Source organism: Kribbella sp. NPDC059898 (assembly GCF_042730855.1).
Lineage (GTDB): Bacteria > Actinomycetota > Actinomycetes > Propionibacteriales > Kribbellaceae > Kribbella.
Genome location: NZ_JBHWKR010000014.1, coordinates 1 through 57,671 on the forward strand (window position 1 = coordinate 1; position 57,671 = coordinate 57,671).

The window sequence follows — 57,671 nt, forward strand, 5'->3', positions numbered from 1 at the left end:
CGCAAACGCCTCGGCTACCACACCCCCCGCGAAATCTTCGCTACCCTCCTCATCGACGACCTACGAAACGTTGCGACGACCCCCTGATTTCGCCGCGGGAGAATCTCCCCAACCTGGAAGGCGCCCCAAGGACGCGGGGTGGTCGTGATCGAGCATCTGAGGGGCTGACCCCTGACACAGCTCGTTGACACCTTGCACACCAGTGGTGAAACCCACCACCCCGGAGGCCAACCGCTCAAGCGTTTCCCACGTGGTCGCTCACCCATCGGCAACTCCAGGCGCAGCCGCTTGCCTGCCTGCCCGCCCACGCAGGCGCTTTCCCTGCCCACCCTCGCACGCAGCCGCTTCCCTGCCACCCTCCCAAGCAGCCGCTTGCGACCTTCCCACATAGACCTTCACTCAGCAGCCCTCCCACGTAGGCGCTTGCCCGCCCCCCATGTGGGCGCTCACTCAGCAGCCCTCACTCAGGTAGTTCCCACCTGGCAGACCTTTCCCGGGTAGCTGCTCGCGCGACAGCACTTCTCCAAGTGGTCGCTCGCCTGCCGCCACTCGTTCGAGCGGCGCCCGTGACAGTCATCGTTGGCTGATCTCGCGTCAGCCCTTCCCGGCTGATTGCTCACGCGGGACCCCGCGGTGGGATAGCTGCTTGCCCCGCAGCCCCTTCCCAGGCTGATCGCACCCCGGCAGTTCGTCCGAGGGTAGGTGCTTACCTGTTAGCCCGTCCCAAGTAGTGCGCACCTGTCAGCTTGCCTGGCTCAGTTGTCAGGTTCTTGAGTCGGGGTTGGCGGGGTCTGTGTTGGGTGGGATCCATTCGTGGACGGTGATTTCGTCGCCTACGTGGATGGTGCCGGGGGCCAGTACTGCGGCTTTGATGCCGAAGCTGACGCCGCCTCCGTAGGTGGGCTCGCGGCGATAGGTGGCGAGCGTCCGCGTCGGTTCGGGGCCGGACTTGGTGCCGGTGGACTGGTCGACGGTGGGTACGGCGCAGCGGATGCCGCGGGCGGAGTAGCCGATCTCGGACGTGCCGGCCGTCATTCGCAGGACCTTGTCCTCGGTGTGGGGTTCGGGCCAGCCGGAGATGACGAGGTTGGGGCGGAAGCGGTTCATCGGGATCGCGGTGCCGCCGTGTTCGAGGATGCGGGCGTTGAGGCCGTCGAGGGAAGACTGGGAGGTGATCATCAGCGCGTGCGCGTCGCCGTACCCGGTGAGGCCGCGATGCGCGCCCCAGCCGGGGCGGTCGTGTTCGGGGGTGACGCGGACGAGGGCGGTCGGCGTACCGAGGCGTTCGGTGAACCAGGCGTCCGCGTCCGGGTGCTGTACGACGCCCTGCCCGAACCACTTGCCGAACAGGCTGACGTCGCGGCGCTTCCCGTCGTACCGGATCGGGATGTCGAGGTCGGGGGCGTTCGGGGCGGACAGGCGGAGTACGTCGCCGGCGAGGGCGGCGCGGAGGGTCGCCATCGCGGGGAGTTTGCGTTGGCTGAGGAAGGTGCCGTCGGGTTCGACGAGCATGAAGAGACGGTCGTTGCGGAGGCCGGTGGGGCCTAGTTCGGCGGAGTCGACGGGGATTCCGGCGAGGCCTTTCACCGGGTAGTAGGTGAGGGCGGCGACCTTGGCGACAGACACGTCCTCAAGGGTAACTGGCGCTTGAATTGTTGAAACATGTTGGGTTATGTTTGATCACGTGCAGGATGTCGAGGGGTTCGCGGCGGCGTTGCAGCGGGTACGGCGGCACGCGGGGCTGACGTACCGCGAACTGGCGGAGCGGGCGCACTACTCGCACGCGCATCTGACCCGCGCCACCAGCGGGCGGCAGTTGCCGACGTGGGAGGTGGCGGCGGCGTTTCTCGGTGGGTGTGGGGTGCCTGCTGATCTGATGCCGGTGTGGCGGCGGCGCTGGGAGGATGCGATCCGCGATCCGCGGGACGTCGTCGGGTTGCTGGAGGGGGCCGGGTCGCTCGAGGAGTTGGGTGAGGCGGTGGCGGCGCTCGTCCAGCCGCGGTCGCTGCGGGTCCTCGCGCGGGAGACGGGCATTCCCCGAGCAACGATCCAGGCCTGGCTCCGGGGCACTCGCTCACCTGGCCGTGATCGGCTCGACCACCTGGTCCGCACCGTGGGCGGAACACACGCAGAACGCGCCGCCGTCGCCCGCACACTGGACCGACTCACCACAACCCAACCAGCCCACACAACCTGACCACCGCAGGCGGGGCGCCGGAAGCGGTTAGCTGCGGAAGATTGAGGCGGGGGCTTGGGGTGGGGTGAAGGGGGTGGCGTCGGTGAGGGGGGTGGCTTTGCCGGGCAGGTCTTGGAGGGGTGTGGCGTCGTAGGGCGGTTGGGCGCGGCGGCCGGTGTCCGTGAGGTCTGGGAGGGGGTGGCGGGAGGCGACCAGGATGACGTTGCCGAAGGCTTTGCCGCGGAGGATCTTGCGTTCGGCGAGGACGACGCCGGGGCCGATCGCGGCCAGGACGGTGGCGGCCGTACGGCGGATGAACGGGAGGCCGGCCTGGCCGTCGATGAGGTTGGCGACGAGTACGCCGGTCGGCCGCAGTACGCGGGCGCATTCGGTGAAGAACTCCGTCGTGACCAGGTTCGACGGCACCGCCTCGTGTTCGAACGCGTCGAGGATCAGGACGTCCATCGAGTCGTCGTACAGGTCGGTGATGCCGGCCCGTCCGGTGACCGGGCGGACCTTGATGCCGGAGCGTTTCGGCAGCGGCAGGGTCTCGCGGACGAAGTCGGTGAGGTCCTCGTCGGGTTCGAGGACGATCTGGCGGGAGCGGGGGCGGGTGACCGCGACGTACCGCGGCAGGCTCAGCGCGGCGCCGCCGACATGCACGACCGCGATCGGCTGACGTCGTGGGGCGATCGCGTCCACGACGTCGCCGATCCGGCGCATGTACTCGAACGACAGGTGGCTCGGATCGGCCAGGTCGACCTGCGACTGCGGCGACCCGTCGACGCGCAGCACGAACGTCCCGTCCTGCTCCGCCTCGACACTCGCCAGCCCCGAACCCGTCCGCCGCTCCACACCCTCATCTTTCCAGCTTCAGCGGGCTTCCTTCTCCTCGGCCACCGCGATGTCGGTGTTGTCGGTGAACAGCCCGTCGATCCCGGCCCGCCGGTACGCCGCGATCTCGCCGAACAGGTTGCCCGAGTCCGACGCCACCGCCGAGCTGTCGAAGTCGGCCGGCAGGAACGTGTTCTCGACCCGGAACGTGTACGGGTGCACGACCAGCCCGGCCTTGTGCGCGTTCGCGACCAATGCAGTCGGCGACCCCAGCTTGCCGGTCGCGTCGAGCGGGATGACCTGGTCCTTCGACGGACCGACCCCGTCGGCGTACGTCGCCACCTCGCGCAGCCCGGCCGCGCTGACGATGTCGGCGTACGTGCGCTTGTCGCCCGAGACCACGAAGTCGTACGGCGCGCCGCTCGCGCTGGTCAGCTGCACCAGCGGGACCCGGAGTTCCTTGTGCAGCGCCTTCAGGTTCGCGACCTCGAAGGACTGTACGAAGACCTTGGCGCCCGGCCGGTTCAGCCCGTTCTGGTTCAGCGCCTTCACCAGGAGCGGTTCGAGCGGGAGACCCTGGGCACGGAAGTACGTCGGGTGCTTGGTCTCCGGGTAGATCCCGATCGGCCGGCCGAGCTCCTTCGAGAGGCGCTTCGACAGGTCGATGACCTCCTGGAACGTCGGGATCTGGTACCGCCCGTTGAACACGGTGTTGTGCTGCCGGACCGCCGGGATGCGCTCGACCGCGCGCAGCGTCTTCAGCTCGGCCAGCGTGAAGTCCTCGGTGAACCAGCCGGTGGTGGCGACCCCGTCGAGCATCTTGATCTTCTTGCGGTCCTTGAACTCCGGGTGGTTCGCGACGTCCGTCGTACCGCTGATCTCCGGCTCGTGCCGGGTGACCAGCACGTGGTCCTTGGTGGTGACCAGGTCCGGCTCGATGTAGTCGGCACCCATCCGGGCAGCCAGCTCGTACGACGCCAACGTGTGCTCAGGCCGGTACCCGGACGCGCCCCGGTGCCCCACGATCACGAAGTCGTCGCGCTTCTCCGCGGCAGCCGGCGCGGCGGGTGCAGCAGAAGGTACAGCGGACGGTACGACGACGGCCGCGGCGACCGCGAGCGCCGACGCGGCGACCGGCAACAACCGGCTGGACAGCTTCATCAGGTACTCCTCACACATCCGGGGACTCTCAGCTCACCCTCAGGTACGGCGTCGGCCCGGTGAGGTACGCCGGATGACCGATCGGTGAACGATCCATCGGGATGTGAGGTAATCGCCCGGCCCCCAGCGTTGGTACCGCGCACGCGGCTTGCTAGCGTCCGAAGCACACAATCTGATCAGCTAGGAGCGAGTCGTGAGCACTACACCGGTGAAGGTGGCCGTTACCGGGGCCGCGGGAAACATCGGATACAGCCTGCTGTTCCGGATCGCGAGCGGCGCCCTGCTCGGGCCCGACACCCCGGTGGAGCTGCGGCTGCTGGAGATCACCCCGGCGCTGAAGGCGCTCGAGGGCGTCGTGATGGAGCTCGACGACAGCGCGTTCCCGACGCTTGCCGGGGTCGAGATCGGCGACGACCCGAACAAGGTCTTCGACGGCGTCAACGTCGCGCTGCTGGTGGGTGCGCGGCCGCGGACGAAGGGCATGGAGCGCGGCGACCTGCTGGAGGCGAACGGCGCGATCTTCACCGGTCAGGGCAAGGCGCTGAACGACCACGCCGCCGACGACATCCGGATCACGGTGACCGGCAACCCGGCGAACACCAACGCGCTGATCGCGAAGAGCAACGCGCCGGACATCCCGGCCGAGCGGTTCTCGGCGCTGACCCGGCTGGACCACAACCGGGCGCTGGCGCAGCTGGCGAAGAAGGCCGGCGTGCACGTCACCGACCTGAAGCGGATGACGATCTGGGGCAACCACTCCGCGACCCAGTACCCGGACATCTTCCACGCCGAGGTGGCCGGCAAGAACGCCGCCGAGGTCGTGAACGACCAGGCCTGGCTGGAGAGCGACTTCCTGCCGACCGTGCAGAAGCGCGGCGCCGCGATCATCGAGGCCCGGGGCGCGTCCTCGGCCGCCTCCGCGGCGGCCGCCACCATCGACCACACCCGCGACTGGCTGAAGGGCACCGCCGAGGGCGACTGGACCTCGATGGCGGTCGTCTCGGACGGCTCGTACGACGTGCCGGAGGGCCTGATCTCGTCCTTCCCGGTGACCACGAAGGACGGGAACTGGGAGATCGTCCAGGGCCTGGACATCAACGAGTTCTCCCGCGGCAAGATCGACGCCTCGACCGCCGAGCTCGGCGAGGAGCGCGACGCGGTGAAGGACCTCGGCCTGATCGGCTGACCCAGCAGGAATAAGGCCCCCGGGTGCGATCCCGGGGGCCTTTGCTGTTCTCACCGCACGTTGTACGCGCCGATCACCGTCTGGACAGTGGTGTTCCCGGCCGCGTCCGTCGCGGTCGACCGCAGCGAGACCGTCGTACCGGCCGGTGTCGGGAAGATCGCCTTCCCGCCCACGACCGACGCCGTACGCCAAGTCGCCCCGGCGTCACCCGAGTACTCGATCTTGGCGGCGGCGCCCTTGACCTCGAACGGCAGCACCGTGACCGGCTTCCGGGCCATCGCGTTGTTCCCGTCCACGTCCGGCCGGAACCCGACGGTGTGGATCGGCACACTCGGCTGATCCGCGGAGGAGCTGAACGTCGCCTCCAACGAGGTCCGCGTCGAGAACGGCCAGAGCTCCTGCGTCCCGGTGGTGACCAGTTTGTACGTCGCCTTCCCGGCCGGCTGGTCCACGACGCTGATGTCCCCGAACCGATCGCTGGACCCGACCTCGGCCCCGTCCCGATAGAGCTTGGTGCTCGCCGAGCTCATCGTGGTGTAGCCCGTGTGCCCGTCCGCGTCGGTCAGGCTCCACAGCGAAACGTCGAGCTGCCCACCGGATCGTGTCGCGGCAGCCACCGACGGCACGAACGCCGCCGCGTTCCACCGCTCCTGGTAGTGCCGCCCGGCCTTGTACAGGATCGAGTCCCCGGTCAGCTGCCACTTCCCGAACGGGAAGTCCGAGCCGTCGGTGTCCTCCTGGGTCGCACCACCGAAGCCGTACGGCGTCTGGTCCACGAAGTACCGGACCGTCCGTGGCGCGTCGAAGCGGACCACCCGCGCCAGGCCGCTGTCGCCGTTCGGCCCGGACGGGAACAGCATCTTGAAGAGCCGCCGGCCGTCGGTCGCGTTGATCGTGGCATCGACGGTCGCGAGGTCCGACGACTTGACCGTACGGTCGAAGCCGGTGGGGAAGTCGCCCGCGAAGTAGTTCGCGATCCCGTACAGGTACGGCGTGTTGGTGTAGAGGCCGTCGTCGCCCGGCACACCCCACTGCGACGTGACATGCCCGGTCAGCTGGTCCGCCGGCAGCTTCGGCCCGGCGTTGTAGGTGTACATCTCGCCGGACCTGAAGCCCATCGCGTCGTAGATGTACGGGCCGTTCTTCAACGCACGGTCGTACCCGATGGCCCCGTTCGCCTGCTGGGCGGTGGGATTCGGGACCGAGGTGGTCACCGGCTCGGCATTGCGCGCGTCCAGGACGACCGTCCGATCGGAGGTCAGCTTGATCGTCGGCGCGACCATGCTGAAGAAGATCCAGTCGTCGGTCCCCCGCTCGAACTCCTGGAACGTGTCCGCCAGGTACTCGCCCTGCGGCAGCCGGACCGTGTACGTGCCGTTCGCGTCCGGCATGTTCGCGAACTGGATCACGTCGTTGTCGATCCCGAACACGTTCACCGGGTAGTCCGTGTCCGGCTTCCCGTCCCGCATGACCATCTTGACGGTCAGGTTGTACGACGGGCCCTCCTGGTTGACCCCGACCGGTACGACGACGGTCTGCCCGCCGCCCGTGGCCGTGATCCGCCCGCTGTACAGCCCGTCCGGACCACCGAGCGCCGTGTCGGACGTCGCCTGCACGGTCGCCGTACCGCCGGCCGGAACGGTCACCGAGTCGGCGCTCAGCTTCAGCGCACCGGCCGGGGCCGCGGCGCCGTCCGGACCGTTCAGCACCGAGGTCAGCGACAGCGTGACAGCGGCGCCGCCGAGGTTGTGGAACGTCACGTCGCGGGTGACCGGCTTGTCGTCGGTGTGCGGGAACTCCGCCAGCCCGAACGACACGCTGCCCGGCTCCGCGACGACGCTCTGCTTGATTGCCGTGGTCAGGTTGATCCGCCCGGCGCCCTGCTCGAACGCCGTCTGGTCGGCAGCGACCTTCGCCGAGCCCATCAGCGCGCCCTTCAGGTCGGCCGGCGTCCAGGACGGGTGTTCCTGCAGGAGAATCGCGGCGGCGCCCGCGGTGTGCGGCGTCGCCATCGACGTACCGGACAGCCGTAGGTACTGGTCGCCGACCGGCTCGCCGATCGTCGAGTCCTTGGACTTCGCCGCGACGATGTCGGTGCCCGGCGCGGTCACGTCCGGCTTCACGGCGCTGTCGCCGACCCGCGGGCCGCGGCTGGACGTCGGGTTCAGCGCGTCCTGCTTGGTCACGTTGCCGACCGTCAGCGCGGCGTCCGCACTGCCCGGCGACCCGACCGTCCCGGCACTCGGCCCGTCGTTGCCGGCGGCAATGACGAACAGCGTGCCGGTCTGCGCGGTCAGCCGGTTCACGGCCTCCTCGAGCGGGTCGATCTCGGGCGTGTCGGTGCCGCCCAGGCTGAGGTTGACGATCTTCGCCTTGACGTCGTTCGCGGCCCAGTCCATCCCGGCCAGGATCGCGGACTCTTCGCAGCCGTAGACCTCGCAGACCTTGCCGTCGTAGATCCGCGCGTCCGGCGCAACGCCCTTGTACCTGCCGCCGGACGCGGCGCCGGTGCCGGCGATCGTCGACGCGACGTGCGTACCGTGGCCGACCACGTCGTCCGCGGACTCGGTGGTGAAGTTCTTCTCGCCCGCGACCTGGGTCGCGAGGTCCGGGTGCGTCGCGTCGACGCCGGTGTCCAGCACCGCGACCGACACACCCTTGCCGGTGAACCCGGCCTGCCAGGCGTCCGGCCCGCCGATCTGCGGCACCGACTGGTCGAGCTGGATCTGCCGCTTCCCGTCCAGCCAGAGCTTGCTGAACCCGGCCGATCCCAGGAAATTCTTCGCGCTGCTCTTGTCGACCTTCATCGCCGTGCCGCTGATCGACGGCAGCTGGCGCGTGACCTTCGCGCCCGTCGGCATGGCGCGCTTCGCCATTCCGTCGTACGTCGTGAGCACCGGAATCGTGCTGGTCGACGCGTCGTCGTACCCATCCTTCACCAGTTCGGCGACGTCGAACAGCCGGCGGTCGATCCGCCCGCTGCCGATGTCCCCGCTGACGTCGGCCGGGATCACATAGGCGTGCTCGCCGTACCGCTGCTTGACGAACGCGACGTGCTTCCGGCCGGCGGCGGGCTCGACGGTCAGCTTGGCCAGATCGCCACCGGGGACCAGTACTTTGTCGCCGGTGATGAGTGTGACGCTGACGTTCTGACCAGCGACAGGTTGGGCGGGCGGTGCGACTGCCTGCGCCGGTGTCAGCGTCAAACCCAGTCCACCGGTTGCCAGGCCCGCGACCGCCAGCATGGCGATCGCGGGCACCGTTGTGCGCATGGATCTCGAACTCACAGGGCCTCCCCAGAATCGGTTGTCTGCGCAACCCCTACAACGCAGCGACCGGTCTCCGAGGTTGCCCGCTCAACGCAAGATGTAGGCCTTGATAACGGTCAGGTCCGTTTGGTTGCCCGAACCGTCGACGAGCTTCGACCGCAACGAGACACTCTGGCCCTCGGGCGTCTCGAAAATCGCCTTGTACCGGCCGTGCCCGATCGGCACGACCGCCGCGTTGTGCCAGGTCTTGCCCTCGTCACCGGACACCTGGACGGTGAGCTTCCGGATCAGCGGCAAGGCCACCCCGGCCTGCGGGTCCACGACGACCGGCAGCACGGTGATCGGCTTCCGGTCGGCGAGGTTGTGGTCGTCGACCTTCGGCTGGTACCGGATCCCCAGCAACGGCAGCGGAGTCGTCGTCGTGGTCGCCGCCGAACTGAAGGTCCACTTCAGGTCGGTCCGGGTCGCGAACGGGCTGGTCGACTGCGTCTGCGAGGAGTCCAGCGTGTACGTCGACTTCGCCGCGGGCAGGTCGGCCGCCTCGACGTACCCGAAGTACGGCGACTCCGCGACGACCTTCCCGTCCCGGCTCAGCTTGCTCGACCCGGTGTCGGCGAGGATGCCGCCGCTGTTCCCGTCGGCGTCGGCGAGACCGTAGACGGACACGTACAGGTCGCCGCCGGTACGGACCGCGTGGTCGGGCGCGACCGAGAACGCCGCCGCGTTGAACCGCTCCTGGTACGTCCGGCCCGCCCGGTACGCCTTGATCGGCGAGGCCAACTGGCTGACCAACTGCGGGAACGGGTTGTTCGGGTCGGTGCTCGGAACGGTCTCGCTCACCTCGGTCCGCCAGGTCGCCGGCCCGCCGTCGACGTACGCCGTCGTGGTCAGCGGGGCCTTGCCGTACGGGAGTCCGACCGACCAACTGCCGTCCATCCCCGGCCCGGTGCCCATCACGACCCGGTCGTGCTCGTGCTCGGTCGTGGCGTTGACCGTCTGGACCAGCGTCGCCTGCTCGCTCGGCTTGACCGCCCGGACGAACCCGTTCGGGTACACGCCCGGGAAGGTGTTCACCTGCCCGACGAGGTACGGCGAGTTCGCGAAGTTCCCGTCCGCGTCCGGCTTCGCCCACTGCGACGCCACATGGCTGGTGAACTGCTGCGCCGGCAGGACCGCGGAACCGACCTGCGCGGTGTAGCTCTCGCCGAACCCGAACTGCACGCCGGAGTACCCGACGCTGTGCAGGCCGTCCGCCGACCGGCGGTCGTACCCGATATCGGCGAGCGCCGCATGCGCACCGGCCTGCGGCACGGTCACCTTGACCGGCTTCGTCGTCCGCGCGTCGAACACCACCGTGGTGTCCTTGGTGAGCTGGATCGACGGCTGCACGAGCGCGTACGAGGCGTAGTTGCCGCCCGACTTCTCCACGAACTGGTCGCTCTGCGCGAGATACTCGCCCTTCTCCAGGCGCAGCGTCAGCGCGGTGCTCCCGTCCCCGAGGAACTCGAACAGGTCGCTGTTCACCCCCATCAGCGCGCCGGTGAACTCGGTCGGCTTGCCGTCCGGGCCGATCGCCTTGAGCGTGAGGTTGTAGCTCTCCTTCTCCTTCTCCAGACCGATCGCCGACGTGACGCTGACGTCGCCGCCGGTCGCGGTGATCCGGCCCGAGTACAGACCGTCCGGGCCGTTGTGCTTGGTGTTCGAGGTCGCCTGCACCGCGGCGGTCCCGCCGGCCGGGACCGTTACCGTGGTGGCACTGAGCTTGAACGCGTCCGCCGGAGCGGCCGCGCCGTCCGGGCCGTTCAGGGTCGCGGCCAGGTTCAGCGTGACCGCCTTGTCGCCGAGGTTCCGGTACGTCAGCGTCTTGGTGACCGGCGTGTCGTCGCCGTGCGGCCACACCGCCGTACCGAAGGAGAGGTCGCCGGGTTCCGCGATCACGGTCTGTTTGATGCCCTTGGCAACATCCACCCGGCCGGCGCCCTGCTCGAAGGCGGTCTGATCGGCGGCCGGCTTGGCCGAACCCATCAGCGCGCCCTTGAGCTCGGTGGCCGTCCAGTTCGGGTGCTCCTGCGCGAGGATCGCGGCCGAACCGGCAACGTGCGGGGTCGCCATCGACGTACCGTCGAGCCGCAGGTACTGGTCGCCGACCGGTTCACCGATCACCGAGTCCTTCGCCTTCGCCGCGACGATCGACACGCCCGGCGCGGAGATGTCCGGCTTCACGGCGCCGTCGCCGACCCGCGGGCCGCGACTGGAGAAGTCGGCCAGCCCGTTCTGCTTGTCGACCGCGCCGACGGTGAGCGCGGCGTCCGCGCTGCCGGGCGAGCCGATCGTGCGCGCGGTCGGCCCGTCGTTGCCGGCCGCGATCACGAACAGCGTGCCGGTCTCGGCGGTCAGCCGGTTCACCGCCTCCTCGAGCGGGTCGATGCCCGGGGTGTCGGTGCCGCCGAGGCTGAGGTTCACGACCTTCGCCTTGACGTCCTTCGCGGCCCACTCCATCCCGGCCAGGATCGCGGAGTCCTGGCAGGAGCCGCCGTCGTCGCAGACCTTGCCGTCGTACAGCCGCGCGCCCGGGGCGACCCCCTTGTACTTGCCGTTCGACGCGGCCGCCGTACCGGCGATGGTCGAGGCGACGTGCGTACCGTGGCCGAAGTGGTCGCCGTCCGGGGCGTCGGTGAAGTTCTTCCTGCCGACGACCTGGGTCGCGAGGTCCGGGTGCCCCTTGTCGATGCCGGTGTCGAGGACCGCGACCGGGACGCCCTTGCCGGTGAACCCGGCCTGCCAGGCGGTCGGCGCGCCGATCTGCGGCACGGACTGGTCCAAGGTGACCTTGCGCTTGCCGTCCAGCCAGACCTTGTCGATGCCCGGGCTCGTCAGCACCCTGGCGTCCTTGGTCGCCTTCAACGCGGCGCCGTTGATCACCGGCAGCTGTCGCGCGACGGTCGCCCCCGGTACGGCGGACCGCTGCCGGGCGGTCCCCCGGTACGTGACGATCAACGGCAGCGTGGTGGTCGAGCGGTCGTCGTACCCGTCCTTGATCAGCCCGGCCACGTCGAACAGCCTGCTGTCGAGCTTCCCCTCGGCCAGGCGCGCGCGGACGTCCGACGGTACGACGTACAGATGGCCCTGTTCACGATACGAACTGAACGCGACCTTGGTCCGGCCGGCGCCGGGCGTGATCGACGCGCGCGCCGGGTCACCGCCCAGCAGCGTCACCCGGTCGCCGGTGATCAGCGTGACGCTGCGGTCCTTCGACTGCTGCTTCGCGACCGCGGCCGACGGTCCGGCGGTCGCCTGGCCCGCGGCGGACAGCCCGAACCCCAGTGCGGCGATCGAGGCGACGGCGGCTACGCCGAGGCGCCTCGACCGTGGTGTGGATACCACGATGAGTCCCTCCCGATCATTGTCCTCACTTCGGACCGCACCAGACCACTTACGGAGTGGAACAGGGCGGCCACTCACCGGTAGATGTCCTGGACCGGGCGAAAGGTTGCCGGCAGGGCCTGCCACGGCAGGTTCCTGCCTGACCACTTTCGGTTATGGGACGACGAGGGCCGGGGACTGCCCGGCGGCGGAGAGGGAGGCGGCGACGAAGCCGTCGGCCTTCAGTGCGTCGACCAGGCCGGTGAGGTAGGCGACCGTCTCGGCGCTCTTGTCCTTCGTCGTACCGAGGGCCTGCTGGATCTGCATGAACCGCTCGTCGATCAGCCGGAGGTCGGCGTTCGCGGCGACGTACTGCGTGATCGGCTGCCGGATCCCGGCCGCGACATCGAGCCCCTCAGCGCGGAACACGTCGACGCCGTCGGAGCCCCTCACGATCGTTGCGTGCCGCACCGTCCGGGTCAGGTAGAGGTCGTACGCCGAGCCCTGCTTGACGCCGATCCGTACACCAGGCGCGTCCACGTCGGCGACGGTGGTCAGCTTCGACTCCCGCGGTACGGCGAAGACGCCTTCGATCACGACGTACGGCGCGGTGAAGGCGACCTCGGTGGCCCGAGCGGGCTCGATCGCGAGGAAACAGATGTCGGCCTGGCCGGTGGTGAGCGCCTCGAACGACTTCCGGGCCGCGTCGAAACAGACCAGTTCCAACGGCAGACCGAGGCGCTTCGCCAACTCCCGCGCCATGTCGACGGTGATCCCGGCCGGCGCCTCCGGCGTGCCCTGCGCAAGCACCGGGTTGCCGAGATTGATGGAGGCCCGCAGCACGCCGGTAGGCGCAAGGTCAGCAGCAACAGTCGTCATACGCGGACCCTATCCGCGGGCCCAGCCCTGGACGGTCGACGACTGACGGATCCCGTCAGTCGTGGAGCGCCGCCAGCGCGGCGCGGGCGGCCTTGGTGAGTTCGTCGTCCTTGGACGGGGCGAAGACCGTCGTCGTGGGTGTCGGGTGGGCGCGTAGTAGGCGGGTCCGTTGCCAGGTGGGCGGGTGCTCGGCGTCACTGCGCCAGTTCTGTGCGCGGTCGACCCGGACCAGGCGCGCGAACTCGTGCTCGGGGATCTCGGCCGCCGTACGCCGCAACGTGCCGACCGGATCGCCCGCCCGGTCGAACCGGACCGCGCGTTCAGCAGCACGGAAGCAGATACCGGCAAGCAGCACGCGTTCCAGCGACGCCGCGGTCGGCTCGGAGCCGACATGCTCCGCGACCCGGCGGTCGATCCGGTACTCGCGACGCTGCCGGCCGACCAGGTCCAGCCGATGCAGCAACCGCCGGTACCCGCGGATCGGCGGCCCGAGCACCGCGTTCGACAGCTTCACCAGCCAGCTGTGCAGGATCTGGTCGTCACTGCCCTGCCTGATCAGGACGACGCCTTCCATATGGTGGATCCGGCCGTCCCCGGCCGAGTCCAGCCTGCCCGGCGTCACCGTCGCCGCGAGCTCCCCGATGATGTGCTGCGCGGCCCCGAGCACCCGGTCGTGCACACCGCGCTGGTCGTCGTACATCGCGTGCGCGAGAACGGCGTACCGCTCCTGCGGCCCGAGCACGGACCACGAAGAGAGCCCGATGCGGAGCGTACGCCGATACCGCCAACCGACCCGATCGACCGCGATGCGCTGGTCCACGGTGACGACGACGTGCTGCAGCTTCGACGACCCGGTCTGCGCGGCGAGCCGGTCGAGTACGTCGTACAGCTGCGGCGCCTCGCTCCGGCCGACCGGCTGGGCGCTGTCCGGGAGCCGGGTGATGCGCGGCCGGAAGACCGCGGTCAGCACGAACAGCACCGCCGCGAACGGCGCGGCGAACCACACCGGACGGTAGAACGCGAGCAACGCGATCCCGCCCAGCAGACCAGGCAGCGGTAGCAGCAGCACCGGCAACGAGAGCAGGAACGCACCCAGCGAACGCTCCGGACCGGACGCGGGCCGCTCGGCCAGGCCATCGGCCAGTTTGCGTTACCGCTCGAGCTGCCAAGCAGGTTCCTGCGCGGCCGGCGCCGGCTCCAGGTTCCACTCACAGTGCCGGCACCAGACGGCGTACCGCCGATCCGCCGGCAACGGCCGGCTGCACCGCGGGCAGTCGACCGTACTCTCCATCGTCATCCCGTCAGAATGCTGCCCCCAGGGGGCAACTCACAGCATTTTCCCGAACAGAACCCGGCGATCAGCTGCTGCCTGGCCTGCTCCTCGGTGAAGTCCAGCAACGCCCGCCGGTCTGATCATGGTTCTGGAGTGTAGGGCCGTAGTCTGCGGTGCGTGGACATCGCTGCGCTGCTGGACCGGTTCGGTGCCGACGACGCGTCCGTGATCGAGCTCGGGCACTCGTCGGCGACCGTCGTCCGGCTGGAGCGGTCGTCGGAACGGCTGTACTACAAGGCCGGCGAGGGCGTCTCCGCCGAGGGTGATCGGTTGGCATGGCTGGGAGATTCCGGGTTCCCCTGTCCGCGGATCGTTGATCGAGGCAACAACTGGCTGCTGACCGCGGAGCTGCCCGGGCGGGACGCGTCGCAGCCGTGGGACAACCGGCCTGCCGTCCTGGTGGCGATCGCGGAGGGGCTGCGGGCGCTGGACTCGTTGAGCGGGTGCCCGTTCCGGTCGCCGTTCCCCGGGGAGGGGGATGCGGTGACGCACGGGGACTACGCGGCGCCCAACGTCTTCGTGGACCCAGTCACGCTGCGGTTCACCGGCGTACTGGACGTCAGCCGGCTCGGCACCGGCGACCGGCACGTCGACCTCGCGCTGATGGTCAAGAGCCTCCGCGGCGGGCTGAATCCGCAGTACGGCGGGCTTCCGGCGGCGCGGCGGTTCGTCGAACTGTATGGCGGCGACCCGGACGACCCGCGGATCGAGCACTACATCACGCTCGACGACAGCGACGACTACCTGCCCTGATCAGTCCTCGGTACTGCGGAGCTCGGTCGGCGCGCCGTGCACCGCAGGGATCGTGCCGAGCTTGCCGGCCTGGAAGTCCTCGAACGCCTGGATCACCTCGGCGCGGGTGTTCATCACGAACGGCCCGGCCATCGCGATCGACTCGCGGATCGGGCGGCCGCCGATCACCAGGACGTCCAGGTTCGGCTCGGCCTGCGGCTGCGACGTACTCGCCGCCGTACGGATGATGTCGCCGGCGCCGAAGACGGCCAGTTGGCCCTTGCGGACCGGGCGCCGGTCGGCGCCGACCGTACCCTGACCGGCCAGGACGTACACGAGCGCGTTGTAGTCCGGCTGCCACGGCAGGACCAGCTCGGCGCCCGGGCTGACCGTGGCGTGCACGAGGGTGATCGGAGTGTGGGTCGAACCGGGACCGGCGTGGCCGTCGACCTCGCCGGCGATCACGCGGACCAGCGCGCCGCCGTCCGGCGTACTGAGGAGAGCGGAGTCTCCACCGCGGATGTCCTGGTAGCGCGGCGGGGCCCACTTGAGCGCCTTCGGCAGGTTCACCCAGAGCTGGATGCCGTGGAACAGGCCGCCGCTCACGACCAGGTGCTCAGGCGGTGTCTCGATGTGCAGCAGGCCGGAGCCGGCCGTCATCCACTGCGTGTCGCCGTTGGAGATCACGCCGCCACCGCCGTTGGAGTCCTGGTGCTCCATGATCCCGTCGAGCATGTACGTGACGGTCTCGAAGCCGCGGTGCGGGTGCCACGGGGTGCCCTTCGGCTCGCCCGGCGCGTACTCGACCTCGCCCATCTGGTCCATGTGGATGAACGGGTCCAGGTCCCGGAGATCGACGCCGGCGAAGGCACGGCGTACCGGGAAGCCTTCGCCTTCGTAGCCGCTCGGCGCGGACGTCACCGACTTCACGGGACGCTCACGCACGACGGCCGGGTCCTGCGGGCTGATCCGGGGCAGGACGGTGATGTCGCTGACGGTCACGGCGGGCATGGTCTGCTCCTCGTTCGGTTGGTAGTTCAAGAATAAACTATCTGCTCGAACTCCGGCAAGGGCGGACCTATTCCCGGCTCACAGCGACCTCCCAGCCGACGCCCAGGGTCGTTGGAGTCCCGCTTGGCACCGTCGTCAGTGGAAGCCGACCCGCGAACTGGAGATGACCATGACGACGCTGCTCGACAGGCCCACCGCGAAGGACTTCGCCGAACCACCGGCCCGGCCACCGGGCCGGCTCCGGCGGTTCGCCCGCGGTCCGGCGTCGCAGTCGGCGTACGTCCGGCCGGCCGCGCTGGCGATGCTCGTCGGTACGGCGTTCCTGTACCTGTGGAACCTGACCGCGTCCGGGTACGGCAACAGCTTCTACGCTGCCGCCGTACAGGCCGGGACGCAGAGCTGGAAGGCCTGGCTGTTCGGGTCGCTCGACGCCGCGAACGTGATCACGGTGGACAAACCGCCGGGCGCGTTGTGGGTGGCGACGGCGCTCGCGCGGGTGTTCGGCTTCAACAGCTTCACAGTGCTCGCACCGCAAGCGTTCATGGGGATCGGGGCCGTCGGGCTGCTGTACCTGACCGTTCGCCGGGTCGCCGGGCCGGTCGCCGGGCTTGTTGCCGGTAGTGCGTTGGCGTTGACGCCGGTCGCCGTACTGATGTTCCGGTTCAACAACCCGGACGCGTTGCTGGTGCTCTTGCTGGTGGCCGCGGCGTACTTCGTCGTACGGGCGCTGGAACGGGCGTCGGCGCGGTGGTTGATGCTGGCGGGGGTGGCGATCGGGTTCGCGTTCCTGACGAAGATGGGGCAGGCGTTCCTGGTGCTGCCGGCGTTCGGGCTGGTGTATCTGGTTGCGGCGCCTGCTTCTCTGCGGAAGCGGGTGGTGCATCTGGTCGGTGCTTTCGGTGCGGTGGTTGTGAGTGCTGGGTGGTATGTCGCGCTGGTGGAGCTTTGGCCGGCGTCGAGCCGTCCGTACATCGGTGGGTCGACCAACGATTCGCTGCTGGAGCTGGCGCTCGGGTACAACGGGCTCGGGCGGCTGCTCGGCGGGTCCGGGAACGGCGGCGGTGGCGGTGGCGGGAACTCGGGTTTTGGTGGGAGTACTGGGATTACGCGGATGTTCGGTGATTCCTTCGGGACCGAGATCTCGTGGTTGTTGCCGGCCGCACTGATCGCGTTGGCCGGTGGGTTGTGGGTACGCCGGCGCGCGCCGCGGACCGACCTGCTGCGCGCCGGGATCGTGCTGTGGGGCGGGTGGCTGCTGGTCACCGGCGCGGTGTTCAGCTTCATGAGCGGGACGATCCACCCGTACTACGCGGTGGCGCTGGCGCCGGCGATCGGCGGGCTGGTCGGGACGGGCGTGTGGCTCGGGTTCCGGCACCGGTGGTTGCTGGCGGCAATGATCCTGCCGACGGCGGTGTGGGACTACGTGCTGCTCACGCGGACGCCGACGTTCGCACCGTGGGCGAAGTACGCCGTCGTCGGGGCCGGCGTACTGGCCTGCATTCTCGTGCTCCTGGGGCGCCGAGCTCTACCGGCCGTCGTACTCGCCGTCACGCTCTCCCTGGGCCTCGGCACCACGACGTACGCCGCCGCCACCGCATCCCAGCCCCACACCGGCTCCATCCCCACCGCGGGCCCATCCTCGACCGCCATCGGCGGCGGCCCCAGCGGCGGCACCCCACCCTCCGGCACCCGCCCGGGCTCGACGGGTTCCGCCAGAGGTGCAGGGACGGGTGGAGGTGGGATGGGCGGCGAAGCCTCAGCCAGCAGCGAACTGACAGCTCTCCTCTCCAAGACCACCACGACCTGGGCCGCCGCCACCACCGGCTCCCAATCCGCCGCCTCCCTCGAACTCGCCACCGGCAAGTCCGTCATCGCCATCGGCGGCTTCAGCGGCACCGACAACGCCCCCACCCTCGCCCAATTCAAGCAATGGGTAGCCGAAGGCAAGATCACGTACTACATCTCCGGTACCCAAGCCGGCCCCGGCGGCAGCTCCTCCACAGCCACCGAGATCCAATCCTGGATCCAATCCACCTACACCCCCACCACCGTAGGCAACACCACCATCTACAAACTCACCCCCTGAACCCCGACCGGGTGGGTGGTGGATCTCCAGGCCATCACAATCGGGCGTGGCGCCGGTGGTCTCCGGTCAACTGGCTGCCGTGGTGGCGATTGTGATGGGCTGGCGATCCGGGATCGGCGGCCGGGACCGGGCGTGGGAGACTCTTCGGGTGACGGCGCAGATTTTGGACGGTAAGGCGATGGCGGCGGCGATCAAGGACGAGTTGAAGGTCCGGGTCGCGAAGCTGGCCGAGCAGGGTGTGGTGCCTGGGCTCGGCACGATTCTGGTCGGGGACGACCCGGGCAGCCGGGCGTACGTGGCGGGCAAGCACCGGGACTGCGCGGCGGTCGGGATCTCCTCGATCCAGGTCGAGCTGCCGGACACCGCGACCCAGGACGAGATCGCGGCCAAGGTGCGGGAGCTCAACGAGAACCCGGACTGCACCGGCTTCATCGTCCAACTCCCGCTCCCGAAGCACGTCGACACCAACACGATCCTCGGGCTGATCGACCCGGCGAAGGACGCCGACGGCCTGCACCCGATGAGCCTCGGCAAGCTGGTGCTCGGCCAGGACGGCCCGCTGCCGTGTACGCCGAAGGGTTGCGTGGAGATCCTCCGGCGGTACGACGTACCGATCGCCGGCGCGCACGTGGTCGTCGTCGGCCGCGGGGTGACGGCGGGGCGCCCGATGGGGCTGCTGTTCACCCGGCGGAGCGAGAACGCGACCGTCACCCAGTGCCACACCGGTACGAAGGACCTTGGCGCGGTGGTGCGTACGGGCGACATCGTGATCGCGGCGGCGGGTTCGGCCGGGCTGATCACGGCGGACATGGTGAAGCCCGGCGCGGTCCTCCTCGACGTCGGCACCAGCCGGAACGCCGAGGGCAGGATCGTCGGCGACATCGACCCGGCGGCCCGCGAGCAGGCGGCCTGGATCGCCCCGATGCCCGGCGGGATCGGCCCGATGACGCGCGCGATGCTCCTCAGCAACGTGGTCGAGGCTGCCGAAGCAGCCCTCCCGCGGTGAAGTGACGTGCTGATGGCAGGCGAGACCCCGCGCCGGAGCCAGTGGCCGCTGGCGCTGTCCCTCCTGGTCGCGCTGACCGGCCTGGTCGTGCTCTGGTTCTACAACTGGCGCAACGGCGTCCTCATCTTCGCCGGCGCCGTCGGCCTGGCCGGCCTCCTCCGAGCCACCCTCACCGACCCCAAAGCCGGCCTCCTGCACGTCCGCAGCCGCATGTTCGACATCACCTTCCTCTTCCTCACCGCCACCGCCATCGCCGTCCTCGGCCTGATCGTCCCCAACTGAGCCACGCCGCCTACTGCCGCGATTTCAGGTAAGGGCGATCAGAGCCTCGGCGATCGATCCGCGCCAGCAGGCGTAGTCGTGGCCGCCGTTGAACTCGGAGTACTGCACGTCGTAGCCCTTGCTGCGCAGGATCGTGCGCAGGTGCCGGTTCGCGACCAGGATCGACGGGCCGCTGCCGGGCGTCTGACCGCGTTCCTGGAGACCGGCCTCGAGCCAGAGGCGGATGGGTTGGCGGGGAGCTTCGGCGTACTGGCGGCTGAGCCATTCGTGTTCGGGGTCGTCGTCGGGGCGCCACCAGAACGAGCCCGACTGTGAGACGACGTTGCCGAACACGTCCGGTCGTCGCAGTGCGGCGAACGCGGCGGCCTGTCCGCCGTGGCTCTGGCCGGCGACGATCGTGCGCTCGGGATCGGTCGTGATCCGGTAACGCTCGCGGACCCATGGCAGCAGCTCGTCCGTGAGGTACTCCAGGAACGGCGCACCGCACGGGAGCTCGCGGTTGCGGACCTCCTGGGTCAGGCTGTCGACGAGTACGGCGATCATCGGCGGGATCCGGCCCGCCTCGATCAGGTTGTCGAGGATCGTCGGCGTCGGCATCGGTCCCAGCACCGTGTCACCGTCGAAGAGCAGCAGCAACGGCAGCGGCTCCGCGTCCGGCGCGTAGCCCGCAGGCGTATACACCCAGATCCGCCGCTCGTTGCCGAGCACCTCACTGCGATGCGAGTACTGCGCCAGCGCACCACGTTCGGGCCCGGGAGCGAGCCACGGCTGCGGGGGCGCGTCCGGCAACGAGGCCAACGAGATGACGGTCTCGTGGCTGTCCGTCGCCTCGTCCTCGGGATAGACGAACGTCGCCGGGTTGAGCGGATCGGCGAACCAGTGCGCGGTCCGCTCGGCCCAGTCCTCGGCGTTGGCCGCCGTACTGCCGACATCGTCGACGGCGAGGCGGTACGTGCAGCGGAGATCGGCGCCGACCCGGAAGGTCAGGTACCAGACGTCGGTACCCGGCAACTGCTGCATCACGTTGGCAGGCGGGTCCCAGCCGGCCGGTCCGCCGAAGACCGAGACGTCCGACACGGGCTCCCGGGACCGGCACAGGAACGTCAGCCAGACGTCCCCGTCCGGCCCCGGCTCGACCAGCGGAGTGCCCTGCTCCGCGATCTCGGCCCAGAACTCGGCAGTCCGGGCCGGATCGAGTTCCTGCAGGCGAGGGCTCTCGATCCGGTCGGCCATGGCGGTCAGTGGAAGAAGTGGCGGGTGCCGGTGAAGTACATGGTGATGCCGGCCTTGGTTGCTGCCTCGATGGCGGCTTCGTCGCGGATGGAGCCGCCGGGCTGGACTACTGCTTTGACGCCGCCTTCGATGAGGACCTCGAGGCCGTCGGGGAAGGGGAAGAAGGCGTCGGAGGCGGCGACGGAGCCGGTGGCGCGGTCGCCGGCGCGGGAGACGGCCAGGCGGCAGGAGTCGACGCGGTTGACCTGGCCCATGCCGACGCCGACCGAGGCGCCGTCGGCGGCGAGCAGGATCGCGTTGGACTTGACGGCGCGGCAGGCCTTCCAGGCGAAGGCCAGGTCGGCCAGCACCTCGGGGGACGCGGGCGAGCCGGCGGCCAGGGTCCAGGACGACGGGTCGTCGCCGGGGGCCTGGAAGCGGTCGCGGTGCTGGAGGAGGAGGCCGCCGCTGATCGCGCGCAGCTCGACGGTCTCGTCGGCGGACACCGCGGGGGCGACCAGCAGGCGGATGTTCTTCTTCGCCTGCAGGATCTCGGCGGCGCCGTCCTCGAAGGCGGGGGCGACGAGGACCTCGGTGAAGATCTCCGCGACCTGCTTCGCGAGGTCCACGGTGACCGGGCGGTTCGTCGCGATCACACCGCCGTACGCCGACACCGGGTCGCACTCGTGCGCCCGGCGGTGCGCCTCCGCGATGTCCTTGCCGACCGCGATGCCGCACGGGTTCGCGTGCTTGATGATCGCGACCGCGGGCTCGCTGAAGTCATAGGCGGTACGCCGGGCCGCGTCGGCGTCGACGTAGTTGTTGTACGACATCTCCTTGCCGTGCAACTGCTCCGCCGCCGCGAGACCGCCGCGGCCGTTCAGGTACAGGGCGGCCGGCTGGTGCGGGTTCTCGCCGTACCGCAGGACCGCGGACTTGTCCCAGGACGAGCCGACCCAGGCCGGGAAGCCCGAGCCCTCGCCGGAGTCCGTGAGTACGTTGCCCATCCAGGACGCGACCGCGATGTCGTACTCGGCCGTGTGTACGAACGCCGCCGCGGCCAGCTGCTTGCGCTCCTCGAGCGAGAAGCCGCCCTCGCCGAGCGCCGCCAGCAGCGACGGGTACTGCGCGGCCGAGGTCACGACCGCGACGCTCGCGTGGTTCTTCGCCGCGCCGCGGACCATCGACGGGCCGCCGATGTCGATCTGCTCGATGCACTCGTCGACCGATGCGCCGGACGCGACCGTCTCCGTGAACGGGTACAGGTTGCTGATCAGCAGGTCGAACGGCTCGACCCGCATCTCCTGCAGCTGCGCGACGTGGTCGGGCTTCCGCAGGTCGGCGAGCAGACCGGCGTGCACGAGCGGGTGCAGCGTCTTGACCCGCCCGTCCAGGCACTCCGGGAACCCGGTCAGGTCCTCGACCTTCGTCACCGGTACGCCGGCCGCGGCGATCCGGGCCGCGGTGGAACCGGTCGACACCAGTTGGACACCGGCGGCGTGCAGCGCCGAAGCGAGCTCCTCCAGACCGGTCTTGTCGTAGACGCTGATCAGCGCGCGGCGGATCGGCCTGCGGTCGGTGCTCACTTCAGTCGAACCTTTCGTCCGGTGATGGTCCAGCCGTCGCGGACCAGCCGGCCGACCCACTCCACCAGCTGGCGGCGTTCGACCTCCTTGATCCGCTCGGTCAGGGTTTCTTCGGTGTCGTCGTCCTCGACCGGTACGACGACCTGCGCGATGATCGGCCCGGTGTCGACGCCGCCGTCCACGAAGAACAGCGTCGCCCCGGCGACCTTCACGCCGTACCGCAGCGCGTCCCGGGGACCGTGGATCCCGGGGAAGGCCGGCAGCAGCGCGTTGTGGGTGTTGATGTAGCGGTCGCCGAACGCGCCCAGGAAGTCGTCGCCGACGAGCTTCAGGAAGCCGGCCGACACGACCAGGTCGGGCTTGTACTCCGCGACCGACGCGGTCAGCGCGCGGTCCCACTCGGCGCGCTCGGCGTACGACTTCACCGTGTGCACGAACGTCGGCACGCCGGCGGCCGCGGCCCGGTCCAGGCCCGCGATGCCGTCCCGGTCGGCGCCGACAGCGACCACCTGGGCGCCGTACGCCGGGTCCGCGCAGGCGTCCAGCAAGGCCTGCAGGTTCGACCCCGACCCCGAGACGAGCACGACAAGGCGTGCGGAACCGGAGTCAGGCGCAGCAGAAGTCACGGCCGGAAGCCTATCGCTCGGTGTCGGCTTCTCCGTCAGCCGGTCGCCGCGCGGCAACCACCGCGGCCGTGATCGCCGCTCCGATCGCCATCCCGGCGACCAGTACGCCGGCCGCCGGCAGCGCGCCCGGGACTCCGACCACGGACATCCGGCCCGGTCCGGCCGAGCCGCCCGACACGGCCAGCAGCGCGAACAGTACGACGCCCGCGATCACCGCCGCCATCCCGCCGCGCAGCGCGAACGCGTCCCAGCCGAGCGCGTCCGCGTCCCGCTCCGCGAGCCCCCGCCGTACGACGACGAGGCCCGCGACCACCCCGGCGACCAGCGGCACGAGCGCGGTCAGCGCCAGCAGGTACGTCGGCGTCGACCCGTCCGCGGGGACCGCGGCCAGCAGCGGAAGCGCCGGCAGGCTGCCGACGTTCACGCCGGTCGGCGCGATCGTCGTCCCGGTCCCGAGCTGGAAACCGGGTCCGGCGAGGAACGCGACGACGTAGAGCACCATGTTCGGCACCAGCATCAGGCAGATCGCGAACAGCACGACCGAGCCGATCACCCCGGCGTTCAGGAGTTCGAGCATCCCGGTGATCCGGGAGAAGTGGATCGCGAGCAGTACGCCGTACAGCACCGAGGCGAGCCCGACGATCGTGAGGACCGCTGCCATCGCGGCCGGTACGGCGTCCCGCAGGCCGGCCGGGGTGGCGTCGGCGAGGTCGTGGCCGGCGCCCGACTCGACGATGATGCCCGCGAGACCGGCGACCAGGGCCAGTGAGAACGGGCCGAGGAACCCGGACAGCGGCGACACCTTCAGCGAACCCTGTTCGGTGAGCAACGCCACGACCAGCCCGCCGAGGCCGTAGACGGCCGCGAACCCGAGCGCGAGACCGATCAGTTCCTTGGTCCGGTCGGCACCGCTGGTCCGGGTCGCGGACTTGCCGCCGCGGTACAGGCACCAGGCGAAGAACAGGGTGAGACCGAGCGGCGCGACGCTGATCCGGCCGGTTCCGATGGTCACACCCGCCTTGTGGGCGACCAGCCAGGCGGCCGCACCGGCGCGGACCGCACCGGACGCACCGCCGAAGGTGGCGCCCAGCCAGCCGATCACCGCGACCGCGGCACAGGTCAGCAGGCCGGTGAGCAGGCAGGCTCCGGCGGAGATCACGGCCGCCACCGGCAGCGGTTTGGTCTCGGCGGTGATCTCCGACGTGGGCGTTTCGCCGTCCCGCGCGCCCGGGCGGCTCAGCATGTCGGTCATCTGACTCCCATCGTCTCCCCGGCCCCGGACCTGGCTCGTCCTGACACGCCGGATGTGGGAGACTTCAGCCCGCCTGCTCACGCTCGGTTCCGGACCGTTCGCCTGGTGGTAGCGGAGTGGGAGTGGCATGGGCCTACCCGGTACTGTCGGGTGGAATCAGTCAGGAGGTCGAGCTTTGGCCGGTTCCCACCGTGGACAACGCGGCGGCACCCGAGCCGCTGCCCGGGAGGCGCGGCGCGAGCAGGCGCGCAAGCGGAACCAGACGATCGCGGCAGGCGTGGCGGTCGTGGTCCTGGTCGGCGGCGGCGGCGTCGCGGCGCTGAACGCGTTCGGCGGCGACAAGTCGCCCGGGCCGAAGGCAGGCAGCAGCCCGACCGACGACAAGTCCAGCCAGTCCAACGTGCTGTCGGACGACAAGGTGCTGATGGACGCGACCGCGGCGAAGACGCTCGGCGCGACCGGCGCCTGGAAGGTCACCGGCACGGCCGGCGGCGACTCGGCGCCGGACACCTCGTTCGCCTGCCAGCTGCAGCGGTTCGCCGACCCGGCCGGGCTCCGGACCTGGGTCCGCACGCTGCAGAACCCGACCACCAAGGACACCGCGGTGCAGTACATCGACGTGTCCAACGACAAGGCCACGGCCGCGAAGACGTACAACACGGTCGTCCACTGGCTCAGCCAGTGCACCACCCCGCAGACCCGGCTGACGGCCGGCTACGTGACCACCGGCGTCGGCCAGACCGGCGTGATCGCGGTCTTCGGGCAGGTCCCGGGCGCGAAGACGACGAAGTACCGGACCGTCTCGGTGACCCTGGCGGGGCAGGCGACGATGGTCGTCGAGCACGACACGCTAGCGGTGACCCCGCCGAAGCCGGACGTCGTGCTGGCCACCACGAGCGCTGCGGCGAAGAAGATCTGCGCCGAGACCGGCGGCTGTGCCACCGGCGCCCCGGTCGTGACGCCGGCCCTGCTGCCGAACACCGACAACCCGGGCTTCATGGCCCCGGTCGACCTGCCGCTGCTCGCCGAGGTGGACAAGCCGTGGGTGAGCACCGCCGCCCAGCCCGGCGACGGCACCGGCTGCGAGAAGCTCAGCCTGAAGAAGGTGAAGCCGGTCAAGGCCGGCACCTTCACGTACGTCGCACCGGAGGCGAAGGTGCCGACCGAGTTCGGGATGGACGACACGGTCGTGAAGTTCGCCACCGCGGCGGCCGCGTCGGACTTCGTCGCGAAGATCCGGAAGAACGTCGACGCCTGCGAGAAGAACGTCTCGAACGCGAAGGTCCAGTCCACCGGGACGCTCAAGACCAGCACGATCACCGGCAAGAGCTGGACCGCGACGTACGACAGCGGCGACGGCAAGAAGTACCACTACCGGATCGGGATCGCCGGGTCCGGGGACCGCGCGGTGTACCTGCTGTTCCCGGTGCTGAAGGACCTCGACCTGACCGACGCCGCGTTCAACGAGACGCTGGCCCGCGCGGTCGACCGCTCCGCCGCCTACAAATAGCAACGGGACCCACCCTCGCGGGGCAGGTCCCGTTCCTGCGGTACTACTTGTTCAGGCCCTGCATGATCTCGCGCATCAGGTTGGCGGTCTCGGACGGCGTCTTGCCGACCTTCACGCCGACGGCCTCGAGGGCCTCCTGCTTCGCGGCCGCGGTACCGGACGAACCGGAGACGATCGCGCCGGCGTGACCCATGGTCTTGCCCTCCGGCGCGGTGAAGCCCGCGACGTACCCGACGACCGGCTTGGTCACGTTCTCCTTGATGAACGCGGCCGCCCGCTCCTCGGCGTCACCACCGATCTCACCGATCATCACGATCGCGTCGGTGTCCGGGTCGTCCTGGAACGCCTGCAGCGCATCGATGTGCGTGGTCCCGATGATCGGGTCGCCACCGATCCCGATCGCCGTCGAGAACCCGAACTCCTGCAGCTCGTACATCATCTGGTACGTCAACGTCCCGGACTTGCTGACCAGGCCGATCCGGCCCTGGCCGGCGATGCTGGCCGGGATGATGCCGGCGTTCGACTCGCCCGGGGTGATGATGCCGGGGCAGTTCGGGCCGATGATCCGGGTCTTGCCGGACGCCTGCGCGGCGGCGAAGAACGCGGCGGTGTCGTGCACCGGCACGCCCTCGGTGATCACCACGACCAGCGGCACCTCGGCCTCGACGGCCTCCAGTACGGCGTCCTTGGTGAACTTCGGCGGGACGAAGATGACCGACACGTTCGCGCCGGTCTCCTTGACGGCGTCCGCGACGGTGCCGAACACCGCGACCGACTTGCCGTCGAAGTCCTGGGTCTGGCCCGCCTTGCGCGGGTTGACGCCGCCGACGATGTTGGTGCCCGAGGCGAGCATCCGGGTGGTGTGCTTGGTGCCCTCGGAGCCGGTCATGCCCTGGACGATGACCTTGCTGTCCTTGGTCAGGAAGATAGACATTGTTCGGCGATCCCTTACTTCGCAGCCAGCTCGGCGGCGCGCTTGGCGGCGCCGTCCATCGTGTCGACCCGCTCCAGACCGGCAAGGCCCGCCTCGTCGAGGATCCGGCGGCCCTCCTCGGCGTTGTTCCCGTCCAGCCGGACGACCAGCGGCTTGCTCACGGCCTCGCCGCGGGAGGCCAGCAGCTCGAACGCCTGCACGATGCCGTTCGCGACCGCGTCACAGGCGGTGATGCCGCCGAAGACGTTCACGAACACGCTCTCCACCTGCGGGTCGGAGATGATGATCTCCAGGCCGTTCGCCATCACCTCGGCGCTCGCGCCACCACCGATGTCCAGGAAGTTCGCCGGCTTCACGCCGCCGAACTCCTCACCGGCGTACGCGACGACGTCCAGGGTCGACATGACCAGACCCGCGCCGTTGCCGATGATCCCGACCGAGCCGTCGAGCTTCACGTAGTTCAGGCCCTTGGCCTTGGCCGCCGCCTCCAGCGGGTCGGCCGCGGTGACGTCCTCGAACTCGGCGTGCTCCGGGTGCCGGAAGTCCGCGTTCTCGTCCAGCGTGACCTTGCCGTCCAGCGCCTCGACGTTGCCGTCCGCGAGCTTGACCAGCGGGTTCACCTCGACCAGCGACGCGTCCTCGGCGATGAACACCTCGTACAGCTTGACGATCTCCGGTACGACGGCGTCGATCACGTCGGCCGGGTACTTCGCCGTGGTGGCGATCTCCCGCGCCTTGGCCTCGTCCACCCCGGTGGCCGGGTCGATCGAGATCTTCGCGACCGCGTCCGGGTTGGTGTGCGCGACCTCCTCGATCTCCATGCCGCCGGCGGCGGAGGCGATGCACAGGTAGTTGCGGTTCGCCCGGTCGACCAGGAACGAGAAGTAGTACTCCTCGGCGATCGCCGCGGCCGGGACGATGTTCAGGATCTTGACGACGTGACCCTTGATGTCCAGCCCGAGGATCTCGCGGGCCTTCTCCTCCGCCTCGTCCGGGTTCGCGGCCAGCTTGACGCCGCCCGCCTTGCCGCGGCCGCCGGTCTTGACCTGGGCCTTCACGACCACCTTGCCGCCGATCTTCTCGGCAGCGGCGCGCGCTTCCTCCGGAGTCGTGACGACCTCACCCACGGTCGTCCGCACCCCGTGCTTGGCGAAGACCGTCTTCGCCTGGAATTCCATCAGATCCACGAGTGTGGTCCCTCTCTCGCCTGTACGGATTCCTGACACTAGCCACCCTTGTGCCGAGAGCAACAGCCGGGGTACTGGCTGAGACGACTGTCACAGGCGCTCGCCGCACCGTGCGAGGCTTGTTCGCATGACCGATTCCGAAACCAGACCAGCTGACGACTGGTGGCGTAGTGCTGTCGTTTACCAGGTGTACCCCCGGTCGTTCGCGGACGCGGACGGTGACGGCACCGGCGACGTGAACGGCATCCGCGCCCGGCTGCCGTACCTCGCCGACCTCGGCGTCGACGCGCTCTGGATCAGCCCCTGGTACCCGTCCCCGCTGCTGGACGGCGGGTACGACGTGGCCGACTACCGCGACATCAACCCGGAGTTCGGCACGCTGGCCGACGCCGACGCGCTGATCGCCGAGGCGCACGCGCTCGGCCTGCGGATCCTGATCGACCTGGTACCGAACCACTGCTCCTGGGAGCACCCGTGGTTCAAGGCCGCACTGGCCGCCGGGAAGGGCTCGCCGGAGCGGGACCTGTTCTGGTTCCGCGACACCGAGGACGGCAAGCCGCCGACGAACTGGCCGGCCGCGTTCGGCGGGCCGGCCTGGCAACAGATCGAGGACGGGCAGTGGTACCTGCACCTGTTCGACATCTCCCAGCCGGACTGGAACTGGGAGCACCCGAAGGTGATCGAGGAGTTCGACTCGATCCTCCGGTTCTGGTTCGACCGCGGCGTGGACGGGTTCCGGATCGACGTCGCCGACTCGATGGCGAAGGACCCGGCGCTGCCCGACGTACCGGTGGAGAACGGCGAGCCGACCCGGGAGAAGTACGTCGGGAACCCGTTCTACGACCAGCCTGGCGTGCACACCATCCACCAGCGCTGGCGGGCGATCGCCGACGAGTACGCCGACACGCCGCAGGGCCCGCGGGTGTTCGTGGCGGAGGCGTGGCTGTCCCCGGCCGAGCGGCTCGCGCAGTACGTCCGCTCGCACGAGCTGCACTCGGCGTTCAACTTCGACGCGCTGCGGGCGAAGTGGGACGCGAAGGAACTGCGCGAGGTGATCGACCACACCACCGAGAACCTGTGGGCGGTCGGGGCGCCGGCGACGTGGGTGCTGAGCAACCACGACACGATCCGGCACCGCACGCGGTACGGACGGGAACTGAAGGACGCGCTGGAGGGTGCGGGCGTCGTACCCACGGATCTCGCCCTCGGTCTGCGCCGGGCCCGGGCCGCGGCGCTGCTGGAGCTGGCGCTGCCTGGTGGCGCGTACATCTACCAAGGTGACGAGCTCGGTCTGCCCGAGGTCGAGGACCTCCCAGAGGACAAGCTCGACGACCCGACCTGGGAACGCTCCGGCCGCACGGTCCGCGGCCGCGACGGCTGCCGGGTGCCGATCCCGTGGTCCGGCGCGGAACCGCCGTACGGCTTCGGGCCTGGCACCACCCAACCCTGGCTCCCGCAGCCGTCCGACTGGGCCCCGCTCACCGCCGAGGCGCAGACCGACGACCCCGAAAGCCACCTGAGCCTCTACAAGGCAGCCCTCCGCATCCGCCACGACCACCCCGCCCTCGGCGAAGGCCGACTGGTCTGGGACACCGACGCCCCCGAAGGCGTCCTGTCATTCACCCGCACCCCCGGCTTCCGCTGCATCGTCAACATCACCGACGCTCCGATCCCACTACCACCCCTCAAGAAGCGCCTGCTGAGCAGCGCACCCCTGACGAACGACGAGCTACCCCCGGACACCACCGTCTGGCTGCAGGTCTGAAACCTCAACAGATTTTGGCGATCGTCAAGGGCAGGAGCAGGAATCCTTTTGATGATCGCCAAAGTCTGTATATATACTGACTCTCGCCAGGGCATTAGCCTGCGGAAGTGGACCCGGGAGCCAGCCGGACGACTGGTCGCCCGGGTTTCGCGTATCTGAACCGATCTCAGGCCAGATCCGCAGTGAACCTGATGATTTCCCGTACTCGCCGCCGCCAGTCGCCACCCCTGCCGACTGCCCAAGCCGTCGCGTCGGCCGCCCAGAGCAGTGGTTCAGTAGAAGGCTTGGCGTGTACCCATGCGAACCTGCCGGCCGCGACGAACGCTCCGGCCATCGGCTGGATCACCTGGTTGTCCCGTCGGTCCTGGTTACAGGACTCGATGACGAGCCTGGAGACATCGTGCTCAAGCAACGCGGGCACAAGTGCCCGGAGGCACTCATCTCGCCCGGCACGCACCGGCCTGCCGGCGAGCGATGCACGGCAGAGGTACACCTGCAGGTCGAGCCCGGTCAGCGTGCTCAGGATCTCGCGGCGACGGCTGTCGTTCTCGTCCTTCATGTGCAGGCGGCGCTGCCCAGGTTTGCAGAGTTCACGGAGCTTGCCACGAGCGATGGACAACTCGGCGACAGGAACGACCGCGGCGGACAGCAGGTAGCCGTTGCGGATCGACTCGTCGACGAAGGCATGGGCGGGCACGGAGAGTTACTTTAGATGTACGGTCAGATGGCCGCCAAACCACCAGAACTACAACGAGAAACGGCCGGAGCCTGGTGGCTCCGGCCGTTTCAGTTGCGGCTTTCAGCGGAGGCGGTCCCGGCGGTCGCGGTCGTCGCGGTCGCGGCGGTCTCGGTCTTCCCGGTCCCTGCGGTCGCGGTCCTCGCGGTCGCGGCGGTCCCGGTCTTCACGGTCCCAGCGGTCGCGGCTCACTTGACGCCACCCGCGGTCAGGCCGGCGACGATCCGGCGCTGGAACAGCAGTACGGCGATGACCAGCGGGATCGTGACCACCACACCGGCGGCCATCTGGCTGCCGAACGGCTGGTCGCGGCCCGTCGTACCGGTGAACTGCGAGATGATCACGTTCGCGGTCTGGATCGACTTCTTGTTGGTCATGCTCAGCGCGATCAGGAACTCGTTCCAGGCCGCGATGAACGTGATGATGGCGGTGGTGAACACACCGGGCGCCGCCAACGGGATGATGACCTTGCGGAACGCCTGGGCCGGCGTGCAGCCGTCCACCATCGCCGCCTGCTCGAGTTCCTGCGGCATCTGCCGGAAGAACGCGGTCAGGTTCCACACCGCCAGCGGCAGCGCGAACGACAGGCTGGGCACGATCATCGCCTGATACGTGTTGATCCACTTGATGTCGACGAACAGCTTCAGCAGCGGAACGACCAGCGAGATGCCGGGGAACATCGACGTGGTGATGATGATCGCCAGCACGATGTTCTTGCCCTTGAAGTCCAGCCGGGCCAGCGTGTACGCCGCGACCATGCCGATGATCAGCGTCAGGATCGTCACCGACCCGGCCACGATCAGGCTGTTCAGCAGACCCCGGCCGAAGCCGTTGTCCCCGGTGAACACGTCCTTGAAGTTCTGGAACGAGAACGGCGCGGGGATGATCTTGTTCGAGAACTGGTCCGACGGCCGGCGGAACGCCGACACCAGCATCCAGTAGAACGGCGCGAGGCAGTAGATGACGATCACAGCGACGCCGAGCAGCGGCGCGAACCGGCGCAGCGGGCCGGCCTCGGCGGGCTGAGGAGCTACGGCAGCCATTACATTCCACCTCCCATGCTGACGGCACCGACCGAAGTGCCCGGCGAGGCCTTGACCGCGTTCCGCCGGCGCCAGCCCTTGCCGCCGCCACCACCCGGCTTCTTGGCCCGGGCTTCGCCGATCACGTCGGCGCCGAGGATCTTCACGAACATGTAGGCGACCACCGCGACGTAGATGAACAGCACGGTCGCGTACGCCGCCGCCGGTCCGTACCTGACGTTGAACGCCTCGTCGTACGCCAGCATCGAGAGCGTCTCGACCGAGTCCTTGTGCGGCCCGACCAGCACGAACGGCAGGTCGAAGATCCGCAGCGTGTCGAGGATCCGGAACAGTACCGCGACCAGCAGCGCCGGCTTCACCAGCGGGAGCGTGATCCTGGTGAACGTCTTCCAGGCGTTGGCACCGTCGACCTTGGCGGCTTCGTAGACCTCGGCCGGGATGGTCTGCAGCCCGGCCAGGACCAGGAGGCCGATGAACGGCGCGGTCTTCCAGGTGTCCGCGATGATGATCGAGAACTTGGCCTGCCAGCCGTCGGTCGACCACAGCACCTGGGTGCCGATGATCGCGTTGAAGATCCCGTCGGCCTGGAAGATCCACTTCCAGAGCAGCGCCGAGATGATGGTCGGGATCGCCCACGGGACCAGGATGCTGGCCCGGACGATGCCCCGGCCCTTGAACGCCTTGTGCATGATCAGCGCCATCGCGACACCGAGGATCGTCTCCAGCACGACACAGATCACGGTGAAGAACGTCGTGTTGTAGAACGCGTTCCAGAACCGGTGCCCGGTGTCGCCGCGGAAGATGTCGGCGTAGTTCCTGAGCCCGACGAACTGCGAGCCCTGGACGACGAACCCGTTCGCGTCGAGGTGCTGGCCACTCTGGAACAACGACTCGCGCAGCGCCGAGATGATCGGGAACAGCACCACCAGCGCGAGGACGATCAGCGTCGGGGAGAGCAGGATCGCGGCCAGCCGGCCCGTGCCCTCGTCGAAGCGCTGCTGGCGCTTCGGTTTCTTGACCGGTCGTTCCGCGACCGGCGCACTTACTGTCACCTGAGACTCCTTTGCTCCCCGGGCGACACCCGGGCAGGGACGAACCGGGGCCGGTGCGTGGTCACGACAGCTCCACCCACCGGCCCCGCACGACGATCAGTTCGTGATCAGCGACTGCAGCTTGGTCTGCAGATCGGCCAGCGCCTTGTCCGGCGTCGTGGTGCCGCTCAGAGCGTCGTACGCCGCGGCCTGGATCACCGCCGTGACGTCGCCGTACTTGACCACCTTCGGTCGCGGCTGCGCACCGAGGATGGAGGCCTTCAGCGGAGTCAGGTACGGGAACTGCTTCTGCAGCGTCGGGTCGTCGTACAGCGACGCCCAGGTCGGGGCCTGCGAGGTCGCCTCGAGGTTCGCCTTCTGGCGGGCCTCACTGGCCATGAAGTTGATGAAGTCGACCGCCGTCGCCTTGTTCTTGGCGAACGCACTGATCGCGTAGTCGTGACCGCCGAGCGAGGAGACACCCGGGCCGGACTTGCCCGGCAGCGGCGCGACCGCGAACTTGCCGGCGACCTTGGACGAGCCGTCGGTCTTGTTGGCCAGCGAGTACACGTACGGCCAGTTGCGCAGGAAGAGCAGTTTGCCGTCCTGGAAGGCGCGGCGGCTCTCCTCCTCCTTGTAGGTGATCGCTTCCTTCGGGATGGCGCCGGTCTTGAACCCGTTCACCAGTTCCTCGAGGCCGGCCTTGGCCTCCGGGGTGTTGACGTTCGGCTTGCCGTCCTTGTCGACGATCACGCCGCCCGCCGAGTTGATCGCCTCGGAGAAGTTGACCGTCAGGCCCTCGTACTTCTCGAACTGGCCCGCGTAGCAGCTCATACCCTTGCCCTCGGGCAGCGCCGCCACCTTCTGGCAGTCCGCGAGCAGGTCGGCCCAGGTGCTCGGGGCCGCGGTGACACCCGCCTTGGTGAGCAGGTCCTTGCGGTAGTACAGCAGGCCGCCGTCGGAGGTGATCGGCACGCCGTACAGCTTGTCGCGGTACTTCGCGGTCTCCACCGTCGCCGGGATCAACTTGCCGAGGTCCGGAATCTTGTCCTCGGGGATCTGCGTGACCCACTGGTTGGCCGCGAACTCCGACGTCCAGACGACGTCCATGTTGAGCACGGTGTACGCGCCCGCCTTGGTCTGGGCGTCCTGGACCATCTGCTGCCGCTGCGCGTCCGCGCTCTCCGGCAGCTCCTTCACCTCGACCTTCTCGTTCGGGTGAGCCGCGTTCCAGGCCTCGACCTGCTTCGGCAGGAAGCCGGACGTGTCCTTGCCGGTGGCAAACGTGATCGGGCCCCGACCCTCGAGTGCCCCGGTCGAACTGCCCCCGCTGCTGCTGCTTCCGTTGCCGCCACTACCACACGCGGCAGCAAGCAGCGCCAGGCTGCCTGCGACGGCGACGAAGGCCGCCCCGCGTGCGTGTGATCGTTCAAACCTCATCGTCTACCTGCCCTCTCCCGATTCGGGACGTCGCTTGGTCCTGCGGTGATGGTTCACAGTTCCCCACCACGCTGCGATCCACCCTGTCCGGACAGTAACCGAGAACCGGCCGATGTGTTCTGAGCCACACACAGCACTCTCTACGGTCTCTGAAACGCACAGCCGCATGGCTGTATGCGACCGCGTTTGGGAAGCCCGCACAACCGGGCATTTCCTAACGATTCGGTATTACCGATTAGTAACCTTGCGGAAACGGGCATGCCTGTTCAGAAGTGTTCAGAACGGTCAGGCCGGTGCCGAGGCGTCTCCGACGTTGGAGCGGACCCACTCGACGATCTCGGTGGTGGTCGCGCCCGGGGTGAAGATCTTGTGTACGCCGAGCTCGGCCAGCGGCTGCAGATCGGCGTCCGGGATGATCCCGCCGCCGAACACCACGATGTCCTCGGCCTCCCGCTCCGCGAGCAGCTCGCGGACCCGCTTGAACAGCGTCATGTGCGCGCCGGACAGCACCGACAGGCCGATCGCGTCCGCGTCCTCGGCGATCGCCGTCTCGACGATCTGCTCCGGGGTCTGGTGCAGGCCGGTGTAGATGACCTCCATGCCGGCGTCCCGCAGGGCGCGGGCGACGACCTTGGCACCGCGGTCGTGACCGTCCAGACCGGGCTTGGCGACGACAACGCGCAACGGACTCGAAGCAGACATGTGGGCAGGCTAACCCGCCCCGTTACTCACAGATAAGACACGGACGCGTGTGTTCGCCCACACGCTCAGCGGGAACCGGTTACCGTTGAAAGTGATCGGACCACCGGGGGGTCTGGTTTGGTGAGGAGTCGCCCATGAGCAACTGGCAGGACGACGTCAGAGGCGCGTTGGACGGACTCGCGTACGGCGCCCGCTCCGCGCTCTCGCCGAGCGTGCTGCACGGCGCGGCGGTCGAGCTCGGCTGGCTGACCACCCATCTCGCGATGTACCCGCTCGGCCTGATCGGCCGCGCGCCCCTGATGCCCGCCCGGCTGAACCTGGCCGGTCTCGGACCGGCGCAGCGCGGCCTGCTGGTCAACGACGTCCAGGCCGCCGGTACGCCGATCCTGCTGGCGCACGGGATCATCGACAACCACACGATCTTCGCGCTGATGCGCCGGCACCTGGTCCGGCACGGGTTCGGCAGCATCCACACGTTCTCGTACTCGCCGCTGACCCTGGACGTACGCCGTACCGCCGAGCGGATGGGGCGCGAGATCGAGGCGATCTGCGAGGCGTCCGGGTCGGACCAGATCCACGTCATCGGGCACAGCCTCGGCGGGCTGATCGCGCGGTACTACGTGCAGCGCCTGGGTGGCGACGCCCGGGTGCACACCTGCGTCACGCTCGGCACGCCGCACCAGGGCACGATGGCCGCCAAGCTGCTGCCGTGGCCACTGGTCAAGCAGATCCGGCCGGACAGCGACCTGCTGGCCGAGCTCGACGAGCCGGCGCCGGACTGCCGGACCAGGTTCCTGGCGTTCTACAGCGACGTCGACCAGCTGATCGTGCCGCAGCGCCGGGCCCGGATCCGGCACCCCGACCTGCGGGCGACCAACGTCCGGGTGCACGGGGTCGGCCACCTGTCGCTGCCCTTCCACGGTGACGTCGTGCACCGGATCACCGGCGTGTTGGCACATCTCGATCTCGCTACAGAACTGCCTGACCGGGAAGCCTTCTGAGCGCTCCGGGCGGATGCACGTGCAGCCGCGCATGCAAAAGTTTCGTGAAGGAGCCGCGGAAAAGTGGGTGGCGGGGTTTGTCACCCCGTGACCCTTCCGTTATGGTCTGTGAGTCCTCCCGGGGAATAACCCCTCCGAGGGGGCGGACAGATCCCCTCCCCTGTGACCGAAAGGCCACGTTGTGTCCCAGCACCGTGCCGCGGGAGACCGCGTCACGCCCGGCAACGCTGCGCGCAAGAACGGCGCAGGACGTCATAGTGCCAAGCATCGCGTCGCCAGGCGTAACACCCCGAGCAGTACCCAGATCGTCGGACTGACCGCCGCGCTCGCCGCGGCCGCCGGAGCTGTCGGCTTCAGCCACAGCTCACTGGCGTCACCGACCCAGGCGAACTCCGCGGTCAACCTCGCGGCCCTCAGCCTGGACGGTGGGCAGCAGCTGTCCGGCATCACCACGGCACGCATCCAGGCGCGCCAGCTCGCCACCCGTGACTCCTCCCGGGTCCAGCTGGCCGACACGACGACCACCAAGAAGCAGTCCGCGGCCACCCAGCTGGCGAAGGCCCGGGCCGCGAAGCTGAACGCCAGCCAAGCCCTCACCGCCAAGCGGGCGAGCGCACTGGCCGCCGCGAAGGCCAAGGCCGACGCGGCCGAGAAGACGGCCCGTGAGTCCGCGACCCGCTGTCAGATCATGCTGACCGGCTACCACATCACCGCGACGTTCGGGCAGGGCGGCAACCGCTGGGCCCACAACCACACCGGCCTCGACTTCGCCGCCCCGATCGGTACCCGGATCGGCGCCGTGATGAAGGGCGTGGTGATCTTCGCCGACTGGGCCGGCCCGTACGGCCGTCAGGTCCAGGTCCGGCACGAGGACGGCACCACCACCTGGTACAACCACATGTCGAAGTTCAGCGTGTCGGTCGGCGAGACCGTGTACGCCGGTGACCAGGTCGGCGCGGTCGGGATGACCGGCAACACCACCGGCCCGCACCTGCACTTCGAGGTGCACCCGGGCGGCGGCGTCGCGGTCGACCCCGACCCGTGGCTGCGCAACCACTGCGGCATCAACCCGTACACCGCTATGTGACAACTCCCCGGGCGCTGACCGCGCCCGAGGACTAGGCTGCGGCGCATGCGCCCGGCTGCCGGTGAGGTTCTGCATTTCTCCGAGGATCCGACCATCGAGATCTTCCGCCCGCACGTCGCGAACACGGCGCGCCAGGGCACGCCGTACGTCTGGGCCGTCGGCCACGAGCGCGCGCCCGACTACTGGTTCCCGCGGGAGTGCCCGCGGGCGATGGCCTGGGTAGGGCCCGGCACCACTCCGGAGGACCGCGACCGGATCATCGGCGCCGGCTCCGGTACCCGCGTGCACGCCGTCGAGTAGGGCTGGCTGGACGCGATGCGGACCGTCGAGCTGTACGCGTACCGGCTGCCCGCTGGGGCGTTCGTCGCGCACCACGACGCCGCCGTCGTCGCGACCACCGACGTACTGCCGCTGGGGCCGCCGGAGCGGGTCGGGGATCTGTTCGAGCTGCACGAGGAGGCGGGGATCCAGCTGCGGGTGCTGCCGCGGCTGCACGACTTCTGGGCGGCGGCGACCACCAGCACGCTCGAGTGGAGCGGCATCCGGCTGCGGAACGCCAAGCCGTGAGGTACGGCGAACTCGCGGAAACGTCGTGGGCGTGGGTGCTCGACCAGGTCCGGTGGGACGACGACGGCCCGTGGATCCCGGAGTACGCCGGTGACGAGCACCCGGAGGACCGGGACAGCATGCACAACGGCATCGGCGGGCTGGCGCACGCACTGGCCGAGCTTCGGCTGACCCGCCCATGGACGCCCGCGGAGCAGGACCTGGCGGTGGCGATCGGAGACCGGATCCGTACGACGATCCCGACCGCGACCGGCACCACGTTCTTCGTCGGACTCGTCAGCTCGATCGGCGTACTCACCGCCCTCGAACAACCCGGCACCGACGCAGCCCTCACCCGCCTGCAGAACCTGCAAACCACCGACGGCTGGCCGGAATCCTTCCTCGACGAACCGCGCTACACCCCCGGCGCCGTCGCCAACGACATCACCCTCGGCACCGGCGCCATCCTGCTCGGTACTCTCTGGTCACTACGTCATGGCAGCAACGCAACCGACCTGGCTCACCGAGCGGTGGAACTGTTGCTTGGGGAGCGGGAGGAGCTGCCTACCGGGGTGAACTGGCAGTTCGTGTCTCGGCGGTTCCGGCAGGATGCGCCGACCGAGATGCCGAACTTCTCGCACGGGCTGGCCGGGATCGCGGCAGTGCTCGCGGTGGCCGGGGTGGAGCTCGGCCGGCCGGAGCTCGTCGACGTGGCGCGGCGCGGGGCGGAGCATCTGGTGACGATCGGGGTCACCGACGACCGCGGATTCCGGGTGCCGCGGGTGATCCCGTGGGCCGAGCGGCACGGGGACGAGTTCACGTTCAACTGGTGCCACGGCGGCGCCGGTACCGCGGCCGCGTTCGCCGCCCTCGAGTACGCCGGCATACCGTCCGTCGCCGGGGAAACACCCACCACGTGGCGCCGTCGCTGCCTGGACGGCGTGCGGTACTCCGGGATCCCCGAGCGGCTGCACCCCGGGTTCTGGGACAACGACGGCCGCTGCTGCGGTACGGCGGGAGTCGGCGACGCGTTCCTTGACGCGTGGCACCGCGACGGCGACGACCGGGACCTGGAGTTCGCCGTACGGATGGGTGACACCCTCGTCGACCACGCCTACCCGGACGGGTACTGGCGGTTCGTGGAGCACCGCAACGAGGATCCGCTGCTCCGTCCGGGCGTCGGGTGGATGCAGGGTGCGGCCGGCATCTCGGCGTACCTGTTCCGCCTGCAACGCGCCGTCGACGGCGATCAGCGCGCCGTGGAACGGATGGAGAACTGGTGGGTCAGCCCCTGATCAGCGCTGCCAGACCTCAGCCGTCGTGAGGAACGCCGACGACCCGGGCCGGTCCGGCGAACCGTCGACCTGAACGAACCCGGGAACGGACGCGCCGCCGATCGACACGGTCGCCGAACGCACCGGCGCGATCACCAGGCTGAGGCTGTGATTGCCCTCGGCGAGCTGGAAGCTGTCGGTCGCGAACAGCCGCCGGTCCAGTACGCCGCCCATCTCGATCTGGATGTCCGCGGCCTTCGCGCTCAGCCCGTCGGCGAGGTTCATCGAGACCTGGACCAGGTCCCGCTCGACGGCCGGCTCGTGCCACGGCAGCCCCTGGACCTCGAGGAACGAGCGGACGAAGTACCGCTCCAGCCAGGACGCCAGGTCGACGTCCTCGGACACCACCCGGACGATCCCGTCGAACCAGAGCACCACCGCCGTACCCGAACCGCGGATCGACCAGTCGACCATCCAGATCGAGGCGTACGCCGTGACCTTGCCGTTCTCGTCGAACAGCCGCAGGCCAGGATTCGCTCCCGCCAGGATGATCCGGCGGTTGACGGCCGACGACTTGGGCATAGGGGGCGCGCTTCCGGGAGGGGCCGAAGATCCTTGATTGTCTCAAGCTCCGGGTCAGATGCAACGCATACGAGTTAAATCTTTTCCACCGGGGCGTAGCGGAGCAGCAGACGTTTCACACCTTCGGAGCCGAAATCGATGTCGGCCTGCGCCTGCTGCCCCTCGCCGCGGACCACCACGACCGTGCCCATGCCGAAGCTGTCGTGCACCACCCGGTCGCCCGGATTCAGGCTGATCACCGGCTTGTCGGACGCCGTCTTGCGGGCCGGTTCGTAACGGCTCGGGATCCCGCTGCCACGGACCGTGCCGGTGCCGGACCAGCGGGTGATCGCGGACTCGTCCCGCCGCCAGTCGAGCAGTTCCGCCGGGATCTCCTCCAGGAACCGGGACGGCGGGTTGTGCTGCGGGGCGCCGTACGCCGATCGCACCGCGGCCCGGGAGATCGCCAGCCGCTGCCGCGCCCGGGTGATCCCGACGTACGCGAGCCGGCGTTCCTCCTCGAGCTCCTTCAGGTCGGTGAGCGACCGGGAGTGCGGGAAGACGCCGTCCTCCATCCCGGTCAGGAACACCACCGGGAACTCCAGGCCCTTCGCGGTGTGCAGCGTCATCAGCGTGACCACGCCGTCGGTGGCCGCGTCCGGGATCTGGTCGGCGTCGGCGACCAGCGCGACCCGCTCCAGGAACGCCTGCAGGTCGGCCGGCTCCCCGGCCGCGGTGCGCTCCTCGACGAACTCGCGGGCCACCGAGACGAACTCGTCCAGGTTCTCCAGCCGGGTCTCGTCCTGCGGATCCGGCGACTTCTGCAGCGCCTCGTGGTACCCGGAGCGGTGCAGCGCGACGTCCAGGATGTCGTCCGGCGGGGCGCCCGAGTCCACCATCGCGGTCAGCTCGTCGAGGATGTCGACGAAGGCCTGGACGGCGTTCACCGAGCGGGACGCCATCGCCGGCGCGTCCTGGGCGCGGCGCATCGCCTGTGCGAACGAGATCCGGTCGCGCTGCGCGAGCGCCTCGATCGCGGCCTCGGCCCGGTCGCCGATCCCGCGCTTCGGTTCGTTCATGATCCGGCGCAGCGAGACGGTGTCCTCCGGGTTCACCAGCACCCGCAGGTACGCGAGCGCGTCGCGGACCTCCTTGCGCTCGTAGAACCGGACGCCGCCGACGACCTTGTACGGATGGCCGGTGCGGATGAAGACCTCTTCGAAGACCCGGGACTGCGCGTTGGTGCGGTAGAACACCGCGACGTCGGACGGCTTCACCCCGTCGGCGTCCGCGAGCCGGTCGATCTCGTCGGCGACGAACTGCGCCTCGTCGTGCTCGTTGTCGGCGACGTACACCGCGATCTGCTCGCCCGCACCCTGGTCGGACCAGAGGTTCTTCGCCATCCGGCCCTCGTTGCGGGCGATCACCGCGTTCGCCGCGGTCAGGATCGTCTGGGTGGAGCGGTAGTTCTGCTCCAGCAGGATCGTCTCGGCGCCGGCGAAGTCCTCCTCGAAGGCGAGGATGTTCCGGATCGTCGCGCCCCGGAACGCGTAGATCGACTGGTCGGAGTCGCCGACCACCATCAGCTCGGCCGGCGGGGCGGTCGGGTTCTTCTCGTCGACCGGGTCCTCGGCACAGAGCTCACGGATCAGCGTGTACTGCGCGTGGTTGGTGTCCTGGTACTCGTCGACGAGCACGTGGCGGAAGCGGCGCCGGTAGTACTCGCGGACCTCGGGGAAGGCCTGCAGCAGGTTGACCGTGGTCATCAGCAGGTCGTCGAAGTCCAGCGCGTTCGCCTGCGCGAGCCGCTCCTGGTAGGTCCGGTAGCACTCGGCGTAGGTCTGCTCGAGATGGTTCTCCGCCTTCGCGGCGGCCGTCTCGTGGTCGATCAGCTCGTTCTTCTGGGTGGAGATCCAGTTCAGCACGGCGCGCGGGTTGTACCGCTTGACGTCCAGGTCGAGCTCGCGGCAGACCAGCGTCATCAGCCGCCGGGAGTCCGTGTCGTCGTAGATCGAGAACGTCGAGCTGATCCCGAACCGTTTGATGTCGCGGCGCAGGATCCGCACACACGACGAGTGGAACGTCGAGACCCACATGATCTTCGCCCGCGGCCCGACCAGGTCGACGACGCGCTCCCGCATCTCGGCGGCGGCCTTGTTGGTGAAGGTGATCGCGAGGATCGACCCCGGGTGCGCGTCCCGGGCCGCCAGCAGGTAGGCGATCCGCCGGGTCAGCACCCGGGTCTTCCCCGACCCCGCACCGGCGACCACCAGCAACGGCTTCCCGGCATGCACGACCGCCGCGCGCTGCTGCGGATTCAGTCCCTCGAGCAGCGCGTCCGGGTCGGGACGGGACGTCTTGGACTCCTCCAGAGGCACCGGAAGCTCATCAGGCGAAAATAGTGTGGTCATCACCCAACACCTTAAAGCGTACCGGCGCGGCCTCGGTCAGGCTGCGCCGCCACCGCCCTTCTCGGGCGTCGTCAGTTCGGGCAACGGACGCTCCCCGACCGTCAGTTCCCACGTCATCCAGGCCGGTTTCACCCGCAGGAGTGTGCGAGCCAGTGCCTTCCTGTCGGTGGGCTTTCGTGACCGGGCCTCCTGCTTGGTGGTCCCGGATCTGGGCATCTGCACCATGGTGCTCCTCGGCCCAGATAGCGAGGTTGACTGCAGCGTTCAGGTCTCTGTCGATCGAATGCCCGCAGCGCTCGCAATCGAACGTCCGGTCCGCCAGCTGGAGACCGGCGCGTATGGCGCCGCAGGCCGAGCAGGTTTTCGAGGACGGGAACCACCGGTCGGCGACTACGAGTCGACCAGCCCGCCAGGCTTGCTTGTAGCTCAGCTGGCGCGCCAGCTCGGTCCACGCCGCATCGGAGATTGCGCGAGCAAGTCGGCGGTTACGCAGCATTCCGATCACGTGCAGATCTTCGATGACGAGCCGGTCGTGGGTCTGGACGAGCTCGTTCGATACCTGGTGCAGGAAGTGCTTGCGGACGTTCGCGACGCGGTAGTGATGCCGCCCGAGCCGGGCAGCTGCTTTCCTCCTGTTCCTTGAACCCTTCAGCTTGCGGGCAACGGCTCGGGCGAGCCGACGTTGCTTTTGTAGCCCGGCTGCCAGGGGTGTCGGTGGGTTGTCGACGCGCGCTGTCTCGTTGCCGCCGCTGGTGCCGGCTACAACGAGGGCAGACAGCCCCCGATCCACCCCTACCCATCCACCGTCATCCCCTGCCGCTCGCGGCCTGTGCCGCTGGTTGGGGTGAAGGTCAGATGCCTCCACATTCAGAGAAACCCACCACCGTCCCGCGCGGTACGACACGGTGGCGAACAACACCCTTCCTCGTTGCTTCGCCAGCAGCCTGCGGAGGCGGCAGGCATCGTCGCGCACCCTGACCGTCCCGACCCTCGGGAGGGTCACCGAACGAGGGTGAACCTCGCCGACTCTGATCGCAGCTCTGCCACCTCCGGAGTGTCGGTTCCTGAGCCGGAACGAGGGTGTGCCCCGATCCTTCTTCTTGAACCGCGGGTGCCTTACCCGAGCACCAGCGCGCTTACCGCGGCGCGAGTCCGTCCACGACTTCAGGGCTCTACCTAGGTCAGCGGCGGCTTCCTCGAAGACCTGCTGGCATACGTCTGCTCGCCATACCAACCCGGTCACCACAACGTCGGCGGTGCCATCGGCACCCACCCTGAAGACACGGCCTGCTTGCTCTGTCTTCTTCCACCCGTTGAACAGGTTGATCAAGTCGAATCCGGACCAGGGCACAACTATCGAGCTGTTCCGACGCTGCCGGTCCCGCGCCTGCAGGTGGAGGCGGAGGCACTGGTTGAACGCAAACCGAGCGGCACCCGTATGTCGCGCCAACGCCACGCGCTGCTCGGCTGTCGGGTCGAGACAGTAACGAAAAGTGGTGTGCCTGGTCACAGCGTCCATGCTGTATCAGCCCACCGACAGTTTCCGAAAACCGCTCAGCCGAGGAGTCCTTTGGCGATCAGGCGCTGGTTCGCGGCGCTCCGTTCGGCGAGCGGGCCGGGCGCGAACACCGGGGTGTCCAGCGTCGCCGCCAGCACCGGTTCGAGCAGCACCGGGCCGAGGATCAGGAACAGAGCCTGGTACGGCGCCCAGTGGGCGGCGGCCTCGTCCGCGGGCTCCGTGCGCAACGCGTCCAGGTGTCGCCGCGCACCGTCGAGCAGCCCTTGGAACACGGCGATCCCGGCCGGGCCGCCCTCCAGGAGGACACGGCGCAGGTAGTTCCGCCGCAGCTCGTCCGATCCGAACAGCTGCGCCGTCACCCGCCCGAGCGCGGCCAGGTCGTCGGCGTCGAGCCTGGCCAGTCCTTCGTCGAAGGTGTTCAGCACGTCCTCGTCGACGGCGGCCCGGAGCCCGTCCTTGGAGCCGTAGTGGTGCCGCAGCAACGCGTGCGACACGCCCGCCTCGGCCGCGATTGCGCGCGTCGACGTCGCCTCGAACCCGTGCTCGGCGAACAACTTGAGCGCCGCCAGCCGCAGCCGCGCCCGCGCCGTCAGGTCCGAGGATCGCGCGTCGCTCATGGTCTCCGTCTCGGTTGTCAGGCCCCGACCCAAGCCCGCAGGTACGGGACGCGGCGCAGCCCGGCGGCCAGGACGAAACTGACCGGCGCCGCGATCGCACCCACCAGCAGGAACTTCACCAGCGGCGCGACTGCGAGGTCGCGGACCAGCAACTGCAGTACGACGACCACCGGCACGTGCACGATATACACGGTGAAAGACGCCGCGCCCAACCGGGTCAGGAAGGCGCTCGGCCTGTTGGCGTACTCGCGGAACAGCACCACCAGCCCGATGGACAAGGTCACGCACATCGTGCCCTCCACCACCGACCACAGCAACGACGCGCCACCCGTGCCGCCCGGTCCGTAGAACCGGAACAGCTCCGGCAGGACGGCGAGGTGCGCGATCGCGAGCGCGCCACCGATCGCCAGACAGGTCAATCCGGTTCGGCGGCTGATCCCGGTCAGCCAGCCGCAGCGGTACGCGAGCAACCCGGCGACGAACAGGCCGCCGTACTGGACGAGGTCCGCCGGCTCCGCCTGGATGAACTCGAGGATGCCGAGCCAGGTGTCCACGGGCCACTTCATCCGGATGACGTACGTCCCCAGGCCGATGACCGCCGTGAAGCCGGCGATCGCCCAGCCGCTCAACGGGCGCGGCTCCTGGACCACCGGACGGCGGACGATCGCGCGCCAGGCGGCGTACAGGATCGCGTACACCAGCAGGTGCTCGAGGAACCACAGGTGGGCGAACGAGAACTCCAGGTAGTCGCCGTACGCGTGGTGGTACAGGTACCGCAGCGTCGGGACGATCGTCAGCACGCCGAACACGAACGGCGCGCCGATCCGCCGGAAGCGGTCCAGAAGGTAGCGCCGACCGCCCTTGCGTTCGTACGACGGCGGCAGCAGGTACGCCGAGATCGCGAAGAACAGCGCCATGAAGAAGGAGCCGTTCACCACGGTGAAGCTCCACAGCAGCTTCGACCGATCGCCGCCTTGGACGTACCACCAGTCCGGCGGGCCGTACGGCTGAGCGGTGTGGTGCAGGATCACCAGTACCACCAGGCCGAGCTTGAGGTAGTCGAGGTAGTACATTCGAGTGGATTGTCCAGTTGGATCGCTTACTGTCCATATGGACAGTAAGCTACGCATCTGGATGCCGCTCCGGCGCATATCCAGGGATATCCCCGAGTAGATCCAGGGACGTGACCAACCGCGCTGAGCACACCCGCGGGGGTCTGGGAACCAGCCATTGCCTGTTCCCAGACCTGCGCGCGTGTCTCGTCGACGTCTGCTTTGCTGTGGGCAGACTTGCCGTCAGCAGAAAAGCTGGGCTGCGGCGGCCGCCGGGGACAACCCTTGAGCCATGGCAGAAGACATGAAAGCGCCGCTGTTCAACGAGACCGCGCGGCAGCGGTTGCTCGCGCAGCGGATCGTCGTACTGGACCGGGTGCTCGACGACGACCTCGGGACCCTGCTGGCCACCCAGATCCTGACGCTGGCGGCCGAGGACCCGGACTCCGACATCGCGTTCTGGATCCACTCGCCGGGTGGTTCGGTGCCGTCGATGCTGGCGATCCGCGATGTGATGCGGACCGTGCCGTGCGACGTGTCGACGCTCGCGATCGGGCTCGCCTGCAGCGCCGGGCAGTTCCTGCTGTCGGCCGGTACGCCGGGCAAGCGGTACGCACTGCGGCACGCCCGGGTGCTGATGCACCAGGGGTCGGCCGGGATCGGCGGCTCCGCGGTGGAGATCGAGATCCAGGCGAACGACCTGCGGCACATCCGGGACACCGTGCTCGGGCTGATCGCGAGCGACACCGGGCAGACGTTCGAGACCGTGCACGAGGACTCGCGGCACGACCACTGGTACACCGCGGAACAGGCCCGCGAGTACGGCTTCATCGACCACATCGTCGAGTCGTTCGACCAGGTGATGCCACGGAGGGCGGCGGCATGAGCAGTTACACGATTCCGAACGTGATCGCGTCGCACCCGCGGGGCGAGCGGATCATGGACGTCTACTCGCACCTGCTGACCGAGCGGATCGTGTACCTCGGCACGCCGATCGACTCCGGCGTCGCGAACGCGATCATCGCGCAGCTGCTGCACCTGGAGACCGACAGTCCCGAGTCGGAGATCAGCCTCTACATCAACTGCGAGGGCGGCGACATGTCCGCCATGCTGGCGATCTACGACACCATGCGGTACATCCAGGCGCCGGTCGCGACGTACGGCGTCGGGCAGGCGATCTCCGCCGGGGCAGTGCTGCTGGCCGCCGGGACCGCGGGGCGGCGGGCGATCCTGCCGCACGCGCGGGTCGTCCTGCACCAGCCGGCCGGGCGCGGTCAGGGCACCATCCCGGACCTGATCCTGCAGGCCGACGAGGTGGTGCGGGTCCGCGGCCAGGTCGAGGAGATCCTGGCGCGGCACACCGGCCAGACCGTCGAACGCCTCCGCCACGACACCGACCGCGACCACGTCCTCACCGCCGAGGGCGCCAAGGCCTACGGCATCGTCGACCACGTCATCGCCGAACGCCTCCCGGCCCCGGCTCTGGCGTGAGGGCGGATCTCCAGGCCATCACAATCGGCCGCCCCACCCGCGCTCACGCCTGAGTGCGGCGCGACGGCCGCGATTGTGATGGCCTGGCGATCCCTACCGAGCCGCGGCCAGCATCGCGTCGGCGACAGCCGAGTTGTGCTGGCGGTCGGTCCTACAGCGCCGCGGCCAGCACCTTGTCGGCGACGGCCGAGTGGTGCTGGAGGTCCGCCTTGGGGTGGCCGACCCGATTCGTCAGGTACGCGTAGGCGATCCGGCGGTCCGGGTCGGCCCAGCCGATACAGCAGTTGCTGCCGTTGTGGCCGAACGTCCGGGGGCTGCTCAGCGACCCGAGCGGCGTCCCCGCGCCGTCGAGCCATCGCGGTCCGCCGAGCTGGAAGCCCTGCGACCACCGGATCGGCGCCTGCACCGTCCGGTCCAGCTCGCCTTCGCTGCTCGGCTCGACCGCGGCCGCGAGCGCCGCCGGGCCGAGCAGCGCCCCGGCCAGCAGCCCTTGGTAGAACGTCGCCAGGTCCCGCGCCGTCGTCGAGATCCCCGCCGCCGGTACGACGGCCGCGCGGGTACTGCGCCGGTTCACCACCGACTGGAAGAACGGCCCCGCCGGACCGCTCGCCTTGATCGGGACGTGCCGCCCCCACTCCTCGGCCGGCAGCCCGAGGTACGTGTCGCCGAGTCCGAGCGGTTCGAGCACGTCCCGCCGTACCAGCTCCTCGATCGGGAAGCCGCTGCACCGCCGCACGACCTCGGCGAGCATGAACCCGAACGCCAACGGGCTGTACGCGACGGTCCCGATCGGCCAGCGCGGCTTGGCGTCCTCGATCCGCCGCAGTGACCGTGCCCAGTCGCTCATCGCCCGCGCCTCACCGAGGTACGAGCCGGCGTGCGACACGCCCGACCGGTGCTGCAGCACCTGCCGGACGGTGATCTCGCGCTTCCCGTTCGCCGCGAACTCCGGCCAGTACGCCGCCACCGCGTCGTCGAGGTGCAACCGGCCGGACTCGACCAGCTGGTGGACGACCACCGCGACGAACGGCTTGCTCGCGGAGAAGAGCCAGAACAACGCGTTCGGCGAGCACCCGAACGAGCGGTCGACCGCGACCCGCCCGTTGCGGACGACGCACAGCTGCGCGACCCCGCCACGCGCCTCGATCAGCCCGATCGCCTCCGCGAGCCGCTCGGGGTCGAAGCCGGCGTCCTGTGGATCGCAGGTGCCACCGAACTCCATGAATTCCACTGTGCCTGCCCGCGCAAACAGCTAGGGTCGGGCCCGTGACCGAACCACGACCTGATGCAGAGATCGAGCGGATCCTGGTGGTGGTCGCCCACCCCGACGACATCGACTTCGGCGGCGCCGGCACGGTCGCGGTGTGGACCAAGGCCGGCATCGAGGTGCGGTACTGCATCGTCACCGACGGGCAGGCCGGCGGCTTCGAACCGGAGCGCGACCGGGCCGAGATCCCCGCCGTACGACGGGCCGAGCAGACCACCGCCGCGGCGCACGTCGGCGTCCACGACCTGCACTTCCTCGGGTACCAGGACGGCGCCGTCGAACCGACCGTTGAGCTGGTCCGCGACATCAGCCGGGTGATCCGCACGGTCCGCCCGCAGCGCATCCTGACCCAGTCCCCCGAGCGCTCGTGGCACCGCCTGCAGGTCTCGCACCCGGACCACCTGGCCGCCGCCGAGGCGACCGTCCGGGCGTTCTACCCGGCAGCCGGCAACCCGTACGCGTACCCGGACCTGGCCGAGGAGGCGTGGGACGTCGGCGAACTGTGGATGATGGACCACCCCACCGCGAACCACTACGTCGACGTCACCGACACGTTCGACCAAAAGCTCGCCGCGCTGATGTCGCACACCAGCCAGCACCGCGACCCCGACGGCCTCCGGACCGGGATCCGCGCGAACTTCGCCCGGGTCGCCGGTACCGCGGGATTCCCGGCCGATCATTACGCCGAGGCATTCACGGTGGTCCGTCTGTAATCGATTTGCCGCACAGCCGCCCGGCAGCGAGGGTTCACGCATGACGATTTCTCATGCGGTCACCGGGGAAGGCCCGGATTTGCTGCTGGTGCACGCCGGCGTCGCCGATTCACGAATGTGGGCGCGCGAGGTGGCGGAGCTGACGACCAGCCATCGGGTGATCACCCTGGACCTGCGTGGGTACGGCGAGACTCCGTCGGCGCCGCGGTACTCCGACGCCGGCGACGTACTCGCGGTCCTCGAGGAGCTTGGCGCGCAGGACGTGACGGCGGTCGGCGCCTCGTTCGGCGGGTACGTCGTACAGCAGCTGGCGAGCCGGCGGCCGGACCTGTTCGCGCGGCTGGTGCTGATCTGCGCGCCGACCGACAACGTGGTGCCGGACGACGACCTGCGCGCCCTGTGGGCCGAGGAGGGCAAGCTCCTGGAGGCGGGCGACGTGGACGGCGCGACCGACCTGACCGTACGCCGCTGGATCGGCCCGGAGGCCGACGACGAGGCCCGCGAACTGCTGCGGACGATGCAGCAGCGCGTGTACGACGTACAACTGGCTGCCGGGGAGGTCGAGAACGAGGAGTGGCCGGTCGAGCCGGAGAAGCTCACCATGCCGGTGCGGGTGATCACCGGTGGGCACGACTTCACGTTCTTCACCGAGAGCGCGGACTACCTCGCGGAGCGGCTGCCCGACGCGGAGCGGGTCCACCTCCCGTGGGCCGGGCACCTGCCGACGCTGGAACGCCCCGGCGATGCATTGAAACTTATTTCCTGAGCATTTACTGAGTTGGGCTTTCCTGAGCATTTACTGAGCTGAGCGGACGCTGAGTTCCAATTGACCGCCGGCCGTAGAATTCGGGTATGCGAGAAACGGCTGCGATTGCCCTTGCCCGGACCGTGGCCACGCTCAGCCGGTGGCTCGGCCGGGGCGGCCGGACGCTACCCGGTGTGATCGTCGGAAAAATAGCACCGAACTTGCCCCGGAAATTGGCCGAACAATTACCGGGCGGCTGCATTCTGGTGACCGGCACCAACGGAAAGACGACCACCACCAAGCTGCTGGTCGCGGCACTCCGGCGCGGCGGCGAGTCGGTGCTCACCAACGAGTCCGGCGCGAACCTGCGCAGCGGCGTCGTCTCGGCACTGCTCTCGGCGGCCGACCTGCGCGGCCGGATCCGCGGCGGAATCGGCGTGTTCGAGGTCGACGAGGCCAGCCTGCGCCTGGTCGCGCCGGAGCTCCGGCCGCGGCACCTCGTGGTGCTGAACCTGTTCCGCGACCAGCTGGACCGGTACGGCGAGGTCGACACCACGGCCGCGCTGCTCGCCGAGGGCATCGCGGCCGTGGACGCCCAGCTGTACCTGAATGCCGACGACGCCCGGGTGGCGAGCCTCGCGGACGCGGCGAGCGGGCCGGACCGGGTCAGCTACTTCGGGGTCGAGCAGCTGCCGGAACGGCTGACCGACGTACGGTCCGCGGTCGACTCGGACCGCTGCCCGCGCTGCGGCGAACGGCTGCGGTTCGACCGGGTCTTCTACAGCCATCTCGGACACTACAGCTGCCCGAACGGCGACTTCGACCGGCCCACGCCAGCCGTCGCGGTCACCGAGGTGCAGCACGCGGACCTCGACGGCACGGACTTCACGGTGTCGGAGGGCGGCGTCTCCCGGCAGGTGCGGTGCGGGCTGTCCGGGACGTACAACATCTACAACGCGCTGGCCGCGGTGAGCGTGGCGGCAGGCGTGGGCCTGGATCCGGCCGTGACGGCGGAGGCGATCGGGACGACCGAGGCGGCGTTCGGGCGGGTCGAGAAGACCGAGGTGCAGGGCCGGACGCTGTGGCTGCTGCTGATCAAGAACCCGGCCGGGTTCGCGCAGGTGCTGGACACGTTCCTGATCGGGCGGACGGAGCCGCGGGTACTCATCGCGGTCAACGACCTGCCCGCCGACGGCCGCGACGTGTCCTGGCTGTGGGACGTACCGCTCGAGGCCTTGACGGCCGGCAAGCCGGAGGTCGTGACGGCCGGGACGCGGGCGTACGAGATGGCGTTGCGGCTGCACTACGCCGGGACCGAGGCGGCCGTGGCGTCCAGCGTCGACGACGGGATCTCCCGGCTGCTGGCGGGGCTGCCGCCCGGCGGGGACGGATACATCCTGCCGACCTACACCGCGATGCTGCAGGTACGCCGGGCGCTCCGCAGCCGGCAGGAGGCCGCATGACCAGGACTGTGCGGATCGCGCACCTGTACCCCCGGGATCTCAACGTGTACGGCGACCTGGGAAATGTCATCACGCTGGCGAAACGGCTGGAATGGCGGGGCTTCCGGGCCGAGATTCTGCCGGTCGAACCGGGCCAGGTTTTCGACTTCTCGAGTGTCGACCTGGTGTTCGGCGGCGGCGGGCAGAATTCCGCGCAGACCGTCAATGCGGAGGATTTACTGGCACGTGGCGACGAATTGCGGAAGATATCCGCCGACGGGGTCCCGATGCTGCTGATCTGCGGGAGCTACCAGCTGTTCGGCCGGGAATTTTTCGACGCCGATGGGCGGCATTTCCCGGGGCTCGGGATCTTCCGGAGCCGGACCACCGCGGGGCCGCAGCGGATGATCGGGAACATCGTGGTGGACAGCCCGTTCGGGCAACTGGTCGGGTTCGAGAACCACTCGGGGCGGACGGTGCTCGACGAGGGCCAGCAGCCGCTCGGGACGGTCCGGCAGGGGTTCGGCAACAACGGCGGAACGGGTGATGAAGGCGCGGTGGTCGGCAACACGATCGGCACCTACCTGCACGGGCCGGCGTTGCCGAAGAATCCCGTGCTGGCCGATCACCTGTTGCTGTGCGCGTTGGGCCGCAAGTACGGCATCGACGAACTCGAACCGCTGGACGACGAACTCGCCGTCCGCGCGGCGACGGTGGCCACCGAACGTCCACAAGGCCGCCAGACCAGCCTCCGTCCCCGCCGCAGACGCTTACACCGTCTGACGGCCGCCCTGCGACGGGGATGAGGCAAGGAGTTCAGTCGGCCAGGGCGCCCATCGGGTCCCAGGCCGGGAGGACGATCGGCTCGTCGTCCAGGCGCGCCTGCAGGTCCGCCGGCAGCGCGGAACGGCGTACGGCGATCTCGAAGACGTGCTCGCCGAACCACGAGTCGTTCATGGTCCAGAAGCCGCTGTCGGCCTTCTCGTCGCCCCAGCTGTTCTCGACCCGCCAGCGGCGCGGCTCGCCGTCCACCACGTCCACGCCGGTGAACAGCATCGCGTGCGTCATCAGCGTCTCGTGGTGCACGAGGCGCTCGGCCTTGTCCAGCGAGAACTCGGTGTCGTACACGGCCTCGTAGTCGTACAGCTTGGCGTCCCAGAAGCCGAGGTCGCCGTTCATCTGCTTGCCGACGTCGCAGCCGAACCAGACCGGCTCGCCGCCGACGATCGCGTCCTGGGTGAGCTGCTTCATCAGGTCCATCTCGACGTTCAGGTACACCACCGGCGGCGCGTCGATCACGTTGCCGAGGAAGTCCACGGTGAACGTCCGGCCGACCGGGCTGGTCGAGCGCGGGTCGTGCACCAGGCAGACGTAGTCGTCGACCGGCAGCTGCACGTACTTCGCGGCGAACTCGGTCGGGGTGATCCAGCCGTCGCGGTGGAAGCCCTTGTCGGTGTCCTTCCACTGCCACAGGAACTTCTGCGGCGGCGTGCCGAGGTGGATGCTCAGCACCCGGTGCACGGTGGTCAGGATCTCGCCCTTGCGGTCCCGCCTGGCGTCGTCGCCGTCCAGCACCCGCAGGTCGCGCGCGCCCTGGCGGAGCAGCTTGCGGAGGATGTCGTTCAGCTGCGCGGTCGCGGACGAGCTCTCGCTCTCCGGCATCGCGCTCTTCGGCACCAGGCCGTGCTTGCGGACCACCGCGATGAACATGTTCCACTGGCCGCCGTCACCGATCGGGTCGGACAGCAGGTGCGCCACCGTCCGGTCGTCGGCGTCCCGGCCGGCAGTGTCGATGATCGCCTCGAGGAAGAAGTTCGCGCGCTCGAACTTGTCCCAGAACAGCACGTAGTTCTGGGAGAACTCGAAGTCCTTGACCCCGAGCTTCTCGGCGGCGCCGACCCGGAGCAGGTTCAGCCCGGCGAACATCCAGCACCGGCCGCTCTTCTTCTGGTTGGTCACCTTCCAGTCGTCCAGCAGATGGGACACCGAATGGTCCATCGACGTGACGACCTGACGATCCAGGGCAATGCTGTTGACCGGCGTCTGCGTGACGGCGTTCTGCATCACCCGGTACTGCGGGTTCGACGCGAACTCCTTCTCGAAGAGCGCGAGCTGATCGGCTGTGAGATTCCGCTCCATAACAGTCGACCGTATAACAGCTCCCAAGCCCGGACCGCCGATACGGAGTGGCGAATCCATGCCCTGGCCGAAACGCGCCACTCAGTTCAACCGGACGCGCGGATCGATCAGGCTGTACGTGACGTCCACCACCAGGTTCAGCGCGACCAGGAACACCGTCGCCAGCAACACCGTGCCCATGATCAGTGGCAGGTCGTAGTTGTTGACGCTGTCCAGCGACAGCATGCCGAGCCCGGGCAGGTCGAACAGCTTCTCGGTGAAGATCGCGCCGGACAGACTCCCGGCGATGTCGAGCCCGAAGATCGTGATCACCGGGATCAGCCCGGCCCGGAGCGCGTGCTTGTAGGTGACCATCCAGTCCGGCAGGCCCTTCGCCCGCGCGGTCCGGATGAAGTCCTCGCTGAGCGTCTCGACCATCGATCCCCGGGCGAACCGGGCGTAGTCGGTGCAGCCGTACAGTCCCTGGACGAGCCACGGTGCGAGCAGCCCGGCGGCCCATTTCCACAGGCTGTGCGTCGGCGGCGTCCAGCCGCCGCGGGGCAGGATCGGGTGCAGGACCGTCAGGTAGAGGACCGCCAGCAGGCCGACGATGTAGTACGGCACGGCGCTCACCAGCAGCGCCCCGCCCATCAGCACCCGGTCGGCGGCGGTGCCGCGGCGCCGGGCCGCCATCGTGCCGAGGGCGACGCCGACGGTCAGCACGATCACGGCCTGGCCGAGCACCAGCGACGCGGTGACCGGCAGCCTGGTCATCAGCAGACCGGTCACCGGCTGGTCGTTCTTGAACGAGAACCCGAGGCACGGCGCCGCGCAGTGCTGCACCACGCCCGAGGTCTCGAAGTCGCGCCCGACCGCGATGCCCTTCACGAACCGGGCGAACTGCTCGACCTTCGGCTCGTCCAGGTGCAGGTTCGTCCTGATCTCGTTGTACCGCTGCTGCGTGCAGTTGCGGTCACCGCAGATGGCTCCGGCCGGGTCGGTCGGCGCGACGAAGAAGAGCGCGAACGTGGCCGCCAGGGTGGCCGCCACGACGCTGACGGCCGACAGCAGCCGGCGCATGATGTAGAACCCCACGGACCGAATGGTCGCACAGGGCTCGCACGCGCTACACCAGGCGGCGGTCCGTGGCCCAGCGGGTCAGTTCGTGGCGGTTCGAGAGCTGGAGTTTCCGCAGTACGGACGAGACGTGCGTCTCCACGGTCTTCACCGAGATGAACAGCTCGCGCGCCACCTCCTTGTACGCGTAGCCGCGGGCGATCAGCCGCAGCACCTCCCGCTCACGCTGGGAGAGCCGGTCCAGGTCCTCGTCCACCGAGGCGATGTCGATCGCGCCGGAGAAGGCGTCCAGGACGAAGCCGGCCAGCCTCGGCGAGAACACCGCGTCGCCCTCGGCGACCCGGTTGATCGCGTCCACCAGCTCGGTGCCGGAGATGTTCTTGGTCACGTACCCGCGGGCGCCGGCCCGGATCACGCCGATCACGTCCTCGGCCGCGTCGGACACCGACAGCGCCAGGAACTTGACGTCTGGGTGCCGCTGGTGCACCTGCTTCATCACCTCGGTACCGCCGCCACCGGGCAGGTGGACGTCCAGCAGTACGACGTCTGGCTCGGTGCCGACGATCGCCTTCACCGCGGTGTCGACGTCGGACCCCTCCCCGACGATGTCGACCGCCGTACCGATCTCGCTGCGTACCCCGGCCCGGAACATGTCGTGATCGTCGACGACGACAACCCGCCTGCTGCTCATCTGTCCATCTCCAGTCGCACTTCGGTCCCTGTCTCCGGATCGGACCGCACGGTCGCGCGGCCGCCGTGCCGTTCCATCCTGCCCATCACACTGTGCCGCAAGCCGAGCCGGTCGTCCGGGACCTCGTCCACGTCGAACCCCTTGCCGCGGTCGCGGACGAACATCTCCACCCGGTCGCCGTCCACCTCGACGAACACGTCGATCTTCGCAGCACCGGAGTGCTTGGCCGCGTTCACCATCGACTCCCGGGCAGCCCGGACCATCGACGCCAGCTGCTCGGTCAGCTCGCAGTCGCCGACGGTGACCACCTCGATCGGTACGCCGTGCGAGTCCTCCACCTCGGCGGCCGCCTGTTTCGCGGCGCCGGCGATCGTCTGGTCCTTGTCGTGGTCCTCGTCGTACAGCCAGGACCGCAGCTCGCGCTCCTGCGACCGGGCCAGCCGGGCGACCGCCTTCGGGTCGTCGGCCTGCTTCTGGATCAGCGCCAGCGTCTGCAGGACCGAGTCGTGCAGGTGCGCGGCCATGTCGGCGCGCTCCTGGGAGCGGACCCGCTCGGCGCGCTCGGAGTTCAGGTCCCGGGTCAGCCGGTGCACCCACGGGCCGGCGATCACGCCGATCCCGACGACCGCGAGCAGCAGGGCGATCAGTACGTCGCCGACCATCTGGAGGCGGCCGTTCTGGACCAGGAACAGCGTGACCGCGGTCCCGAGCAGGACCAGGCCGACGGCGATCCGGACCAGCGACTTCCAGCCGCCCTTGCCGAGCACCAGGCCGAGGATCGGGACCCGGATCTCCTGCGTCCACTTGTCCTTCTGCGCCTCGTCGGCCTGCCGCCAGATCAGCGCGAGGCCGGTCGCGGCGAACACCAGTGGCCAGAACAGCTTCCCGGCGATGCCGAACCCGGCGACCTGCAGCAGGATCAGCAGGCCGATGCCGATGGCCACCAGCGCGGGCAACTGCCCGCGGCTCTTCTCCCGCTTCCGCTGCTTCGCCTCGGTGACCGGCGCCGGCTGCTCGTCGGTCCGCATCCCGCTGCGCGTGTGCGCGGCCAGCCCGGGCGCACCTGGCACCCGGTCGGGCGCGAGCGGCATCAGGAACCACAGGGCCGCATAGATCAGTACGCCGAACCCGCCGGACACCGTGGTCGCGATCAGCACCAGCCGTACGACGGTGTCCGAAATCCCGAGGTGATCCGCGACCCCACCCGCAACACCGGCGATCACGCGCCCCTCGGTACGCCGGTACGCCCGCCGCGGCGCGGCCGACACCGGCGGCGGCCCCGAAGGTGCACTGAACGGACCGAACGGACCAGGAGTACCTGGGGCACCAGGAGCACCGGCTTGAGCACCCATACGGGCGGCGTAAGCGGCGTACGGGCCTTGGTACTGGCCTGGGCCCTCGGGACCCCAGCCCTTGAAGCGCCACTGGTCCTGGTTCTGCCCAGGCGTAGGCTCGGGCTGTCCCTCCATCTTCGGAGGTCCGCCCGGCGGCATGGCTGCTGGCTGGCTCATCACAACGATCGTCACATGCGGACAGGCCCGACACCAGCAGGCTTGTCCCCGGCCGCCTCCTCAGCGCGGCCGTACGGCGGTCAGGGTCGACTCGGGGAGAACCCCGAATTCCGGGCATTCCGGGGATCGTCAGGGTGCATCCCCGATGTTCGGTGCCGGATCCGGTGTGACCATCGATGACATGGAGCAGAACCAGAGTGGACCCGCCGGGTTCGACCGCAACCGCCTGCAGAACCCCCAGACCTGGCGGCGCAGCAGGTCGGACCGCTGGGTCGCGGGCGTCTGCGGCGGTATCGGCCGCGGGCTGAACATCGACCCCGTGCTGGTCCGCGTGGTGATGGCCGTACTGATCATCAGCGGCCCCGGGCTGATCTTCTACCTCGCGGCCTGGGTGCTGATGCCCGAGGAGGGCAGCGACCGGGTGCCGCTGCAGGGCGTGCTCGGGGACCGGATCCGGACCGACCACCCGTGGTTCTGGCCGGTGGTGATCGGGATCTGCGTGTTCGCCGCGATCGCGACCATGTCGTCGTTCAAGTTCGGCCACTTCATCCCGGGTCCGGTGATCGTGATCGCGGTCATCTGGCTGCTCTCCAAGCACCGCAAGAGCAACAGCACCAAGCAGAGCCAGCAGGACACCACGTCGGGGCAGCAGTACAGCTCCGCGTTCACGCCCCCGCAGACCGGTCCGTCGGCTCCGCCGGCGGGCCCGTCGTCCTCGGCCCCACAGCGACCCCAGGACCGCACCGTCGAACCGGTCCAGTCTGTGTGGACCGAGGACGACCCCCTCGGGCTGTACGCCGACGAGCCGCCGAACGGCCCGCGTACGCCGGCCGCGAGCACGCCGGCCGCACCGCCGGCGAAGGGCATGCGCGGCGTCAAGTCGATCGTCGTCGTCCTGACCGGGCTGGCGATCGCGATCGCGGCACTGGCCGGCGCGGCCACGTCCACGATGCTGGTGATCGGCCTGGCCACGCTCGGCGCGGGCATGCTGCTCGGCGGGTTCGTCGGCCGGACGCTCGGCCTGCTCCCGCTCGGCATCCTGCTCGCGCTCGGTGCGGTGGTCAGCACGGTCTTCACCGCCGTACCGCGGAACTTCGCCGACACCACCTACACGGCACCGGCCGGTCAGACCATCACCGCGACCGGTTCGAGGTACCAGTTCGACGCGGGCTCGGTGAGCCTGGATCTGACCAAGGCGACCTTCGCCCCGGGCGCGAAGGTGGAGGTGCACGGCGGCGTCGGCAACGTGGTCGTCAAGGTGCCGGACAATGTCGACGTGAAGGGACAGCTGTCGGTTGGCATGGGAGATGCCTCCTTCCTGGACCAGCGCCGGGACGGTCACAATGCCCAGCTGACCCTCGATGACCTGGGCGTGGACGGCAAGGCCGGCCCGCAGCAGGTCACACTGAACCTCGACCTCAAACTCGGCAGCATCAGGGTGGAGCGCGCATGAGTACCCAGCAGCGGAAGACCAAGCCGGATGTTCCCGGCGTGGTGGCCGGCACCGTCCTGTCCGGCGCCGCCACGATCTGGATGCTCACCGACAACGGCGTCCTGCAGACCAAGGACCTCGGTGTGACCAGCGCCCTCCTACTGGTCGCCGCCGGCCTCCTCGGCCTGGCCGCCTCGCACCGCGGCTAGACTCCTCCCCATGTCCAGCCCGGAGGCAGACCAACCGTAACCACCGGCCGTTCGCACGCTGAACCGGCCGGAGACGACCTCATGCCGTCTTCTGGTTACGGAGTATTTCCATGCCTTTCGTGCTGTATCTGCTCGGCCTTGCCGTTTTCGCGCAGGCGACCTCTGAATTCATGCTCTCCGGGCTCGGCCCGGACATCGCCCAGGACCTGGGCGTCTCGATCCCGGCGGCCGGCTGGCTGACGTCGGCGTTCGCGCTCGGGATGATCGTCGGCGCTCCGGCGATCGCGGTCCTCGGCGCCCGCTGGCCGCGGCGGCAGACGCTGCTCGCGACACTGACCGTTTTCCTCGCGGTCCACGTGGTCGGCGCGCTGACCAGCAGCTTCGCCGTACTGCTCGCCACCCGCGTCCTGGCCGCGCTGGCGAACGCGGGCTTCCTCGCGATCGCGCTCGCTACCGCGACCAGCCTGGTCCGCCCGGACGCGAAGGGCCGCGCGACGTCGGTCCTGCTCGGCGGTACGACGCTCGCGTGCATCGTCGGCGTACCGGCGGGTGCCGTGCTCGGCCG

The 57,671-nt window shown here is 69.3% G+C and carries 50 protein-coding genes and 1 pseudogene (1 of these 51 running past the window's edge); 21 read left to right on the forward strand and 30 right to left on the reverse strand.

The annotated features are described in order from the left end of the window. Window positions 1-762: 762 nt before the first annotated feature. Window positions 763-1,626 (reverse strand): MOSC domain-containing protein, encoded by an 864-nt coding sequence (locus tag ACFV9C_RS34075; RefSeq protein WP_380200072.1) that lies wholly within the window; start codon window positions 1,624-1,626, stop codon window positions 763-765. 58 nt (window positions 1,627-1,684) lie between these two features. Between ACFV9C_RS34075 and ACFV9C_RS34080 the strand changes: the two genes are divergently transcribed. Next, window positions 1,685-2,197: a helix-turn-helix transcriptional regulator gene (locus ACFV9C_RS34080; protein ID WP_380200074.1), complete on the forward strand. Its 513-nt coding sequence runs from the start codon at window positions 1,685-1,687 to the stop codon at window positions 2,195-2,197. Between the two features lie 27 nt (window positions 2,198-2,224). Here ACFV9C_RS34080 and ACFV9C_RS34085 read toward each other — a convergent pair whose 3' ends face one another. Together ACFV9C_RS34085 and ACFV9C_RS34090 are read right to left on the reverse strand one after the other, a co-directional pair. Then, window positions 2,225-3,031 (reverse strand): spermidine synthase, encoded by an 807-nt coding sequence (locus ACFV9C_RS34085; RefSeq protein ID WP_380200076.1) that lies wholly within the window; start codon window positions 3,029-3,031, stop codon window positions 2,225-2,227. Between the two features lie 18 nt (window positions 3,032-3,049). Beyond that, entirely contained in the window at window positions 3,050-4,171 is a 1,122-nt protein-coding gene (locus ACFV9C_RS34090; protein WP_380200078.1) for a glycerophosphodiester phosphodiesterase, read from the reverse strand. 193 nt (window positions 4,172-4,364) lie between these two features. Between ACFV9C_RS34090 and ACFV9C_RS34095 the strand changes: the two genes are divergently transcribed. After that, window positions 4,365-5,357, forward strand: coding sequence for a malate dehydrogenase (locus ACFV9C_RS34095; RefSeq protein ID WP_380200080.1), 993 nt, complete (start codon window positions 4,365-4,367; stop codon window positions 5,355-5,357). A 50-nt stretch (window positions 5,358-5,407) separates the two neighbouring features. On the opposite strand, the gene ACFV9C_RS34100 is transcribed toward ACFV9C_RS34095, so the two are convergent. The 5 genes from ACFV9C_RS34100 to ACFV9C_RS34120 all read right to left on the reverse strand — a co-directional run bounded on the left by ACFV9C_RS34100 (window position 5,408) and on the right by ACFV9C_RS34120 (window position 14,165). Continuing rightward, entirely contained in the window at window positions 5,408-8,644 is a 3,237-nt protein-coding gene (locus ACFV9C_RS34100) for a S8 family serine peptidase (protein ID WP_380200082.1), read from the reverse strand. Between the two features lie 69 nt (window positions 8,645-8,713). Continuing rightward, window positions 8,714-12,010 carry a S8 family peptidase gene (locus ACFV9C_RS34105; protein WP_380200084.1) on the reverse strand — a complete coding sequence of 1,099 codons (3,297 nt, stop codon included), beginning with the start codon at window positions 12,008-12,010 and terminating at the stop codon, window positions 8,714-8,716. A gap of 153 nt (window positions 12,011-12,163) precedes the next feature. Further along, the gene (locus tag ACFV9C_RS34110; protein ID WP_380200086.1) at window positions 12,164-12,868 is read right to left on the reverse strand and encodes a transporter substrate-binding domain-containing protein; all 705 of its coding nucleotides are present in this window, start codon (window positions 12,866-12,868) and stop codon (window positions 12,164-12,166) included. Between the two features lie 55 nt (window positions 12,869-12,923). Then, a complete protein-coding gene (locus ACFV9C_RS34115; RefSeq protein WP_380200088.1) occupies window positions 12,924-13,937 on the reverse strand; it encodes a hypothetical protein in 1,014 nt (337 codons plus the stop codon). Window positions 13,938-14,018: 81 nt separating this feature from the next. After that, window positions 14,019-14,165, reverse strand: a complete 147-nt coding sequence (locus ACFV9C_RS34120) for a hypothetical protein (RefSeq protein ID WP_380200090.1) — start codon at window positions 14,163-14,165, stop codon at window positions 14,019-14,021. A 153-nt stretch (window positions 14,166-14,318) separates the two neighbouring features. On the opposite strand from ACFV9C_RS34120, the gene ACFV9C_RS34125 reads away from it, so the two are divergent. After that, window positions 14,319-14,954 (forward strand): phosphotransferase, encoded by a 636-nt coding sequence (locus ACFV9C_RS34125; protein ID WP_380200092.1) that lies wholly within the window; start codon window positions 14,319-14,321, stop codon window positions 14,952-14,954. Here the strand turns inward: ACFV9C_RS34125 and ACFV9C_RS34130 are convergent, their stop codons facing one another. Beyond that, window positions 14,955-15,974: a pirin family protein gene (locus ACFV9C_RS34130; RefSeq protein ID WP_380200094.1), complete on the reverse strand. Its 1,020-nt coding sequence runs from the start codon at window positions 15,972-15,974 to the stop codon at window positions 14,955-14,957. Between the two features lie 139 nt (window positions 15,975-16,113). On the opposite strand from ACFV9C_RS34130, the gene ACFV9C_RS34135 reads away from it, so the two are divergent. The 3 genes from ACFV9C_RS34135 (at window position 16,114) to ACFV9C_RS34145 (ending at window position 19,318) form a co-directional block, all read left to right on the forward strand. Further along, window positions 16,114-18,030: an ArnT family glycosyltransferase gene (locus ACFV9C_RS34135; protein ID WP_380200096.1), complete on the forward strand. Its 1,917-nt coding sequence runs from the start codon at window positions 16,114-16,116 to the stop codon at window positions 18,028-18,030. A gap of 148 nt (window positions 18,031-18,178) precedes the next feature. Next, window positions 18,179-19,036 carry a bifunctional methylenetetrahydrofolate dehydrogenase/methenyltetrahydrofolate cyclohydrolase gene (locus tag ACFV9C_RS34140; protein ID WP_380200098.1) on the forward strand — a complete coding sequence of 286 codons (858 nt, stop codon included), beginning with the start codon at window positions 18,179-18,181 and terminating at the stop codon, window positions 19,034-19,036. Between the two features lie 12 nt (window positions 19,037-19,048). Beyond that, window positions 19,049-19,318 (forward strand): DUF3017 domain-containing protein, encoded by a 270-nt coding sequence (locus tag ACFV9C_RS34145; RefSeq protein ID WP_380200100.1) that lies wholly within the window; start codon window positions 19,049-19,051, stop codon window positions 19,316-19,318. A 24-nt stretch (window positions 19,319-19,342) separates the two neighbouring features. Here ACFV9C_RS34145 and fes read toward each other — a convergent pair whose 3' ends face one another. The 4 genes from fes to ACFV9C_RS34165 are packed head-to-tail and all read right to left on the reverse strand — an operon-like array spanning window position 19,343 to window position 23,994. Then, window positions 19,343-20,551 carry an enterochelin esterase gene (fes, locus tag ACFV9C_RS34150; protein WP_380200102.1) on the reverse strand — a complete coding sequence of 403 codons (1,209 nt, stop codon included), beginning with the start codon at window positions 20,549-20,551 and terminating at the stop codon, window positions 19,343-19,345. Between the two features lie 5 nt (window positions 20,552-20,556). Then, a complete protein-coding gene (gene purH / locus ACFV9C_RS34155) occupies window positions 20,557-22,116 on the reverse strand; it encodes a bifunctional phosphoribosylaminoimidazolecarboxamide formyltransferase/IMP cyclohydrolase (RefSeq protein WP_380200104.1) in 1,560 nt (519 codons plus the stop codon). Further along, a complete protein-coding gene (purN, locus tag ACFV9C_RS34160) occupies window positions 22,113-22,742 on the reverse strand; it encodes a phosphoribosylglycinamide formyltransferase (RefSeq protein WP_380200106.1) in 630 nt (209 codons plus the stop codon). The genes purH and purN overlap by 4 nt, the downstream gene beginning before the upstream one ends. Before the next feature lie 10 nt (window positions 22,743-22,752). Further along, entirely contained in the window at window positions 22,753-23,994 is a 1,242-nt protein-coding gene (locus tag ACFV9C_RS34165; RefSeq protein ID WP_380200108.1) for a DUF6350 family protein, read from the reverse strand. 175 nt (window positions 23,995-24,169) lie between these two features. Here ACFV9C_RS34165 and ACFV9C_RS34170 point away from each other — a divergent pair, with 175 nt between their 5' ends. Then, the gene (locus ACFV9C_RS34170; protein ID WP_380200110.1) at window positions 24,170-25,504 is read left to right on the forward strand and encodes a hypothetical protein; all 1,335 of its coding nucleotides are present in this window, start codon (window positions 24,170-24,172) and stop codon (window positions 25,502-25,504) included. Window positions 25,505-25,547: 43 nt separating this feature from the next. Here ACFV9C_RS34170 and sucD read toward each other — a convergent pair whose 3' ends face one another. Further along, window positions 25,548-26,438, reverse strand: coding sequence for a succinate--CoA ligase subunit alpha (gene sucD / locus ACFV9C_RS34175; RefSeq protein ID WP_380200112.1), 891 nt, complete (start codon window positions 26,436-26,438; stop codon window positions 25,548-25,550). A 14-nt stretch (window positions 26,439-26,452) separates the two neighbouring features. After that, a complete protein-coding gene (gene sucC / locus ACFV9C_RS34180) occupies window positions 26,453-27,625 on the reverse strand; it encodes an ADP-forming succinate--CoA ligase subunit beta (protein ID WP_380200114.1) in 1,173 nt (390 codons plus the stop codon). A 127-nt stretch (window positions 27,626-27,752) separates the two neighbouring features. Here sucC and ACFV9C_RS34185 point away from each other — a divergent pair, with 127 nt between their 5' ends. Further along, on the forward strand, window positions 27,753-29,390 hold the full coding sequence (locus ACFV9C_RS34185) for a glycoside hydrolase family 13 protein (protein ID WP_380200116.1): 1,638 nt from the start codon (window positions 27,753-27,755) through the stop codon (window positions 29,388-29,390). Between the two features lie 166 nt (window positions 29,391-29,556). Here the strand turns inward: ACFV9C_RS34185 and ACFV9C_RS34190 are convergent, their stop codons facing one another. The 5 genes from ACFV9C_RS34190 to ACFV9C_RS34210 form a co-directional block, all read right to left on the reverse strand. Next, the gene (locus tag ACFV9C_RS34190; protein ID WP_380200118.1) at window positions 29,557-30,087 is read right to left on the reverse strand and encodes a hypothetical protein; all 531 of its coding nucleotides are present in this window, start codon (window positions 30,085-30,087) and stop codon (window positions 29,557-29,559) included. A 227-nt stretch (window positions 30,088-30,314) separates the two neighbouring features. Further along, complete coding sequence (locus ACFV9C_RS34195; RefSeq protein WP_380200120.1) at window positions 30,315-31,169, reverse strand: carbohydrate ABC transporter permease; 855 nt, start codon at window positions 31,167-31,169, stop codon at window positions 30,315-30,317. Further along, complete coding sequence (locus ACFV9C_RS34200; RefSeq protein WP_380200122.1) at window positions 31,169-32,221, reverse strand: carbohydrate ABC transporter permease; 1,053 nt, start codon at window positions 32,219-32,221, stop codon at window positions 31,169-31,171. The genes ACFV9C_RS34195 and ACFV9C_RS34200 overlap by 1 nt, the downstream gene beginning before the upstream one ends. Before the next feature lie 96 nt (window positions 32,222-32,317). Continuing rightward, window positions 32,318-33,640, reverse strand: a complete 1,323-nt coding sequence (locus ACFV9C_RS34205; RefSeq protein WP_380200124.1) for an ABC transporter substrate-binding protein — start codon at window positions 33,638-33,640, stop codon at window positions 32,318-32,320. 285 nt (window positions 33,641-33,925) lie between these two features. After that, window positions 33,926-34,342: a cobalamin B12-binding domain-containing protein gene (locus ACFV9C_RS34210; protein ID WP_380200126.1), complete on the reverse strand. Its 417-nt coding sequence runs from the start codon at window positions 34,340-34,342 to the stop codon at window positions 33,926-33,928. 134 nt (window positions 34,343-34,476) lie between these two features. On the opposite strand from ACFV9C_RS34210, the gene ACFV9C_RS34215 reads away from it, so the two are divergent. From ACFV9C_RS34215 to ACFV9C_RS34230, 4 genes and pseudogenes are all read left to right on the forward strand, one after another. After that, window positions 34,477-35,343, forward strand: coding sequence for an esterase/lipase family protein (locus tag ACFV9C_RS34215; protein ID WP_380200128.1), 867 nt, complete (start codon window positions 34,477-34,479; stop codon window positions 35,341-35,343). A 181-nt stretch (window positions 35,344-35,524) separates the two neighbouring features. Next, entirely contained in the window at window positions 35,525-36,430 is a 906-nt protein-coding gene (locus tag ACFV9C_RS34220; protein WP_380200130.1) for a M23 family metallopeptidase, read from the forward strand. A 45-nt stretch (window positions 36,431-36,475) separates the two neighbouring features. Continuing rightward, window positions 36,476-36,997 (forward strand): annotated as a pseudogene (locus tag ACFV9C_RS34225) (DUF6886 family protein). Next, entirely contained in the window at window positions 36,994-38,271 is a 1,278-nt protein-coding gene (locus tag ACFV9C_RS34230) for a lanthionine synthetase LanC family protein (protein ID WP_380200132.1), read from the forward strand. The pseudogene ACFV9C_RS34225 and the gene ACFV9C_RS34230 overlap by 4 nt, the downstream one beginning before the upstream one ends. Here ACFV9C_RS34230 and ACFV9C_RS34235 read toward each other — a convergent pair whose 3' ends face one another. The 5 genes from ACFV9C_RS34235 to ACFV9C_RS34255 all read right to left on the reverse strand — a co-directional run bounded on the left by ACFV9C_RS34235 (window position 38,272) and on the right by ACFV9C_RS34255 (window position 44,431). Continuing rightward, window positions 38,272-38,832 carry a hypothetical protein gene (locus ACFV9C_RS34235; protein ID WP_380200134.1) on the reverse strand — a complete coding sequence of 187 codons (561 nt, stop codon included), beginning with the start codon at window positions 38,830-38,832 and terminating at the stop codon, window positions 38,272-38,274. A 74-nt stretch (window positions 38,833-38,906) separates the two neighbouring features. Next, the gene (gene pcrA, locus ACFV9C_RS34240; RefSeq protein ID WP_380200136.1) at window positions 38,907-41,222 is read right to left on the reverse strand and encodes a DNA helicase PcrA; all 2,316 of its coding nucleotides are present in this window, start codon (window positions 41,220-41,222) and stop codon (window positions 38,907-38,909) included. Then, on the reverse strand, window positions 41,200-42,741 hold the full coding sequence (locus ACFV9C_RS34245; RefSeq protein WP_380200138.1) for an RNA-guided endonuclease TnpB family protein: 1,542 nt from the start codon (window positions 42,739-42,741) through the stop codon (window positions 41,200-41,202). Before ACFV9C_RS34245 ends, pcrA begins: the two co-directional genes overlap by 23 nt. A 35-nt stretch (window positions 42,742-42,776) precedes the next feature. Continuing rightward, entirely contained in the window at window positions 42,777-43,358 is a 582-nt protein-coding gene (locus ACFV9C_RS34250; RefSeq protein ID WP_380200140.1) for a helix-turn-helix domain-containing protein, read from the reverse strand. Window positions 43,359-43,375: 17 nt separating this feature from the next. Next, entirely contained in the window at window positions 43,376-44,431 is a 1,056-nt protein-coding gene (locus ACFV9C_RS34255; protein ID WP_380200142.1) for an acyltransferase family protein, read from the reverse strand. Window positions 44,432-44,702: 271 nt separating this feature from the next. Between ACFV9C_RS34255 and ACFV9C_RS34260 the strand changes: the two genes are divergently transcribed. Both ACFV9C_RS34260 and ACFV9C_RS34265 read left to right on the forward strand, forming a co-directional pair. After that, window positions 44,703-45,296: a ClpP family protease gene (locus ACFV9C_RS34260; protein ID WP_380200144.1), complete on the forward strand. Its 594-nt coding sequence runs from the start codon at window positions 44,703-44,705 to the stop codon at window positions 45,294-45,296. Then, the gene (locus tag ACFV9C_RS34265) at window positions 45,293-45,901 is read left to right on the forward strand and encodes a ClpP family protease (protein ID WP_380200146.1); all 609 of its coding nucleotides are present in this window, start codon (window positions 45,293-45,295) and stop codon (window positions 45,899-45,901) included. The genes ACFV9C_RS34260 and ACFV9C_RS34265 overlap by 4 nt, the downstream gene beginning before the upstream one ends. 151 nt (window positions 45,902-46,052) lie before the next feature. On the opposite strand, the gene ACFV9C_RS34270 is transcribed toward ACFV9C_RS34265, so the two are convergent. Further along, window positions 46,053-47,123 (reverse strand): serine hydrolase domain-containing protein, encoded by a 1,071-nt coding sequence (locus ACFV9C_RS34270; RefSeq protein ID WP_380200148.1) that lies wholly within the window; start codon window positions 47,121-47,123, stop codon window positions 46,053-46,055. A 44-nt stretch (window positions 47,124-47,167) separates the two neighbouring features. On the opposite strand from ACFV9C_RS34270, the gene ACFV9C_RS34275 reads away from it, so the two are divergent. The 4 genes from ACFV9C_RS34275 to ACFV9C_RS34290 all read left to right on the forward strand — a co-directional run bounded on the left by ACFV9C_RS34275 (window position 47,168) and on the right by ACFV9C_RS34290 (window position 50,874). Beyond that, on the forward strand, window positions 47,168-47,881 hold the full coding sequence (locus tag ACFV9C_RS34275; protein ID WP_380200150.1) for a PIG-L deacetylase family protein: 714 nt from the start codon (window positions 47,168-47,170) through the stop codon (window positions 47,879-47,881). 40 nt (window positions 47,882-47,921) lie between these two features. Beyond that, window positions 47,922-48,647, forward strand: a complete 726-nt coding sequence (locus tag ACFV9C_RS34280) for an alpha/beta fold hydrolase (RefSeq protein ID WP_380200152.1) — start codon at window positions 47,922-47,924, stop codon at window positions 48,645-48,647. A gap of 245 nt (window positions 48,648-48,892) precedes the next feature. After that, entirely contained in the window at window positions 48,893-50,089 is a 1,197-nt protein-coding gene (locus ACFV9C_RS34285) for a MurT ligase domain-containing protein (protein WP_380200154.1), read from the forward strand. Beyond that, window positions 50,086-50,874, forward strand: a complete 789-nt coding sequence (locus tag ACFV9C_RS34290; protein ID WP_380200156.1) for a type 1 glutamine amidotransferase — start codon at window positions 50,086-50,088, stop codon at window positions 50,872-50,874. The genes ACFV9C_RS34285 and ACFV9C_RS34290 overlap by 4 nt, the downstream gene beginning before the upstream one ends. Before the next feature lie 10 nt (window positions 50,875-50,884). Here ACFV9C_RS34290 and ACFV9C_RS34295 read toward each other — a convergent pair whose 3' ends face one another. The 4 genes from ACFV9C_RS34295 to ACFV9C_RS34310 form a co-directional block, all read right to left on the reverse strand. Continuing rightward, window positions 50,885-52,207 carry an aminopeptidase C gene (locus ACFV9C_RS34295; protein WP_380200158.1) on the reverse strand — a complete coding sequence of 441 codons (1,323 nt, stop codon included), beginning with the start codon at window positions 52,205-52,207 and terminating at the stop codon, window positions 50,885-50,887. A gap of 81 nt (window positions 52,208-52,288) precedes the next feature. After that, a complete protein-coding gene (locus ACFV9C_RS34300) occupies window positions 52,289-53,281 on the reverse strand; it encodes an ABC transporter permease (RefSeq protein ID WP_380200160.1) in 993 nt (330 codons plus the stop codon). Between the two features lie 31 nt (window positions 53,282-53,312). After that, entirely contained in the window at window positions 53,313-53,954 is a 642-nt protein-coding gene (locus tag ACFV9C_RS34305; RefSeq protein WP_380200162.1) for a response regulator, read from the reverse strand. Continuing rightward, on the reverse strand, window positions 53,951-55,465 hold the full coding sequence (locus ACFV9C_RS34310; RefSeq protein ID WP_380200164.1) for a PspC domain-containing protein: 1,515 nt from the start codon (window positions 55,463-55,465) through the stop codon (window positions 53,951-53,953). The genes ACFV9C_RS34305 and ACFV9C_RS34310 overlap by 4 nt, the downstream gene beginning before the upstream one ends. Before the next feature lie 181 nt (window positions 55,466-55,646). On the opposite strand from ACFV9C_RS34310, the gene ACFV9C_RS34315 reads away from it, so the two are divergent. The 3 genes from ACFV9C_RS34315 to ACFV9C_RS34325 form a co-directional block, all read left to right on the forward strand. Further along, window positions 55,647-56,918 (forward strand): PspC domain-containing protein, encoded by a 1,272-nt coding sequence (locus ACFV9C_RS34315; protein WP_380200166.1) that lies wholly within the window; start codon window positions 55,647-55,649, stop codon window positions 56,916-56,918. Then, the gene (locus ACFV9C_RS34320) at window positions 56,915-57,106 is read left to right on the forward strand and encodes a hypothetical protein (protein ID WP_380200168.1); all 192 of its coding nucleotides are present in this window, start codon (window positions 56,915-56,917) and stop codon (window positions 57,104-57,106) included. Before ACFV9C_RS34315 ends, ACFV9C_RS34320 begins: the two co-directional genes overlap by 4 nt. A gap of 110 nt (window positions 57,107-57,216) precedes the next feature. Continuing rightward, on the forward strand, window positions 57,217-57,671 hold the start of the coding sequence (locus ACFV9C_RS34325; protein WP_380200170.1) for a Cmx/CmrA family chloramphenicol efflux MFS transporter. The gene runs 682 nt beyond the window's last position; the window shows 455 of its 1,137 coding nt (coding positions 1-455); the start codon lies at window positions 57,217-57,219; its stop codon lies beyond the right edge, outside the window.

Coding starts and splice junctions, on each gene's coding strand:
- ACFV9C_RS34090 (WP_380200078.1), bottom strand. CDS start 4,171: ATGAAGCTGTCCAGCCGGTTGTTGCCGGTCGCCGCGTCGGCGCTCGCG.
- ACFV9C_RS34110 (WP_380200086.1), bottom strand. CDS start 12,868: ATGACGACTGTTGCTGCTGACCTTGCGCCTACCGGCGTGCTGCGGGCC.
- ACFV9C_RS34120 (WP_380200090.1), bottom strand. CDS start 14,165: ATGACGATGGAGAGTACGGTCGACTGCCCGCGGTGCAGCCGGCCGTTG.
- ACFV9C_RS34135 (WP_380200096.1), top strand. CDS start 16,114: ATGACGACGCTGCTCGACAGGCCCACCGCGAAGGACTTCGCCGAACCA.
- ACFV9C_RS34145 (WP_380200100.1), top strand. CDS start 19,049: ATGGCAGGCGAGACCCCGCGCCGGAGCCAGTGGCCGCTGGCGCTGTCC.
- fes (WP_380200102.1), bottom strand. CDS start 20,551: ATGGCCGACCGGATCGAGAGCCCTCGCCTGCAGGAACTCGATCCGGCC.
- ACFV9C_RS34165 (WP_380200108.1), bottom strand. CDS start 23,994: ATGACCGACATGCTGAGCCGCCCGGGCGCGCGGGACGGCGAAACGCCC.
- sucD (WP_380200112.1), bottom strand. CDS start 26,438: ATGTCTATCTTCCTGACCAAGGACAGCAAGGTCATCGTCCAGGGCATG.
- ACFV9C_RS34185 (WP_380200116.1), top strand. CDS start 27,753: ATGACCGATTCCGAAACCAGACCAGCTGACGACTGGTGGCGTAGTGCT.
- ACFV9C_RS34195 (WP_380200120.1), bottom strand. CDS start 31,169: ATGGCTGCCGTAGCTCCTCAGCCCGCCGAGGCCGGCCCGCTGCGCCGG.
- ACFV9C_RS34205 (WP_380200124.1), bottom strand. CDS start 33,640: ATGAGGTTTGAACGATCACACGCACGCGGGGCGGCCTTCGTCGCCGTC.
- ACFV9C_RS34210 (WP_380200126.1), bottom strand. CDS start 34,342: ATGTCTGCTTCGAGTCCGTTGCGCGTTGTCGTCGCCAAGCCCGGTCTG.
- ACFV9C_RS34215 (WP_380200128.1), top strand. CDS start 34,477: ATGAGCAACTGGCAGGACGACGTCAGAGGCGCGTTGGACGGACTCGCG.
- ACFV9C_RS34235 (WP_380200134.1), bottom strand. CDS start 38,832: ATGCCCAAGTCGTCGGCCGTCAACCGCCGGATCATCCTGGCGGGAGCG.
- pcrA (WP_380200136.1), bottom strand. CDS start 41,222: ATGACCACACTATTTTCGCCTGATGAGCTTCCGGTGCCTCTGGAGGAG.
- ACFV9C_RS34245 (WP_380200138.1), bottom strand. CDS start 42,741: ATGGACGCTGTGACCAGGCACACCACTTTTCGTTACTGTCTCGACCCG.
- ACFV9C_RS34250 (WP_380200140.1), bottom strand. CDS start 43,358: ATGAGCGACGCGCGATCCTCGGACCTGACGGCGCGGGCGCGGCTGCGG.
- ACFV9C_RS34255 (WP_380200142.1), bottom strand. CDS start 44,431: ATGTACTACCTCGACTACCTCAAGCTCGGCCTGGTGGTACTGGTGATC.
- ACFV9C_RS34260 (WP_380200144.1), top strand. CDS start 44,703: ATGGCAGAAGACATGAAAGCGCCGCTGTTCAACGAGACCGCGCGGCAG.
- ACFV9C_RS34265 (WP_380200146.1), top strand. CDS start 45,293: ATGAGCAGTTACACGATTCCGAACGTGATCGCGTCGCACCCGCGGGGC.
- ACFV9C_RS34270 (WP_380200148.1), bottom strand. CDS start 47,123: ATGGAGTTCGGTGGCACCTGCGATCCACAGGACGCCGGCTTCGACCCC.
- ACFV9C_RS34280 (WP_380200152.1), top strand. CDS start 47,922: ATGACGATTTCTCATGCGGTCACCGGGGAAGGCCCGGATTTGCTGCTG.
- ACFV9C_RS34290 (WP_380200156.1), top strand. CDS start 50,086: ATGACCAGGACTGTGCGGATCGCGCACCTGTACCCCCGGGATCTCAAC.
- ACFV9C_RS34295 (WP_380200158.1), bottom strand. CDS start 52,207: ATGGAGCGGAATCTCACAGCCGATCAGCTCGCGCTCTTCGAGAAGGAG.
- ACFV9C_RS34305 (WP_380200162.1), bottom strand. CDS start 53,954: ATGAGCAGCAGGCGGGTTGTCGTCGTCGACGATCACGACATGTTCCGG.
- ACFV9C_RS34310 (WP_380200164.1), bottom strand. CDS start 55,465: ATGAGCCAGCCAGCAGCCATGCCGCCGGGCGGACCTCCGAAGATGGAG.
- ACFV9C_RS34315 (WP_380200166.1), top strand. CDS start 55,647: ATGGAGCAGAACCAGAGTGGACCCGCCGGGTTCGACCGCAACCGCCTG.
- ACFV9C_RS34320 (WP_380200168.1), top strand. CDS start 56,915: ATGAGTACCCAGCAGCGGAAGACCAAGCCGGATGTTCCCGGCGTGGTG.